Genomic DNA, 43,746 nt, shown 5'->3' with positions numbered 1-43,746 from the left:
ATCATGCCCTAAATCAGATATTTAACTCGATTCTCCGGGAGCCATTTCCCGATTAGGCCTGTATTTCAAAATAAAATTGCTTAAAATCGTTGATAACACTTGACTTAGAGTAGAAAAAAGCAGTCGACTAATTTGCAAATGAAGCGATTGATAGATTGGTTATTGGCTGAGCTTAAAGGTAAAAGTCAGGATTTTCCCGATGAAGATAAAAGAAAACTAAGATATAACGTTTGGCAAGTTGAAAGATGGAACGATGATATTTTGTGGTTTTTCTTCCATACCTTGTATTTGTATAAGTATTCCAATTTGGAAGAAATAATCAATGGGCTCATTTCAAAGTTTACTAAGAATGAGAAGATCGAGGATCGTCAGCTGCAGTTAATTGCCAGTATCGCTGTACGTTATTTGAATATTTGTTATAAGCAGAATAACAGGTATGAGGCCAAAAAGGTAATCCGATTTTTGCGAAAGATACCAAATAAGATTGAATTTGGATTAGCAAAAATGATTTCGGATTATTATGAGGCCCTGCTGGATAAGAAAAAGGCAGATGCTGAAGAGATTTTGGATTTGATTAAGGCGTGTGGTTATGAGAACTATTTGAGCTTAAATTAGGGAGATGAGATTAGTAAAAAATTAAATTTGTACTTTTTAATTTCAATTTTGCAGATAAGATTGTGCGATTGAAATTTCGAAACTAAGATAAAGATGTCAATATTTGTTATTTATTTTTTTGATAAGTGGAGACATTAAAATGAATAAGAAGATTAAAGTTACAAGTGCTGCAGCAGCAGTATTAGCAAGTTTAGTATTGGCAAATGCCAATGTGAATAATGAAGTTAAGGCTGATACTAAGCCGGTTAATCCTACTGCTAAGACTACTGAAAAAGCACAAACACCAGAAGAGGCTGCTAGGGCTAATGTTGCTAGTGCGCAAAAGAACGTTGAGACTGAACAAGGCAATGTAGATAAAGCTAAGGATGATTTAGATCAAGCTAAGAAGGATGCTGAAAAGCCAGACGCTGATTACAAAACGCAAAGCAACAAGGTCGATGGATTAAAGAAGACAGTTGACCAAAAGAATGATGCATTGACTGACGCCAAAAATAAAGAAAAGGATGCCAAAGCTTTGGTTGATGAAGCTAACAATTCAGCTAAGGTTCAAGCTGCTAAAGATGCTGTTACTAAGCAAAACGGCGTAGTAAAGAACGCAAACGATGCTAAAGATAAAGCAGATCAAGCAGTAACAGGTAAGCAAGGTGAAATTGATAAGCTTGATAAAGCTGTTAAGACTGATACTCAAGATGTGAATGATAAGACTGCTGCCAAGAACCAAGCTGATCAAGCTGTTACAGATATCAAAAATCAAATGAGCGATACTGGATTTAAGCAAGCAGTAGAAAATTTATCTAATGCTAATGCAGCTGTAGAGCAAGATAAAAAAGATATCACTCAAAATAAAAAAGATATTGAAGAATTGTCTACAGAAAAAGAGAATAAACAGACAGCGTATAATACGGTCAAGACTGAACGAGATCGAGCTCAGACAAAACGAGATCAAGCTCAAGCTACATATGAAAGCAGTGAACGAAAATCAAAAGAAGCTGCTAAGGATGTAACTAATAAAAAAGCTGAAATTACTAAGTTAAAAGATCAAAAGACAAAAATTGATTCATTACTAGCTGATCAAAATAATAAAATCATTATTAGAGATAAGGAAGCATATCGTAAAGCATATGCTGACTATATGAATGGTAACTTAAGTGATGAAGATAAAGCATATCTTGATCAAGCTATTAATGAAAATCGATATGTTTCATCAGCTAAAGCGGCTCAAGAATCTGTTGATGTTAATAATCTGACAGATGCCCAAATAAAGGAAGTATCTTTGTTTGCTGCATACTTACATAACCAAGTAAGACAAGAATTAGGTTTAAAGCCTAATGATGTCGTAACCGATGGCTCAGTTAAATTTGCTAAAGAAGTAGCTGATGGTTACCGTAAAGATAATTGGAGCATTATTGATAAGCAAGGCCATGACAATAAGTTGATTAATGAATTATCTACTCAAAATGGACTTACACCATATGAAGATAATTCTGGTCAAAAATATGAAAATGCATATGTAGAAGCAGCTTCAGATTTATCAATAATTCCAACAACAATGGATGATTTAAGAGAACTTGTTTTTAAAGGCGTTAATAGTATGATCTTTGGTTCAGGTGCCCAATATGAATTTGATCATGCAAGAGGCGTTTTAGGAGCAGAGTTTGATAATCCGGATATTGTTGCAGAAGGTGCAGACGCTGACCAGGATAAAATTGATGAGTTAAAAGAAGATCTTGTCAAGGATCCTAATAGTGAGGATTATGATTTTAGCTTATATGGTAAAATAGCCTATATACAAAATAGCTTGCATAATATGAGAGAAGGAAATAAGCAATATCCTGGCACATGGTCTGAAAAGGATTTCCAAGAAAAACAAGCTGAAATTAAAAAACTTGAAATTAAAGCTAAGAAAGAAGCAGCTCAATTAAAGAAATTAGAAGCTCAATCAAAGGAACCAAAGGGATTACCACATTACATTGGTGCAAATTTTGTTTATTTGATTAACAGTAACGAAGCAACTCCATATGAAATTCAAGTTCACTTTGAAGATGGAATGACGCCTTCAGAATTATCAAATGATAGTACTCACGAATTTAATACAAATGTTGTGCCATCAAATGATAGTCAATCTAATTCGCTTGAAGGTCAAATTAAATCTGAAAATGGTATCCTAGATCAATTAAAAAAAGATGCAGTTAAAGCAAGTCAAAAGGCTGAACAGGATAAAAGTGCTAGGGATAAGGCTAAGAATGAACTTGATGAAAAGCAAGGTATTTTTACTCGAGCAGATAGTGCTTTGGCTCAAGTGACACAAAAACTTCAAAAGGCTGAAGAGCGTAAGACTGATCTTGAACGCAAATTAGGTAATGATACTCAAACTAAACAAGCAGCTCAAACTACTTTTAATAAATTTAAGCAAACACATGAGCAATTATTTAATGCTTATAAAGAAGCCTTAGCTAATCAAACTGCTACGCAAAAGCAATTAGATAAAGCCAACGACACTTTAACTCAAACCAAAACCAAGCTTGCTAAAGCTCAAAAAGATCTCCCAACTTTGAAGCAAACTGCTACTGAAAAGGGCAACACTGCTAAGGATGAACAAACTAAGTTAGACAGCTTAAAGCAACACGTTGAAGACTTAAAGAATGCTAAAACAATTTTAGCTGATGCTAAGAAAGCCGTAACTGATGCCGAAAAAGCATATGATACTGCTAAAAAGAATTATGACGATGCAAATGAAGTCTTGAACGGCGACTTGAAGACCAACAAGGATAAGGCTGACGCTAAAGTAGCTGCAGCTCAAAAGGCTTACGATGAAGCGGACGCTAAGTTGCAAACTGCCAAGAGCAAGCTTGCTCAAGCACAACAGAAGTTACAAGACATCTTAGACGCCGAATACGCTCAATCAATCATTGCTTCAACTCCAGTCGAAACTAAGAAGGAAGACAAGCAAGAACCAGTTAAGACTCCGGAAGTAGCTAAGGAAACCGAGACTAAGACTAAAGTTTCAACTGCTCCTAAGAAGATTCGTTTAACTCACAACGCTTTCGTTTACAACAAGCACGGTAAGTTAGTCAGAAAAGGCTTGTATGTCAAGATGCTTAAGCGTGGTAAGACCATCAAGGCCTTGAAGAATGCTAAGATTGTTACAATTAAGGGTAAGAAATATTACCAAATTGGCAAGAACTACTTCATTAAGGTAGCTAACACTAAGCTTACTACTCATAAGGTTCATATTAAGGTAAGAATTAAGGGTAATAAGAAGATTAAGATGTACAACCGTGCAGGTAAGTTTAACAAGCACTACGCACGTCCAAACCATACTTATACCTTTAACGAAAAGGCTAAGATTCATGGCAAGACTTACTACAAGATTGCCGACACTAACAACTGGATTCCAGCTAAGAAGTTAGCTTTGAAGAAATAGTTGAATTTTAGCTAATAAAGCAAGAGAACATTAACCGAGATTGGTTAATGTTCTTTTTGTATATTTGGTAAGTTAATAAGGTAAAATGAAAGTGAAGTTACAGTTAAATCTTTAGGAAAAAACAAAATGACAACACAAGAAATCGAAAAACTCAAAAAAGTTGATGAAATCATGTTTAATCTTCAAGATTCTGTCGATCCTCTCAAAAAATTGTTGCAAGCAGGAAAGTTATTGAAAGAATTAAAACTGATTGATAATCCAACTGATACTGATGAAATCATTCAAGCTTATACTCAAAATGTGTATGAGCAATTAAACAAAATTATTGAACGTAAAAATGTTTCATTTAATCAAGCTACCTTAGATTATTTGCAAAAAGATCCCGACAATAATGAACCGGTAATTGTGCCAGCTAGAGAACATTTCAAAGAATATGCTTTAATTGTGTTGCGCTTCAATGATCAATTGGCCGCTTGGCGTAATGAAATGGACGGTCAAGATTACCGTGTTTTAGCAGAAAACTTGGATCAGCATCGCACCAATATTCATAATTTGTGTTTGTCCGACATCAAGATCATGAATCGTTTAGCTGAAAAAGCGCACCAAGCTCCATTTTCAGTCAGTTCAAAAGATGATCCTGATCGTACTGATTATGGTCAAGCAATCGTGAAGTTTTGTTGTGAGGATGTTTGTGGGGTTGTTAAGTCTAGTAAATAATCAAGTAACTGAGAATTTGTTTTCATGACAGATTCTCAGTTTTTTGCGCTTTCATGGAAAAATCTTCTATACAGAAGATTTCAAGCTTTTTATAGAAAAACCAAATACTATATAAAGTAAGAAAATGAGGTGCAAATATGACGATCGGACAACAACTTAAGAAAACACGACTTTTATTTGGTTTAACACAGGAAGAAATGAGTGCGGGAATTGTCAGTGAATCTTTTTATTCTAGGGTTGAAAGAGACAAGAATGCCATCACTATCAACAAACTAATCGCAATGTTGAATGCTAATAATATCTCTTTGAATGATTTCTTTAAGATTTTTGATAATGAAGGGATGCCAGAGCTTAAGCTGCAAAGACAAATTTATTCGGCATTTAATGATCGCGATCTTGATCAGCTTCATCAGATAGAAAAAACTCTGTCTTCTAAAAATGATGTATTGTATTTTAAAACTAAGTTGATAATCGCAACATTAGAACATCGTTCAATTAAAATGCCAGATTCAATTCGTAAGCAATTAAAAACTAATTTAATAGATCTTGATCTAAAAGAGCAGGACTTTTGGGATTTGGCAATTAGCGTTCCTTTGTATCAATTTAGTGAATTGACTCCGTTGATGAGTTATATTATTGCTCATTTTTCAAAGCTGGATCTAGATAATCCTCAGGTAGTTATATCACTAATGAACTTATTGATTGGTTATCTTGACCGTGCTTATAGAGAAAAACATCTTGCGGAAGCAAAAAAGACTTTGAATTTTGCTAATAAAATACCTAATGACTTTGAAATTATGTTTCATAAATTAATCATTAAATATTATTCGGCTTTGATAGACAAAAATCTTGAAATGTCTAAAGGCATAACAGATCTTTTACAAATTTGTGGTTATCAAAGATACATTGATATGTTGCCGCAAGCTAATAGAGGATCAAAATGATTGGCGCGCATCTAAAAGAAGTGCGGAAGTCATTACATTTTTCGCAAGAATAGATGACTGAGGGAATATTGGATCGCTCATTTTATTCTCGAGTAGAAAATGATTGTAGTGAAATTAACGTTAATGATTTAGTCAAATTGCTGCATTATCATCGAATTCCGGTAGCAGATTTTTTACGAGGATTTGGGACGACATCAACTGATATTGAAATTTTGCAGAATCGGATTACTACGGCGTATTTAAATGAAGATGTGGTTACTCTGCAAGATCTTTATATTAATACTAAATTCGCTGATGTGAGAATGAAGAAAGTAGTACGGATATTAATTAATCGGTTGAACGGCGTCAACAATTTAGATGAAAGAGATAGAGAATTTAGCTATAGTTTTTTGAACGAAGATAACTGAAATTCTGAGAATCTTTGGTTAGTACTTCATATGCTAGATTTGTATGAATTATCTGATTTAAAGATATTGGTCGAAACTATTTTTCATAAAGTAATTCGTAAAAAAACAAATGAACGATCTATGCAACTGGCGGCACAGATCGCTCTTAAGTATTTGGAGATTTGCTGCAAGCGTCAAACTAAAAACAGTGAAATTAAGAATGCAATTGCTTTTTTGCAAAAACTGCCTAAAACAACTAATTTTGCAATTCATAGAATAGCAGCGGAGTATTATAATAAATTAGTTAACCATGATCAAGAAGGTGCTGATAAAATAGCAAACTTATTAGTTAGAAATTAGAGGCAGAAAATGACAATTGGTGAGGCGTTAAAACAAACCCGTTTGCATGCTGGATTGACGCAAGAAGAGATGGCTGCTGGAATTATCTCAGAATCATTTTATTCTAAGGTAGAAAGAGATATTCATGAAATTGATGCGAATTTGTTGATCAGAATTTTATCAAAGCATCATTTTGATGTTGGAAGTTTTTTTAGCCAAGTTAATAATTCTGATAATACAACTGATCCTGATTTTGATTTGATGAATCAAATTAGTTTTGCTCAAAATCGCAAAGATCTGAAAAAGCTGGATGAAATTGCGGCCAAAATAGCAAATCGAGGAGGTACATGTCCGCCTAGTTTCTGGCTTAAGTTTAGACTAGAGAATGCCTATGCCTGGGTACTTCATTCAGACAAACGGATTAGTCCCGAACTGAAGAGAAAGGTAAAGGCAGTCATCATGGATGAAGATTGGAACAGGACGGCTTATCATTATTTGAGTCAAGCTGTGATCTTTTTAGATATTGATGATGCCTATCAATTAGTTGATTCCGCATTTCGTTCATATGAGAAAAATCCGGCCACCGATACGTTCACTTTACAGTTTGTTGCGATAATTGCCGTTAATTTCTTGAATTGTTGTTTTCATAAGAATGCTAGTAAAAAATATACCGATCGCGCGATTCAATTTTTACGCGAATTGCCGGTTGATGGAGCTATTGGGATTAATAGTGTGCTCGGCACATATTATGAGGCGGTCTTTGACGGGGATGCCAAAACTGCGAAGGAAGTTATTGATGTCCTAAAAAAGAGTGGTTGTGTCTCGTTAATTGAAGATACTTTTAAAAAGTAGTGCAAACTGTCTAGGTCAAATTTAGGCAGTTTTTTCAATGCACACAAAAAATAAAATCTTTAATTTGGAAGATTTTATGATTAATTGCGTTTCTTTTAGTATCATAGAAATGTTTGTGCTTTAAATTAAGAAAAAGCCCGGTATTCAAAGATAGAAGTAGTATAAGTATCCTTTGTCACTTTGGATACTGAAAATAGGAAAATGAGTTTAGAGAATGAAAAAAATAATCTATTCAGAGAGTTTCATCCAATTAGTCAAATACGTTTTAATTGGAGGGTTAGGGCTAGTTGTTGACTTTGGAGTCTACACGATTTTGACGCATTTCAGGATGAATGTAGAAATTGCTAATATTATTTCCTCAACTTGCGGAATAATTAATAATTTCTTTTGGAATTCGTATACTAATTTCAAGGTACACGACCGACTTTTATTACGGTTCATTTCGTATTTTTTTGTCGGTCAAATCACCACTGTTTTTACCACAGTTTCCTTATTTATCTTTGTTACACAACTAGGTTACCCTCACTTAATCGTGAAGGCGGTAGCGACTTTTGTTGCTACACTAATTCAGTTTATTATTAATAAAATAATTACTTTTAGAAAAGTCGGGAAGTAGAATGAAAAAATTGTCAATTGTGGTGCCGTGCTATAACGAGCAGGAGTCATTACCCCTGTTTTATCCAGCGGTGCAAAAAGTATTGCATGATATGCCAGTCAAAGCCGAGTATTGGTTTGTCGATGATGGTTCTCGTGATCATACCTTGCAGGAGATGCAAAAGCTGCACCAAGAAAATGAAGCCGTACATTATATTTCTTTTTCAAGAAATTTTGGCAAAGAAGCAGCAATTTATGCAGGTCTTAAAGCTGCTAAGGGAGATTATGTAGTCTTAATAGACGTAGATCTACAAGATCCGCCTGAGTTTTTACCGAAAATGTACCAGCTGCTTGAATCTGGTGAGTATGATGCGGTAGGGTGTCGTCGAATTGATCGCACGGGGGAGAGTAAATTTAAATCATTTTTGAGCGATCAATTTTATAAGGTGATTAATAAAATGTCTAAAACCGAGATCGTTTCAGGTGCACGGGATTATCGCATGATGACACGACAGATGGTTAATGCCGTTTTGTCAATACCCGAGTATAGTCGCTTTTCTAAGGGAATTTTTTCCTGGGTTGGTTTTAAAACTAAATATCTTGAATACCATAATGTAAAGCGTGTTGCTGGCGATACTGATTGGACGACCAAGAAGCTATTCAAGTATGCATTAAGTGGAATCGCCGACTTTTCACAAGCACCTTTAAATTTATCAGTTTGGATTGGGATAATTTCCTTTATATTGTCGATTTCTGGTATGATTTTTGTCATTGTCAGAAAAATTATCAATCCAGGATCTAGTATCTTTGGTTGGGCTAGTTTGGTTTCCGTGATTTTATTAATTGGTGGTTTGCAGCTGCTTTGTATCGGAATTATTGGACGCTATATTGGTAAAATTTATTTACAAGTGAAGAATCGACCAATTTACATTATTAAGGAAAAAAAGTAAGAAAAGGGAAAATAAAAGTAGAAGTCAATATAAAAAAGATAGATTGGAATAAAATAGGCTGGCGTGTTTGCCCTTATATCATTATTTTGCTTGTAATTTATATGATGATCAGGAGTCAAATTTTAACGCATTCAGTTCTTTTAACCAGCGATGCGTTGCTGCATTTCCAGAGACTCTACGATACGAGCATGCAGATTAAGACTGGAAATTTCTCATATTTTCAAACTAATTTTTCCTTTGGTCATTCTGGGGAATTTTTAATGCCGTATATGGACCGTTTTTAGCCTATGCGGGTGGATTGTTATTGCTTTTAGTTCGTAATTGGTTTAATTTCCAGATTCTAGTAATTTTTATCGTATTTTTAATCGCCGGAATTGGAATGTATCGATTGGCTTTGAAGGCAAAGGTCAATGAAGTTATCGCCATTTTACTTGCTGTATTGTATTTGCAATTTGGGATTGTTGCGGGAATTCTGCGTTTCAATTTTATAGCGTGGGGTGCAGCACTTGCTCCGTATGCTATGATGCAAGTACTTTATATGATTGAAGATAAAAAACGACCAATTCATTGGTTGAGTTTAGCTTTAATCATGGCATTGATTGCTCAAGTACACTTGCTATCGACTATTTTCATAGCTTGTCCCTTTTGCCATTTATGCTCTAGTTAAAACTGCTGAAAAGAAGCAGATGATTATTGATTTCTTCAAGGCAGTTGGCACAACGCTGGTATTAACAGCTAATATCTGGGGCGCGTTGTTAGTCTTATTTTGGAATAATAAGATTTCAATGCCCAATAGATATAACTTGTATTATCATGTCGTCAAGTATGAGAAATTCACTAATATTCATGGATTTCTTTTATTCTCGCTGATTTTATTTCTTGTCTTTCAACTGATCTATGTATTGACGCATTTGCGAGAATCGGTTGTTAATACGTTGACTACCTTTGTTGGATTATTCATCTTGTTGATTTCATCGTATCTGATGCCGTGGGCTAAGATCCAAGCAGTTTTTCCTAAGTTAATTTCTTCACTGCAGTTTCCTTACCGATTAACAGTGGGTGCATGGCCATTGCTTTTACTGGGAATAGGAATTTCAATGACTAATTTGATGAAGAAAAATATTAAGTTAGTTAACATGTTGGTGATTATGGGATTAGTTTTAGCATTTGCTCAAAACTTTGCTGCTAATTATACGACTAATAGAACTAGAGCATTAGAATTCTTGGATCCACATCACGTAGTAATTATTCAAACTTACAGCAAAATTACGAAACACCGCAAAAAGTTTCAACACATTTTGCGTTATACCAATAATGATCAGCTCTTTGAGGCCATTAACCATACTGAGCCAGATTATATGCCATATACTAAGCATGCTTCAAATGCGACATATCAAAAGAAGATTTTGAATCAAGCTAAGCATTATCATTACCAAGTTCAAGGCAGTAAGCTGATCCTTACTTGGCATAGTAAAAAAGCAAAGATGAAAACTTTGCCAATTGTGATGTATCATCAATCTCGCTTAACTTTGAATGGGGAGGTCCAAACTAAGATGAAGCAAAATACTATTACGCAGCCAATTATCAAAGCAAGGAAAGGCAAGAATGCCGCTGGTTTGCAGTTTATGCCGCCGATTTGGTTTAAAGTATTGCTAGTGATCAGTATTTTGGGTTGGATAGCACTGATTGTGTATGGTATTTTTGTAAAACAAAGAAAAATTAGCTTAAGATAAACGATTAACAGAATCTATGTACTATTGAAATTTTAGTACGTAGGTCTTTTTAATTCGTGGTAATAACAACTTTGTTATTTTTTGATTGTTAAATAAGTATTTGATTTATGAGCTATGAAAACGCTATTCTAGATATAAAGAGAAAAAGAAAGGCGGAAATTAAATAATGAAGAACGGTAAATATCAAGTACGCGCACAAGGTCATGGCTCAGAATCAATGCCAATGGCTGTTACTATCGAAGATGATAAGATCAAAAATATTGAAATTGATTCATCCGGCGAAACTAAAGGCGTTGCCGATGAAGTCTTCAACCGCTTGCCCAAGCAAATTGTTGATAATCAAACTTTAAATGTTGATGCTGTTAGTGGTGCAACTATTTCAAGTCACGGCGTTGTAGATGGAATCGCACAAGCAATTACTGAAGCTGGTGGGGATGCTGCAGAATGGAAGAAGCGTAATAAGCCGGTAGCTGCCAAAGCAACAGATGAAGAAATAACAGTCGACGTAGCAGTTGTCGGTGCTGGTGGTGCCGGTTTGGCTGCTGCAGTTCGCTCAATCCAACATGGTGAAAAAGTTGCTATTTTAGAAAAGTACCCACAAATTGGTGGTAATACTAGTCGTGCCGGTGGTCCAATGAACGCTGCCGAACCTGACTGGCAAAAGAATTTTAAGGCACTTCCAGGTGAAAAGGATACTTTGAAGGAATTAGCTGCAACTCCAATTGATCAAATTGATCCTGAATATCAAGATGACTTTAAGGAATTACAAAAGCAAATTAAAGAATACGTTGATTCAGGTGCAGATTACTTATTTGATTCAACTTTACTTCACGAAATCCAAACTTACTTGGGTGGTAAGAGAACTGACCTTAAAGGAAATGAAATTCACGGTAAGTATACTTTAGTTCATGAATTAGTAACAAATGCATTGAACTCAGTTAAATGGTTAGCTGATTTAGGCGTTAAGTTCGACAATAGTGATGTAACTGAACCAGTTGGTGGTTTATGGCGTCGTGGTCACAAACCAGTTGAACCGATGGGTTATGCTTACATCCATATTTTAGGTGACTGGGTAAGAGACTACGGTGTTGATCCATATCTTGAAACTCGTGCTGAAAAATTAATCATCGAAGATGGCAAGGTTCGCGGTATAGTTGCTACTCGCGCCGATGGCAGCAAGTTGACTGTTCACTCAAAGGCTGTCATCTTAACTGCCGGTGGTTTTGGTGCCAACACTAAGATGGTCCAAAAGTACAATACTTATTGGCAAAAGATTGATGATGATATTGCTACAACTAACTCACCATCAATTACTGGTGACGGGATTAACTTGGGTCTTGAAGCTGGTGCCGACTTGTTCGGTATGGGTTTTATCCAATTGATGCCAGTAGCTGATCCAAAAACTGGTGAATTATTCACTGGTGTTGTTACTCCTCCGGCAAACTACATTATGGTTAATAAGGAAGGTAAACGTTTCGTTAACGAATTTGCGGAACGGGATGTGTTAGCTAAGGCAGTCATTGCTAATGGTGGATTAATCTATCAAATTGCTGATGATAAGATTAAGGAAACAGCCTACAATACTACTCAAGAATCACTTGATGCTCAAGTTAAAGCTGGTACTTTGTTTAGAGATGATACTTTGGAAGGTTTGGCTAAGCAAATTGGGATGGATCCAGATGTCTTAGTTGAAACTATTAAGAAGTACAACTCATATGTTGATGCAGGAAAAGATCCAGAATTCCATAAGAATGTATTGGGCTTGAAATGTGAAGTTGCTCCATTCTACGCAACCCCTCGTAAGCCTGCAATTCACCATACTATGGGTGGCTTGGTTATCGATACTAAGGCTCATGTTCTTAACAAAGACGGCAAGATCATTGATGGCTTGTACTCAGCTGGTGAAAATGCTGGTGGTATTCACGCAGGTAACCGTTTGGGTGGTAACTCATTGGCTGATATCTTTACCTTCGGCCGCATCGCTGCTAATACTGCTTATGAAGATATGCCAACGGAGTCAGACGCTACTTCTGGAGCTTCACAGAATTAATTGAGAAAGAAATAATATCAAAACTAAAAGAGTGAGATTTGATTCTTGCTCTTTTTGCGTTTAAAAATCAAATTTTGTGTAAAATAAAGAATATGAAACGCAGAAGGGATAGATCAATGAAAAAGCTCATCACATTAATATTTCTAGCAATATTTCCATTCACTTGTGGGTTCATGAACATCGCTCACCGCGGCGATAACGAGCAGGGGAAATACGCTGAACACAGCTTTGCAGCATATGATCGTGCCGTTTGCGCACAAGTTGATTATTTAGAATTGGATTTGCAAGAAAGTGCCGACCATGTTTTAGTCGTTAGTCATGATAACAACTTGAGTCGCGTTTTTGGCGTGGATCAATCAATTGAAAAAAATACTTTTAAGAAGTTAACTAATTATCGTAATCAAAGCGGGGAAAGCATTCATTCACTCGAAGAGGTTTTTCAACGCTATCAAAATAACCCGCAAGTGAAGTTTATGCTAGAGCCAAAAGGCAATGGGGAAGATGCCAAAAGAATAGTTAAATTAGTTAATAAGTATCATTTGCAAAAGCGGGTTTTATTTGAATCATTTTCTGATTCAGCACTCAGTAAGCTAGCTCGCTTAGCACCCGAAATTCCGCGCACGCAATTAGCCGGCTCATATAAAGCGATCGGACGCAGTCAGGATTTTGCTGCTAGTTTTTATACTAGTGACGCTGCCAATTATTTACGTGATAAAAACAAGAAATACATGCTATGGGGCGTAAACAGTAGTAAGCAAATGTATAAATTTTTAAATCCTGATAAGGGCGTTATCGGTTTATTGACTGATTTCCCGATTCGTTTAGCCAAAATTCTGCAAGAGAATAATCATTTTCGCATTCACTATCAATCGATAATTTTTCCGACTGAAAAGCTTGCTGCTAATCTTAAGTTAAAGAATGGTAATCAAGTGCAGGCTGACCAAGTTAAGTTGGTAAATAATCAATTGTGGTATCATGTTCAACCCAACATGTGGGTGAGTGAGAAAAATCTGTTTCACCATGAGTCTTCAGCTCCTCGTGCTCAAGTAGGTTTGGTTAAAGTTGACAAAGCAACACCGGTTTGGACAGATCTTTCGTTTAAAAAGTCAGCCGGCAAAACCTTGCGTGCCCACAGCCATTGGAACTACTTTGCTATAGCTAAATATCATGGCAAACGTGTTTATAATTTAGGTGGCAATCAGTGGATTAAGTGATGAATACAATACATCTATCTCTTTTTTCTAAAATAAATTCATGTTATAATCGTAACCAAAGCAAGAATCAAGAGGGATCGACTTTATTTACAGAGAAAAGCCAAACAGCTGAGAGGCCAGAAGTTGATTAGTAGCTTGATTAGCTGATTAATTGAAATTAAGTAGGTTAATCCGGACACTTCAGCGCCGTTATCGCTTATAAGAGAAGTACATTTTTGTACTTAACCATAGGTGGTACCGCGGTTAGTAAATCGTCCTAGACAACATTGTCTAGGACTTTTTTATTGGAGGATTTTTAATGACAGATTTAGCACCTAAATACAACCCTAATGAGGTTGAAAAAGGCAGATATCAAACTTGGCTTGATGAAGATTTATTCAAGCCATCCGGTGACAAGAAAGCTCACCCATATTCAATTGTTATTCCACCACCAAACGTAACTGGTAAATTACACTTAGGTCACGCATGGGATACCGCAATTCAAGATACTTTAATTCGTTTCAAGCGTATGCAAGGCTACGACACTCTTTACCTTCCAGGTATGGACCATGCCGGTATTGCTACCCAGGCTAAGGTTGAAGCTAAGCTTCGCAAGCAAGGCAAAGATCGTCACCAAATGGGTCGTGAAGCTTTTGTTAAGCAAGTTTGGGACTGGAAAGACGAATATGCTTCAATTATCAAGGGCCAATGGGCTAAGATGGGTCTTTCACTTGACTACTCAAGAGAAAGATTTACTTTAGACAAGGGGCTTTCAAAGGCAGTTAAGAAGGTCTTCGTCCAACTTTACAAAGAAGGTCTTATTTACCGTGGTGAATACATCATTAACTGGGACCCAGCACTTCAAACTGCTTTGAGTGATATCGAAGTTATTCACAAGGATGACAAGGGTGCCTTTTACCATGTTAAGTATCCATTCGCAGATGGCTCAGGCTATGTAGAAATTGCTACTACTCGTCCTGAAACCATGTTTGGTGATACTGCTGTTGCGGTTGCACCAGGGGATGAAAGATACAAAGATATCGTTGGTAAGGAATTAGTATTACCACTTGTTGGTCGTCATATTCCAATTATCGAAGACCAACACGTAGATCCAGAATTCGGTACTGGTTTAGTTAAGATCACTCCAGCCCATGACCCTAACGACTTCCAAGTAGGTAACCGTCATAATTTGAAGAGAATCAACGTTATGAACGACGATGGTACTATGAATGAAGAATGCGGCAAGTACGCTGGCATGGATCGTTTTGACTGTCGTGAAGCTTTAGTTAAGGACCTTAAAGAAGAAGGCTACTTAATTAAGGTTGAACCAATCGTTCACTCAGTAGGTCACTCAGAACGTTCAGGCGTTCAAGTTGAACCACGTCTTTCAAAGCAATGGTTCGTTAAGATGAAGCCACTTGCTGACAAGGTTCTTGAAAACCAAAAGACTGATGGCAAGGTAAACTTTGTTCCAGATCGTTTCGAAGGTACTTTGGACCACTGGATGGAAGATGTTCATGATTGGTGTATTTCACGTCAATTATGGTGGGGTCACCGTATTCCAGCTTGGTACAACAAGAAGACTGGCGAAACTTACGTAGGTGAAGAAGCTCCTAAGGATATCGAAAACTGGGAGCAAGATCCAGACGTACTTGATACTTGGTTCTCAAGTGCATTATGGCCATTCTCAACTCTTGGCTGGCCTGATACTAATTCAGAAGACTTCAAGCGTTACTTCCCAACTAATGCGTTAGTAACTGGTTACGACATCATCTTCTTCTGGGTATCAAGAATGATGTTCCAAAGTCTTCACTTCACTGGCAAGCGTCCATTTAACGATGTTGTTTTGCACGGTTTAATGCGTGACGAACAAGGACGCAAGATGAGTAAGTCACTTGGTAATGGTGTTGACCCAATGGACGTAGTAGACAAGTATGGTGCTGACGCTCTTCGTTGGTTCCTTCTTAACGGTACTGCTCCTGGTCAAGATACTCGTTATGATCCTAAGAAGTTGTCAGCAGCTTGGAACTTCATTAATAAGATTTGGAACGCAAGCCGTTTCGTAATTATGAACTTGCCTGCTGATGCTAAGCCTGCACACATGCCAGATGTAAGCAAGTTTGACTTGTCAGATAGATGGATCTTTGATCGTTTGAACCACACTGTTAGTGAAGTAACTCGTTTATTTGATGAATATCAATTTGGTGAAGCAGGCCGTGAAGCTTACAACTTTATCTGGAATGACTTCTGTGACTGGTACATCGAAATTTCTAAGGTCGCTTTGAATGGTGACGATGAAGAATTAAAGGCAAGAAAGCAAGAAAACTTGATTTGGATTCTTGATCAAATCTTACGTTTGATGCACCCAATTATGCCATTTGTTACTGAAAAGCTTTGGCTTTCAATGCCTCATGAAGGCAAGTCAATTATGGTAGCTGAATACCCAACTACTCATAAGGAATTTGAAAACAAGCAAGCAGATAGTGACATGGCCTTCTTAATTGAAATTATTAAGGCTGTACGTAACATTCGCATGGAAGTTAATGCTCCAATGTCTAGCCAAATTGATATTATGATTCAATTAGATGATGAAGCTAACAAGCATGTTTTGGATGAAAATGCTGACTACGTTGAGAACTTCTTACATCCAAAGGAATTAACTGTAGCTGCAGAAATCGAAGCTCCAAAACTTGCTAAGACTGCCGTTATTCCAGGTGCACAAATCTTTGTTCCATTAACTGAATTAGTTAACGTTGATGACGAATTGGCTAAGATGGAAAAAGAAGAAAAGCGTCTTGAAGACGAGGTTCAACGTGCCGAAAAGAAACTTGCAAACAAGGGCTTTGTTGACCATGCTCCAGAAGCTGTTGTAAACAAGGAAAAGGAAAAGAAAGCAGATTACGAAAGCCAATTGGCTGGTGTTCGTGAACGAATTCAAGATTTGAAAGAGAGTAAATAATTGAAATTTACCAATGCTGAAGAGGTAATCCATTATTTATATTCATTGCCTCATTTGCATCCTAAGAATGATTTATATTTTATCAAGAAGTTGCTCCAGCAATTAGGTAATCCGCAGGATCAGGTAAAAACGATTCATATTACGGGGACCAACGGTAAAGGTTCAACATCATACTACTTAGCAAATCTATTAAAAAAGGCCGGTCAAAAGACTGGCCTTTTTGTCTCACCTTATGTTTATCAATTTAATGAACGAATTCAATTAAATAATCAAGATATAAGCGATGAAGATTTAGTTAATGTGGCTAATAAGGTTCAAGCTGCCTTTGAAGAAATTAAGCAAGAAGATAAAGAATTTTCGTTAGTTACATTTGAGTATGAAGTTGCGATGGCCTTTGTTTATTTTGAACAAGAGCATTGTGATTATGCCGTGATTGAAGTCGGAATTGGCGGCGAGCATGATAAAACTAATGTGATTGTCCCAGAGGCAAGCATCATTACTACGGTAGGATTAGATCATGAGAAGATTATTGGACCGACAATTCAAGATATTGCGCGAGAAAAGAGTGGCATTATCAAGAAAAATCGTCCAGTAGTATTAGGGAATGTTCCTGATGATGTTCTGCCTATTTTGGTGAAAAAGGCAGATGTAGAGCATGCACCACTTTTCCGATTAAAGCATGATTTTGCAATTACAACGCAAAATGGAGCGTTGAAGTATACAGATGATAAACGCAGTATTTCTTTTGATTTTCGTCCGCAGGTAGAGGCCTATGATATTGCCGTAGCCGTTAAGACCTTTTTACTTCTTAAATTGAAGCTAGATAATCAAGAGATAGCAGCTGCAATTGATCAAACTCAGATTCCTGGACGTTATCATATTTTGCAAAAAGAACCATTAATCATTTTGGATGGAGCTCATAATATTCAAGCAATGTCCAATTTGCTGGAAGTAATTCATGCCGAAGCAAAAAAACGGCATAGCCATGTTTATGCTTTAGTGACCATGATGAAAGATAAAGACTTAGAGCAAGTTTTTAATTTATTTAACCAAGATGATCAAGTGTTATTAACAACATTAGATTATCCTCGTGTTGCTAAAGAAAATGATTTTCCCATTGATGTCCAAAGACGATATAATTATGAAGGAGATTATCGGGAAGGCTTTGCTAAATTAAAAGAGAAGATGAATGCCAGCGATATTCTGCTGGTGACCGGATCGTTTTATTTAGTAAGTGCAATTTTAAATTGGAAAGGAAAAGGCAATGCAGGTTAAAGGGATAAACGATGATATTCAAGGCATTATCTTTGATATGGATGGTCTATTGGTTAATTCTGAAGAATTGTATTGGAAGGCTAATATCCAAGCTGCAGAAGAAGAAAAACTTGGGACGCCTAGGGATGCATATTTAAAGTTAACTGGTGCAACTGTTAAAGAAATGCAGGATTTTTATCATAAATATTTCAAAACTGATGCTGATCGTGACCGATTTATTAAAAGAACCGATGATTTGGTTTGGCAGTGGACCGATGAAGGAAAGTTAAAGTTACGTCCTGGTGTTCAAGAAGCATTAGATGAATTTAAAAATCGTGGCTTGAAAATGGCAATTGCTTCAAGCAACTACGAAGATGTGTTGCAACACTTTTTGTGGGCAACAGGGATTAGAAATTATTTTGATTTTCATTTAAGTTATTTAGATGTGCAAAAGGGACACATTAAAGCTAAACCGGCACCAGATATTTATTTAGCAGCTACTAAAAAAATGAATCTAGCAAAAGAAAATATTTTGGTTTTTGAAGATTCATCAACTGGTGTCCAAGCTGCGAAAAATGCAGGCTTAAAATGTGTAATGGTGCCAGATCTAATGGCTCCGACTGACCAAGACAAACAGAATGCTATAATGATTTGTCAAAACTTTTTTGATTTTCTTAAAAAAATTTAGCTCTTTTTTGCGTATTAAGTAATGAAGGGAGAAATTTTTATGATAGAAATAAACTCAAATCATTACTTTGGAAATACAGACCTAGAATTACTAGCTAAGTTATTTGAGCAGTTCAAGGATAAAGGAATTAGAACTTTTGAAGAGTTAGAGTCTTTTTTAAGAAAAAGAGATTTTAATTCCTTCGATGATATAGTTCAATTCATAACAGGTTCAAGTTGCCCCAGCAATTTGGCGATTACGGCTGAAGAGGTAATGGATCGCCTGCGAATGGCGTCATCTAAACGCAAACCTGTTTTAACCTCAAGTGTTGAAGTTGGGACATATTTAGCTGATAAATTAGTAGGTCACAAGCAAGAAGAGCTTTGGGCATTATATGTCGATAATGGAAATCGAATTGTAGCTGAGAAAAAGATTTTTCAAGGCACGTTAAATAAATCAGTCGCACATCCGCGAGAAATTTTTCGCTGGGCCGTAATCTATGACTGTTCGGGGATTTTTATTGCTCATAATCATCCTAGTGGTAAATTAATGCCGTCTTCCAACGACTTTGAATTAACTAAAGATCTATATCGGGCGGCAAAAATGATGAAAATTGATCTTTTAGACCATTTTATTGTGGGACAAGGACAATATTTGAGCATGCGTGAAAAAGAATTGTTTTAAACTTCTTTAAAATTTGCGTGAAAATCACCTTTAAAGTTATAGTATGCTATAATTATTCAAGATTTAGAGACCGCAACAATTAAGGAGAGATTTTTGTGTTTGGATTAGGTACAAAGAATATTGGTATCGATTTAGGTACAGCCAATACACTTGTTTACATGGAGGGTAAAGGAATTGTTTTAAGAGAACCTTCTGTAGTAGCAAAGAATACACATACAGGTGAAGTAATCGCAGTTGGTTCAGAAGCCAAGGAAATGATTGGTAGAACCCCAGGTAGTATTGTAGCTATCCGTCCAATGAAGGATGGGGTTATTGCTGATTACGACACTACTGCTGCTATGCTTAAGTACTTTATGGAAAAGACTGTTGGCAATTCTAAGCCTTCAGTAATGATTTGTGTTCCTTCAGGTGTTACTGAAGTTGAAAAGCGTGCTGTAATTGATGCAGCTAGAGTAGCTGGTGCTCGCGAAGCTTTCGTGATTGAAGAACCATTTGCTGCAGCTATTGGTGCAGGCCTTCCAGTTATGGATCCTACTGGTTCAATGGTTGTTGATATCGGTGGTGGTACTACTGATGTTGCTACTATTTCATTAGGTGGTATTGTTTCATCAACTTCAATTCGTCAAGCTGGAGATAAGTTTAACAATGCAATTATTAATTACATTCACTCCAACTTTAACTTATTGATTGGTGAAAGAACTGCTGAAGATATTAAGATTCAAGTAGGTTCTGCTTCAATTGAAAAAGCTAAGGAAATTGAAGCTATGAATATTCGTGGTCGTGATTTGGTTACTGGTTTGCCAAAGTCAATTGATATCAACGCTGAAGATATCGCTAAGGCTATTCAAGATGTTGTTCAAGACATCATCGTTGCAATTAAGGAAACTTTAGAACAAACCTCTCCTGAAATTGCTGCCGATGTTATCGACCACGGTATCGTTTTAACCGGTGGTGGTGCATTGCTTAAGAACTTGCCAGAAGTAATTTCTGAAGCAACTAAGGTTCCAGTATTTATTGCACAAGATCCACTTGATTGTGTGGCAATTGGTACTGGTGAATCACTCAAGAATATTGAAGTAATGCGTAGAAGTCGCAAATAATAAAAAAGCCGGCTATGGCCGGTTTTTCTTTAGGATCAATTCTTAATGAAAAAATTTCTACAAAATAAAAAGTTATTATCAACATTTATTGTAATTATTGTCATTTTTGCCGTTTTAGGTGGGAGTGTTAGTTTACGTAATAAACGTAATGCTCCATTGCTTGTTCAAAGCTTAGGAAATGATATTGTAGCCTTAGGATCTAGAATTATTGATGTTCCGGTAGGTTTTATTTCTGGTGGTTTGAATAATGCACATGAGATTTTAAATGCACAAGATGAGAATAACCATCTGAAGCGCCAAATTACTAATTTAGGTCAAACTAAGGTCCGTAATGCCAGCTTAGAGAAAGAAAATCGGCAGTTAAAAGCAGCATTGAATTTGAAAGATACTTTAAGTGGTTATACTTTGATCAATGCTTCAGTTATTTCTCGTGCTCCAGATACCTGGTCAGATCTACTTACAATTAATAAAGGTAGTTCTTCAGGTATTAAGAAGAATATGGCTGTAATGTGTGGTGGTGGAGTTATTGGACGAATTGTTGAAGCTAATGCCGCTTCTTCAAAAGTCGAATTGATCACTACTACAGATGAATCGGCTAATCGTTTTTCTGTTCAAGCAGATGTTGCTAATGGCAAGACCGTTCACGGGATCATTACTGTTACAGCTAATAACCAATTAGCCTTTACTCAGGTAGTTGATGGCCGCAAGTTAAAGGCCGGCACTAGAGTTTACACGAGTGGTATGGGTGGTAATTCGCCTAAAGGACTTTTAATTGGTACTGTTACTCAGACTACCCGTGATTCATTTGGTTTATCTGATCAAATTAGAATTAAACCAGCAGGTGATATTAGCGATCCGTCAGTTGTTACAGTTATTGAAAGACAGGTGGCTAACTAATGTCTATTTTTCGTAAATGGGTTTTAGCAATTGGACTTTTTGTTGCCATTGTTGTAGATGGTGTTTGTTCATTTTATTTGCATCAATTTATGGATTATGGAAGTTTTGGTGCCGCTAGTCTAATCTTACCGATTAGTGTAATGCTGATTGGACTTTTTGATGACACCAATGAAAATGAAATTTGGCTGGCCTTAGGCACGGGAATAGTTGCTGACATTTACTTTTATGGCTTTATTGGAGTTTATGCAGTTTTCTTACCCCTCAGCTGTTGGATTTGTCAAAAAATTGCTCGCTTTTTACCAGAAATATTTTGGGCAAGACTAATTGTAGTTTTATTAGGAACGACAATTTTTGTAGCATATAGTTGGCTGATCTTTAACATGATAGGAATAGCTACGACGTCGATTCATGGCTTATTAATGAGTCTATTAGTGAATCAAGGATGGACGGCAGGATTCTTCGTTTGTTTATACTGGATTTGGGGTAACCTAGCACAAGATTATCCGTTCTTAATTGATTTAAATGCTTATCGTGTATAAAAATAAAAAGAGACGAGAAAAATTTTTCTCGTCTCTTTTTTAAAACATTCCTGCTCCGGCCATTGCACCGACAGCACCAGCAACAACTGCGGCTAATGTAATAACTGCCATTAACCAAGCCATTACAATTGTCAATTTTTGAAAACCAGATTTCTTCTTCTTTTTTCGTGCCATAAAAAGCCCTCCTACTTGAACAATATTTTATGCTTATTAATAGTTTTTTTCAAATGAATTGTAGTTTAGAATAAAAAGGATGGAGGATCTTTTATGCTTTTTATTTTCTTAATACCAGTTATCGGTTTGGTAGCAGCTTTTTTAATTAATAAAATTTTCCCACATGCTCAGTTTAGAGGCTATGATGTTTTGCCTTTTTTCTTGTTTGCCGCATGCAATTTAGCCACTACACATGCTAACTTGCCTTCTTTTTTACCATATGGATTTTTATTTTATTTTATCTTAGTTGTTATTGTGTCTTTAAACGATGCAATTAAAAATAAAAATATTTCATTAGGTAAAACGATTCGCAAGTTATGGGATTATTTAGCTGCTTGCAGTTGTTTTTGGTATCTTGGTTCATTAATTTTAATGTTTGCTTATTAATTTAGTTACTAATTTTTTAATAAAGTAAAAATTATTTGTATATGCAAAAGCCGCAAAATTATAATATTTTGCAGCTTTTTTAAATTTTATAAAATAAAAAGATAAATAAGCATAAAAATATGTATTTTTTTCCAGAGTTTGTGGTAGAGAGTGGTGAATTGTGGTAAATTATTTAGTGGAAGGGGGCTAGACCATGTTCATGGGTGAATATCACCACAATCTTGATAGCAAGGGTCGCCTAATTATACCAGCGAAACTTCGCAATCAAATTGGAAATAAAATGGTATTTACTCGAGGAATGGAAGGCTGTATTTTTGGCTATTCGATGGAAGAATGGCAAAAGATAGAAGCCAAATTAGCAAAACTTCCGTTGACTAAGAGGAATACGCGTAAATTTATGCGTTTATTCTACTCTGGTGCGATGGAAAGTGAGTTCGATAAGCAGGGGCGTGTCAATTTTACATCGACATTAAAAGCTCATGCTGGACTTACTAAAGAATGTGTCATTGTAGGAGTTTCTGACCGAATTGAAATCTGGGCTAAGGAACGTTGGGATAGCTTTGAGGAAGAAGCTAACGAAGACTATGATGATATTGCTGAAAATTTGGACGACATTGAACTATAAAACTATGAAATTCAAACACACCAGTGTACTCTTACACGAAACTATAGATAATTTAAAACCAAAAAACGGTGGTCTTTATGTAGATGCAACTTTTGGCGGCGGTGGGCATGCCAAGTATTTGTTAAGTAAAATTGAAACTGGTACGTTAGTCGGTTTTGACCAAGATGAATATGCGATAAAATCGGCAGAGTTGAACTTCGCTGATTTATTGCAGCCAGATAGTGAACCTAAATTGAAATTAGTACATGACAACTTTAGTAATCTGGAGCAGGATCTAGTTAAGCTGGGTTACGCAGATGGAATAGATGGCATATATTACGATTTAGGTGTTTCATCACCTCAGTTTGATCAAGCTGATCGTGGCTTCTCATATCGTTATAATGCAAGGTTAGATATGAGAATGGATCAAAGTCAAGATACGGATGCATATCAGTTAGTTAATACCTTAAGTCAAAAAGAGCTAGCAGATATTTTATATCAATATGGAGATGAAAAATTCTCCCGGCAGATTGCTCATAGGATCGTAGAAAGACGTAAGGATAAGCCAATTGTGACAACCTTTGAATTGGTTGACATTATTAAAGAGGCGATTCCCGCGTATGCACGAAGGACTGGAGGACATCCAGCTAAGAAAAGCTTTCAAGCTTTACGAGTTGCTGTTAATCACGAACTTGATGTTTTACAGGCTTCACTTGAAGAAGCTATTAAGATTTTAAGACCTGGTGGCAGACTTAGCGTGATTACCTTTCAGTCCCATGAAGATAAAATCGTTAAAAAGATTTTTAAGAAGTATTCAGAGGTTGAGGTTCCAAGAGGAATGCCCTTTGTGCCAGACGATATGAAACCAACACTTCGTTTGGTAAATCGCAAACCGATTACTGCTTCAACTTCCGAGTTAGAAAACAACAACCGCTCACACAGTGCAAAACTACGGGTTGCAGAGAAGTTATAAAGAGGAAAATGCTATGGCTGATAGCTCAGCAAGAAAAATTGAATATGAACCTAGAAAACAGAATGGTTCGCAGAAACGTCAACGAATTACCCTTGATCCGCATAAAGTTCCTTACAATATTTTAGAAAAGACTTTACTAGCAATAGGAAGTATCGTCACCTTGGGAATGATGATCTTCTTGGTTTCTTCTAGTATTTCTGCAACTTCGGCTCAACATGAGCTAAGTCAAACTCAGCAGACAGTTGCTAAGGAACAGAATAGGATCACCGATTTACGTCAAGAAATTGGTGAGTTAACTTCTACTTCACGCTTAAACAAGATTGCGCGTGAAAAAGGATTAACTCTGATTAATAAAAATATTAGGACAATTCGCTAATGAAAAAAAATAGTAATTTAAAATTACAAAAATCCAAAGCTCACAGCTACCGCTTCACAGTGGGGAGAGTTCTCCAAGTAGCTGTGGCTTTGGTTTTTCTTGTATTTACAGCTAGATTTTTATATATAGGTATATCCAAAACAGTTAATGGGCAGAACTTATCCGCACGTACCAAGCAGCTTTATAAGCGTAATCAAGTTATTAAAGCAACACGTGGTACGATATATGATCGGAATGGATTAGCAATTGCGGAAGACTCACATTTATATACTATTTACGCGATTTTGGATAAGTCATCGATCAACTACAAGAATAAGCCAGAATATGTTGTGAATAAGTCTGAAACAGCTGAAAAGTTGGCTACAGTTTTGCCGATGTCGGCAGATAAAATTTATCGCTATTTGAATCCCAAGCAGAAGGCTTTCCAGGTTCAATTTGGTACAGCAGGTAGTGGATTAACGAGTAAGCAGAAGAAAAAGATTGAAGCTATGAAGTTGCCAGGAATCAAATTCTTAGCTACGCCATCAAGACTTTATCCTAATGGTAATTTTGCTTCTCACATTGTTGGTTTAGCTCAGCCTGTATATGATAAAAAGACCAATGCACAAAATTTGGTTGGTACTATGGGAATTGAGGCTTACTTCAACAAGACTTTAACCGGTACTGATGGTTACAGAATTTCCTCAGTTGATGCTTCAGAATATCAAATGCCTAATGGCAATCAAGTATATAAGCCAGTTAAAAATGGTAATAACTTATATTTGACGCTTGATTCACAACTGCAAAGTTATCTTGAATCACATATGACTGATGTACAAAAAGCATATGATCCTACTTCGATAACTGCAGTTGTTGAAGATATGAAGACTGGTAAAATTTTAGCAGCTTCACAGCGTCCAACATTTAATCCTCAGACTAAGAAAGGTTTAACCAAAGCATATCGTAATATCTTGGTTCAAGATACTTATGAACCAGGTTCTGCGTTTAAAGTTCTTTCCTTTGCGGCAGTAGTTAATAGTGGCAATTACAATCCGAATGAATATTTCCGTTCAGGATCAGTAAATGTCGGTGGTTCAACTATCCATGACTGGTTGACTTCTGGTTGGGGTACGATTCCATTTTCACAAGCATTTGAGCATTCAAGTAACACTGGTTTTGTTAAGCTGGAACAAAAGATGGGTGCAAAGACTTGGAATAAGTACTTAAAGAAGTTCCACATTGGTCAAAAGACTGGAATTACACTTCCGGGAGAACAACCTGGCTTCATTTCATTCAAGACGCCAGTTGATCAAGCCGTTACTGCATTTGGTCAGGGTGTAACTGTTAATGTAATGCAAATGATGCAGGCATACAGTTCATTGGCTAATAATGGTCAAATGGTAAAGCCACAATTAGTTGATAAGATTACTGATTCTAACGGTAAAACCCTTAAGGGCTATGAGATCAAAAAAGTTGGTTCAAAGATTTATAGCAACAAGACTAAAAAAGTTGTTTTGGCCAATATGAAGAGAGTGCTTAATAAGCAATCTGGTACTGGTAATGCCTACAAGATGGGCAATGCAGATATTGCTGTTAAGACCGGTACTGCTCAAATAGCTAATCCAAAAGGTGGTGGCTATTTGAAAGGTGATAGCAACTACATCTTCTCAGTAGTCGGTGTTTACCCTACCAAGGATCCTAGATATTGTATTTACCTAACTATCAAGCAACCTCATTTGGCTGGGACGACAGCTGAAAAGATTTTAGCTTCTATCTTTAAGCCAATGATGAGTCGAATTATTACAATGGCTAAAAGTGATAATTCAACCACGACTGTTAGTGTTCCTAATTTCAAGAATATGACAGTTGCTCAAGCTTCAGCTAAAGCTAAGCAAGTTGGTCTTAACTTAGTTAAAGTAGGTGAAAAAGATAGAATTACTGCTCAAGGAATTAAGAGCAGTGAGAAATTGGAGTCTGGGGACAAGATCTTTGTATATACCTCAGGTAAAATAAATTGTCCTGATATGAAGGGGTGGAGTTTTAATGATTTACATCAATTCTCTAATGTATCAGGTATTAAATTAAGCATAAAGGGAACCGGAACTGTTACCAGCCAAAGTGTGGCCAAGGGAGCAGAGTTAAAATCTGGAGAAAAAATAAAAGTTAATTTAAAGGAGTAGCATAGGATGAGTATTATGCAAGCAAGTTTTGTTGCTTTAATTAGTTCATTAATTTTGACGGTAATTTTTTTACCGTTGTTAATTAAGTTTATGCATTCGCATCATGAAGGACAGGAAATTCGTGATGAAGGGCCAAAATGGCACCAAAAGAAATCAGGAACTCCTACAATGGGAGGAACAATTTTTGTTATTGCAGCAGTAATTTCTGTTATCTGGGTTGCTGCATGGCAACATAGCTTGAACAAAGTTGTTTGGATTTTAGTAATCAGTCTTTTAGGTTACGGTATCATTGGTTTCCTTGATGATGGAATCAAGCTGTATTACAAAAGAAATTTGGGTTTAAGAGCATGGCAAAAACTTGCTTTACAAATTATTATTGCCATTGTGATTGTATTAATTGCTTCAAGCGATCACTTTAATTTTGGTTTATACATTCCATTTGCTGGAGTTGTTCATAGCGTAGCATTATTTGTAATCTTCATTATTTTCTGGTTGGTTGGCTTTTCTAATGCTGTTAACCTTTCAGACGGATTGGATGGCTTAGCTACCGGGTTATCTGTAGTAGCCTATGGTACATATGCTTATATCGCATTTAAACAAAAGAATTTGGCTATTTTAGCCTTTTGTATGAGTGTAATTGGCGGTTTGATTGCTTTCTTTATTTTCAACCATAAGCCTGCCAAAATCTTCATGGGGGATGCAGGCTCACTTGCATTAGGTGGTGGTCTTGCTACAGTAAGTATTATGCTTAATAGACCATGGTCACTTTTGTTAGTGGGTATTGTATTTGTATGTGAAACTGCTAGTGTAATTATGCAGGTTATTTCTTTCCAAACTACTGGTAAGAGAATTTTTAAGATGACTCCTATTCACCATCATTTTGAAATGTTAGGCTGGTCAGAATGGAAAGTAGACATTGTTTTTTGGATTGTTGGTTTAGTAGGTAGCATTTTATATTTAGCAATTTGGGGATAAAAATAAAAAAATGAAGGATATTAAAACTTATAGTAATAAGAATATTTTAGTTTTAGGTTTAGGTAAAAGTGGATTTGCAGTTAGCGAATTACTTTTAAAATTAGGTGCTAAATTAACCTTGAATGACAAGGCTGATCTTGATAAAAATGAAAAAGCACAAGAGCTAAAGGCTAAAGGCGTTCATGTAATTGGCGGACATCACCCAGTTGATTTACTTGAAAAAGAACATTTTGATTATTTAGTTAAAAATCCAGGTATTCCATATGAGAATCCAATGGTTAAAAAAGCTGAAGAACTAAATATTCCAATTATTACAGAGCCTGAAATTGCTTTAAGTTGTAGTGATGCTCCTTATGTTTGTGTCACAGGTTCAAATGGTAAAACTACCACTGTGATGCTCACTCAAAGAATTTTGGATCATCATTTACAAAAATCAGGTCATCATGCCTATGCAGTAGGTAATATTGGTGTGCCAATTTCTGAAGTAGTACCTAAGGCAACTAAGGATGATATCTTGGTAGTAGAAATTTCTAGTTTCCAATTACTTGGCGTAACAGATATTGATCCTAAGGTGGCTGCTATTGTCGACATTTATAATAATGTTCACTTGGACTATCACAAGACCTTTGAAAATTATGTAAATGCTAAGTTGAACGTTACTAGAACTCAAAATAGTGATGACTACTTTATTGCTAACTTTGATCAAAAAGATATTTTAGCTAAAGAAAAAGAAGTAACACCTGCTAAGATGCAAACTTTCTCAGAAACAAATTCTAATGCAGATTACTTTATTGGTGATGAATATCTTGAGAGTCACAATGAAAAGATCATGAAGATTGCAGATATCAAATTACCAGGTATTCATAATTTACAAAATAGCTTGGTTGCAATTGCAATTTCAAAGATTATGGGTGCAGATAATGATGATATTGCAGCGGTTTTGAGTACTTTCACTGGTGCTAAGCACCGTTTGCAATATGTAACAACTCTTGATGGACGCAAGGTTTATAATGATTCTAAGTCAACTAATATTGAAGCAGCTACAGTTGCTATTCCTGCATTCAAAGAACCAGAAGTTTTAATTGCAGGTGGTCTTGATAGAGGATTCTTGTTTGATGATTTAGTACCATTGTTCAAGAAGCATGTTAAATCTATTGTTCTTTATGGAGAAACAAAATATCTATTAGCTGATGCTGCTAGAAAAGCTGGCATTAAAGATATTGTAATTGTTAATACTCTTCAAGAAGCTGTTCCAAGAGCATATGAGTTAAGTGAACCTGGAGATGTAATCTTGTTCTCACCAGTTTGTGCTTCATGGGATCAATTCAGAACCTTTGAAGATCGTGGCGATTACTTTGTAAAATTTATTAAGGAATTGAAGACTAAATAAAATGAGAGTTATATTTACCGGCGGTGGCACAGGTGGTCACATTTACCCAATTATGGCAATTATTGAACGTTTGAAAGAACGTGGAATTAGCAAAAATGATGAAATTCTATTTGTCGGAACTAAAAAAGGATTGGAATCTAAAATTGTTCCTGCAGCTGGTGTTAATTTCAAAACAATTAACATTCAAGGATTTAATCGTAAGCATCCGTTGAAAAATTTTGAAACCATTAAATTGTTTTTACAAGCTACCAAGAGTGCACGGAAGATTTTAAAAGAATTTAAGCCTGATGTCGTTTTGGGTACAGGTGGTTATGTTAGTGGAGCTATGGTTTATGAAGCAGCTAAAATGCATATTCCAACTATGATCCATGAATCCAATTCAGTTGTTGGTTTAGCTAACAAGTTTTTAGGCCACTATGTTGATCGCATTTGTTACACTTTTGACGATGCTGCAAAAGAATTCCCTGAAAAAAAGAAGCTAGTTAAAACAGGTAATCCAAGATCACAACAGGTTTTGAGCTTACATGAAGAAAAGATTGATATAAAGAAGAAGTGGGGACTTAGTCCAGAAATGCCAACTGTTTTAGTTTTTGGTGGTTCCCGTGGTGCTTTAGCTATCAATCGAATTATGCTTAAGTCATTAATGAATTTAAAGACTAAGCCATACCAAATTATTTGGGCTACAGGTACTTACTATTTTGATTCAGTTCAAAAGAAGTTAGAGAACGTAGATATTGGTAATAATATTAAGGTTTTGCCATACATCAAGAACATGCCCGGTTTATTACCAGAAATGACTTGTGTTGTTTCAAGATCTGGAGCAACAAGTATTGCAGAGTTCACTGCATTAGGTGTACCTGTAATTTTGATTCCAAGTCCTAATGTAACGCACAATCACCAAATGAAGAATGCATTAGATTTAGAGAAGGCTGGCGCAGCCTTGGTCATCCCAGAAGATGATCTTAACCCTAATAATTTTGTTTCTTCAATTGATCATATTTTGCTTGATGAAAAATACGCTAAAGAAATGAGTCAGGCTTCAAAGGCATTAGGTGTACCTGATGCATCTGATCAAGTGATTAAAGTGATGGAAGAGATTTCACGCTAGGAGGCCGGTGAGGCAGATGGCAAAGAAACCAGTAACGAGGATTGATCCAAGAAAGGAATTATCTCCTTATTTGAATCATGAATTCAATCAACAAAAAAATAGTCGTAAATCGCAAGCCAAGATTTCTGCCTCACTTTCTAGTTTACAGGCGGAAAGACGACGGTCACTAAGACGGCGGCTTGGTTTAATAATGTCAGTTTCAGTTTTGGCGATTGCTGGGCTAGGCTATTATATTTCTCCCTTGGCCAATATAAGTACGGTTAAGGTGATTGGTGCTTCGGATTTGCCGATTAAAGGAATCGTGAAGGCATCTAAGATCAAAGCCAGTGATAAGGTTTTTGATTATTTGTTTCAACAAAAAGATTTGAGCCAAAAATTATCTAAGAAGTATCCTGAAATAGAAAGTGCCCAAGCACATTTAGGTCATGTTAACCAGCTCATATTGCAAATTAATGAACGTAAAACCGTAGGCTATTTAAAAGATGGCGATGATTATCGTAAGATTTTAAGTAATGGCAAGTTAGGCAGTACTGCAATTACTTGGGCAAAAGTCGATCAAGATAAACCTATTTTTGTTGGCTATAATAAAGCAACTTCTTTAAAAGAAGATTTAAACTTATTTAATAGTTTGCCCAAATCATTCCAAAACCAGGTAAAATTATTAAGTGGGAACACTAGACGAAAGTCACAAGTAATTTTAGTTATGAAAGATGGCAATGTAATTATTGGCAGTACCGTAACGTTAAAGAGCAAACTAAAATATTATGACGAAATTAAAGTTAAAGCTGGAAAAAATAGCTTAATTGATTTAGAAATAGGTGCGTTTAGCAGGCCATTAACTTCAAGTGAAAAGAAAGCCTACGGGGTATCGTAGCTGTTTTACTTGTTTATTTATGTTAGAATTTTTTCAAGGCAAATATTAATGGGGGCTTAATTTTGGAGAATTCAAATCTTTTAGTGGGTCTTGATATAGGAACCACAAGCGTGAAAGCAGTTGTGGCAGATTCGGGTAAAGTCATTGGTGCAGTTACTACGCCCAATTCAGGCATGAGACATGGTCAAATTGTTGATATTGATCAGACTGCAGCAGCTATCAGCCGTGCTTTAAAAGGCGTGGCAGAAAAGACTAATGCAAAAATTTATAGTGTCGTAGCCGGAATTCCAGTAGGAATGTTGCAATTAGAGACAGCAACTGGATTTGCTAATGTCGGTGAAGAAGGACAAGAAGTAAATAATGAAGATGTCAAAAGAACGATTCGCTCTGCGATTCATGCTGCTGCAAAAGATGATCGTGAAGCAATTGCTTTTTTGCCTAGTCGATTCTTAATTGATGGAAAAACTGAGGTTGATGATCCTCGTAAGATGATTGCTCGTTCACTTGGAGTAACTGGTATTTTGTTAACAGCTCCAACAGGTTCTTTGCATAACATTAAAAAAGCAATTGAACGTGCAGGCTATCACAACAATTTCTTTGTTCCAACGCCATTGGCAATTTCTAGTGTTGCATTAAATGAAAGTGAAAAGACTTTCGGTTCTGTAATTATTGACCTCGGTGGTGGAGTAAGTACAGCAACAGTAATTAAGGAAGGCCAAATCAAATACGCTAATATTGATTTGGAAGGTGGTAGCGATATCACTAATGATATTTCTGCTGTTTTAAGTATTTCTAAACGTGATGCTGAACAAATTAAATTAGATTATGGCTTTGCTGATCCGCAATTTGCTTCTAAGAATGATAAATTTGCAATTAATAGTGTAGGCTCAAATGGACAGCAAATGATTGATGAAGTTTACCTGAGTGAAATCATTAATGCACGTCTTGAGCAAATTCTAACTCGTCTTGGCAAGGGTTTAGCCAAGCATAATGCTTTGAAGCAACCGGGTGGTATTGTTATCACTGGTGGAACTAGTTTACTTCAAGGAATTGATAGTTTGACAGCCAATGGTTTAAACGTTAAAGCACGTATTTATCAGCCAGATCAAATTGGTATGCGCAACCCAATTTATACAGCTGCATATGGAATAGTAAATTATTCTTACAAGATGTCAGAAGTAGACTATCTTGTTAACAGTGTAATTTACGGTTTTGGTGAAAATGTAGTTGAAGAACCAGTTTCACAACCAAAAACTTCCAAGAATTCTAAAAGAACTGTTTCTACTAGTGAAAGTGAAGCCAAAGAAGCTTATAATAGAAACAAAATGTCCGCAAGAGATGATTCTTCAGTGGACGAAGAAAATAATAATCAAGAAAAATCTAATGGCTTGAAGAGTTTCTTTAAGAAATTCTTTGATTAAAGGTGGTTAATTTAATGGATTTTACATTCGATTCAGACGACAATAAGAATGCTGTCATCAAAGTTATTGGTGTTGGCGGTGCCGGAGGCAATGCTGTTAACCGAATGATTGATGACGGTGTACAAGGTGTTTCATTTATTGCAGCAAACACTGATGTTCAAGCTTTAAACAGTAATAAAGCTGAAAACAAGATTCAATTAGGGCCTAAGTTAACAAGAGGTTTAGGTGCTGGTTCACATCCTGAAGTAGGCCAAAAGGCTGCTGAAGAAAGTGAACAAACAATTGAAGATGCACTTAAGGGTGCTGATATGATCTTTATCACTGCTGGTATGGGTGGTGGTACCGGTACTGGTGCAGCTCCTGTAGTAGCTAAAATTGCTCGTGAGACCGGTGCCTTAACTGTTGGTGTAGTTACACGCCCATTCAGTTTTGAAGGCCCTAAGCGCTCTAAGAACGCAGCAGAAGGAATTACCCAATTAAAGCAATACGTTGATACTTTAGTTATTATTGCTAATAATCGTTTGCTTGAAATGGTTGATAAGAAGACCCCAATGATGGATGCCTTCAAAGAAGCTGACAATGTCTTGAAGCAAGGTGTACAAGGTATTTCAGACTTGATTACTTCAACTGACTACGTAAACTTAGACTTTGCTGATGTTAAGACTGTTATGGAAAACCAAGGTGCAGCCTTGATGGGTATTGGTCGTGCTAGTGGTGAAAATAGAACTGTAGAAGCTACTAAGCTTGCTATTTCTTCACCACTTCTTGAAGTATCAATTGATGGTGCTAAGCAAGTATTGCTTAACATTACTGGTGGTCCTGACCTTACTTTGTTTGAAGCTCAAGATGCTTCAGAAATTGTTTCTAAGGCTGCTGGTGATGATGTCAACATTATCTTCGGTACATCAATTAACCCTAACTTAGGTGATGAAGTGGTAGTTACTGTAATTGCTACTGGTATTGATTCTAAAGCCGAAGAAGCCGCATCAAAGCAATTACCAGGACGTAGCCACCAAATTAAGGCTCAACCTAAGAAGGAAGCAGAACCTGTTGCTAATAATACTGTTCAACCAGAAAAGCAAACTGTTGACCGTCCACAAACTGTTCAACCATCTAATAATGCAGATGCGGATCATGAAGCGGAAAAGCCAAAGCAAACAATGGTTGATCCAACCAGTGTTTGGGGATTGAACGATAATCAAGATAATCAAAGAAGAAATACTAAGCCTGCTGAGCCAAAGGGTGATCATGAAAGCTTCGATACTTTTAGCAATGATGATCAAGATAGTATTTCTCAAATTGAAACTAGTGCTCAAGACGATAGTGATGATAGTGATGATATTCCATTCTTCAAACATCGTGGTGAAAACTAGTTTGGAGGTAGATACAGATGGCTTTTGATAAATTGGGTAGATTTTTCGGCATTTCCAATGATGATGAAGATGAATTGGAAAAAGAAGAATATGCTACTTCAAACAAAGATGATAATGAAAACTTACCTCTGAATTCTGTTAGTCGAGACAATGTTGTTTCGATTAAATCAGGATTAAATTCAGCCAAAAGTAAAATTGTGTTGTATGAGCCGCGTGTTTATTCTGATGCTAAAGATGTTGCACAAAACTTGTTGAATAATAAGGCAGTAGTAATTAACTTTAGCAGAATGGAAGATAGTTCCGCTCGACGAATCGTTGATTTTATCACAGGAACAGTTTATGCATTAAACGGTGAAATTCAACGCATCGGTGACAAGATCTTTTTAGCCACTCCACCTAAATTTGTGACAGATGGCAAAATTAGTGACTTAATTGATAAGAAAGATAATTTAAGTTAATGTTAAACGTAATACATTTTATTTACGTAGCTCTTACTTGGATCTTATGGCTTTACAGTCTATTTATTGTTATTGATGCAATTTTAAGTTGGGTACCAATGTTAAGTAATTCTGTAATTGGTCGCTTTTTAGATAAGATTGTAAATCCATACTTGAACTTGTTCAGAAAAGGTCCGTTTGCTAAGTTGGCCTATTCTACTGGAATTGATATTTCTCCAATTATTGGATTATTCATTTTGTACTTTGTACAGAATTATGTTCTATTTTGGATTTTTAATATTTTATTGAGGGTGTTAGGTTAATGCAAAAGCGACAAGCAAGTAAGTTTTACCCACATTTTAATCAAGAAGAAAGACCAGTAATTGATTATTTTACTGGTCTTTTTAATCAAATAATTTTTAAACATGAACCAATTTTAACCGATTTTTTAGATCCGGGTAAAAGAGCAATTCTAAAAACCATCGTGGGTAATGATGTTTTTATGCAAGAGTATGGCGGATATTCGAATGCGGAGAAAAAACGTGTTTATTTAAGCGAGGAATGGGTTAATTTGCAACCCAGCGATTATTTAATTCAGCCATATGAAATTGAATATCCACAAAAATTTATCAAAATTAATCATAGTGCGATTTTAGGTACCCTGGCTAATTCTGGAATTGAGACTGATACTTTTGGCGATATAATTACTGATGAAAATGGTAAATGGCAATTTTTTGCTAAAAAAGAATTAGTGGATTTTTTTGAAGAGCAGGTTACTCGGATTGGAAGAGCACAAGTAAAATTAAGAGAGATTTCTTTTAAAGATGTTCTAGTGCCGAAGGATGATTCAACGGAAAAGATAGAAATTGTTGCTTCAATGAGAATTGATGCAGTACTATCTGGAATTAGCAAACAAAGTCGTGGTCAGATTCAAAAAATGATTGAAAACCATTTAGTCAAATTAAATTGGCATGACATAGCAGATTCTAATATAATGGTTAAAGAGAATGATATTTTGAGTTTGAGGCATTTTGGGCGTGTTTTGATTGAAAATGTTTCGGCTACAAGAAAAGGAAAATATAAGGTGGTGCTAAAACTTTGGCAGACAAAGAAACGAAATTGACGCCGATGGATATTCATAATAAGGAATTTAAGCATCGAGGTCGTAATGGATATGATCGCTATGAAGTGGATAGTTTTTTAGATGATGTTGTTGATAATTATGGGGATGCACTTGATCAAGTAGTAGATTTAAAGAACGAAGTAGTATCTTTAAATAAAAAAGTAGAAGATATGCAGGCTCAAGTAGATGAGTATAGTAATATGAAGAAGTCGCTTATTTCTGCTCAAAAAACTGTAGATCAATTAAAAGAAAATGCAGAAGCAGAAGCCAAACGTATTCTGGATGATGCTAAAAAGGAAGCTCAAACAGAAGTTGGCTATCAAAAACAACAGCAAGAAGTTATCTCTAATGATTACAAGCGTTTAAAGAAACAAATAGGCGAATTTCGTAGTCATATGCAAGCAATGCTCCAAAATGAGATAAATAATTTAAATGATGAAACTTGGCAGCATGCTTTAGATGAATATTTCCATACGGAACGATTTTATCCGGGTAATGGTGCAGAACCAATCGGTGAAGAAGAAGAAATCGCAAATGAAACTGCAATCGATGATGAAGATATTGACAACGATGATGTAAATGACGTAAACTCTTCTCAAGAACCTGATGATTTGGATGAGGAGTTGTCAGATGATTCTGATGATGAAGAAGAAACTACTCCTAAGCCAATGATAGGCGATAGTCCGCATCATGAGACAATTAATTTAAAACCTGAAGTACCTAAGAGTTCATCAGGTCCAACAATTGTTTTCCCGGATGATTACAAAAAATAAAAATTAGATTGGCAGTAAAACTTGAGGGCAATTCAGCGAGCTAATGTTGGTGGAAGATTAGCATAAGAGCCTAAAGGTTGATCAGCTGTCTGAATGATCTAAACGTTTTTTGCACGTTACGCAAATTAAGTGGAACTTTTTTAAGTTCAATTTAGGTGGTACCACGGTTAACCTCGTCCTAATTAGGGCGAGGTTTTCTTTTTTAGAAAGGAATTTGTTAATGAGAATTAAAGACACTCTTAATTTAGGTAAAACTAAATTTAAAATGCGCGGTAATTTGCCAGTTCGTGAAGCAGAATGGCAAAAGCAATGGCGTGAAAATAAATTATATGAACAAAGATTAAAGCTTAATGAAGGTAAGCCTCGTTTTGACTTACACGATGGCCCTCCATTTGCCAATGGTAATATCCACATGGGACATGCTTTGAACAAGATCTCAAAGGATATCATTGTTCGCTACAAGAACATGAATGGTTACTATGCACCATACGTACCAGGTTGGGATACTCACGGTCTTCCAGTAGAACAACAACTTGCTAAAAAAGGCGTAGACCGTAAGAGTATGGATCGTGCTAAGTACCGTGAACTTTGTCGTCAATATGCTGAAGAACAAATTCAAAAGCAAATGAATGACTTTAAGCGTCTTGGTGTGATGGCAGATTGGGATCATCCTTATGTTACCTTGCAACATGACTTCGAAGCACAAGAAATTCGTGTCTTTGGTGAAATGTACAAGAAGGGTTACATTTACAAGGGTAAGAAGCCTGTTTACTGGTCATGGTCAAGTGAATCTACTTTAGCTGAAGCTGAAGTTGAATATAAAGATGTTGAAGCAAATTCAATTTTCGTTGCTTTCCCAGTAACTGACGGTAAAGGCATCATCGATCCTAAGGATACTTATTTCGTAATCTGGACTACTACTCCTTGGACTATTCCAGCAAACGAAGCAATCTGTGTAAATCCTAAGTTTGATTACTCAGTAGTTCAAGTTGGCGATAAACGTTACGTTGTTGCTACTGGCTTGCTTGATAAAGTAGCTGAAGAAATCGGTTGGGATGACTATAAGGTTGTTCAAACAGTTAAGGGTGCCGACATGGAATACATGAAGGCTAAGCACCCAATTTACGACAAGGAAAGTCTTGTAATTGAAGGCTTCCACGTAACTTTGGATGATGGTACTGGTTTAGTTCATACTGCACCTGGCTTTGGTGAAGACGACTTTAACGTTGGTCAAAAATATAACTTGCCAATCTTCAGTCCAGTAGATGCTCACGGTTGCTACACTGATGAAGTACCTGAACTTAAGGGCATGTTTTACCAAGACGTAGATAAGTTAATGATCGAAAAGTTAAAGGATGCTAGTGCACTTCTTAAGCTTAAGGTCTTTACTCACTCATACCCACACGATTGGCGTACTAAGAAGCCAGTTATCTTTAGAGCAACTACTCAATGGTTTGCTTCAATCGCTAAGTTTAGAGATCAAATTCTTGATCAAATTGAAAAAGCGAGCTTCATCCCTTCATGGGGTAAGACTCGTCTTTACAACATGATTAAAGATCGTGGTGACTGGGTAATCTCACGTCAACGTGCATGGGGTGTTCCACTTCCAATTTTCTACGCTGAAGATGACACACCAATCGTTACTCCAGAAACAATTGAACATGTTGCTAAGATCTTCGAAAAAGAAGGTTCAAACGCTTGGTACACTCATACTGCTAAGGAATTATTGCCAGAAGGCTTTACTTCAGAACACTCACCAAATGGTGAATTCACTAAGGAAAAGGATATTCTTGATGTTTGGTTTGACTCTGGGTCATCATGGTCAGGTGTCATGGAAAAACGTGATGGCTTACATTACCCAGCTGATCTTTACCTTGAAGGTAGTGACCAATATCGTGGTTGGTTTAACTCAAGTTTGATTACTTCAGTTGCTGTCACTGGTCAAGCTCCATACAAGCAAGTTCTTTCTCAAGGATTCGTTTTGGATGATAAGGGCCACAAGATGTCTAAGTCACTTGGTAACGTTATTTCACCTAATGACGTAATCAAGCAAATGGGTGCAGAAATTATTCGTCTTTGGGTAGCTCAAGCTGATACTACGTCAGACGTTGCTGTTTCAATGGGAATCTTGCAACAATCTGCAGAAAGCTACAGAAAGATCAGAAATACTTTCCGTTACATGCTTGCTAATACTAGCGACTTTGATCCTAAGAAAAATCGTGTTGCTTACGATGATCTTCGTTCAGTAGACCAATACATGGAAGTTAAGTTAAATGACTTAATCAAAGAATGCTTAGCAGCTTACGATAAGTTTGACTTTACTACTGTCTTCAAGAAGGTCTTTAACTTCATTTCTAATGATCTTTCAGCATTCTATCTTGATTTTGCCAAGGACGTTCTTTACATTGAAGCTGAAAACAGTCATGCACGTCGTTCAATGCAAACAGTTATCTATGATGCTGCAGTTAAGTTGGCTAAGATTTTGACTCCAATTTTGCCACACACTATGGAAGAAATTTGGGGCTTCTTGAAGGAAGACGAAGATTACGTTCAACTTGCAAATATGCCAAAAGTAGAAAACTATGCAAATCGCGATGAATTGCTTGAAAACTGGGCTAAATTCATGAAGTTGCGTGATGATGTTTTGAAGGCACTTGAAGATGCAAGAAACAAGAAGTTGATTGGTAAGTCATTTGAAGCAGCCGTAACAATTTACCCAGATAAAGAAACTAAGGCCATGCTTGATGAATTAGACGCTGACTTCAGAGAAATTTTAATTGTTTCTAAGTTAACTATTTCAGATGATCCAGCTCCAGCTGACGCTGAACAACTTGCTAATGCTGCTGTTGTAGTTAAGCATGCTGAAGGTGAAGTTTGTCCACGTTGTAGAATGATTAGAACTGATATTGGTGCAGATTCTAAGTTACCAGTGCTTTGTGGTCGTTGTGCAGAAATTGTTGAAGCAAACTACCCTGAAGCAGTACAAGAAGGATTAGAAAAATAATGCGTTTAGGTACTGTTAAACAATTTGATGAAGGAAGCAGTTATGGCTTTATTGAAGACGATCGCAACCACAAATCGTACTTCGTTTTCTATAAAGCTATTAAGGAAGAAGGCTATAAATCATTACGAGTAGGCGATCGAGTACAATATCAATTAGCTCAAGGAAAAAATGGCCTACAATGTGTTAATGTATATTTAGCTTAAAAAAGGAGGATGAGACTTAGTGGATTTAGAAGAAACAGAAATCTCATCGCAACAGATTTTTCAAGGTAGAATCTTGGATTTATCTGTTCGAACAATCAAATTACCTAATGGCGATACTGCGACTAGAGAAATAGTTAAGCATCGCCCTGCATCTTGTGTTATTGCAATTAATGATCAACAAGAAATGCTTTTGGTAAAACAATGGCGTGAAGCTATCAAGCAAGTCACTTTAGAAATTCCAGCTGGAATTGTTGACCCAACTGACACTAGTCCTCTTGATGCTATGAAGCGTGAATTGAATGAAGAAGGCGGCTACAAGGCAGAATATTGGGAAAAAGTTAGTGAATTTTATTCTACACCAGGCTTTTGTGATGAAAAAATGCATCTTTTCTATTGTGATACGTTAACTAAGTTGACTGAAAAGAGATCATTAGATGCAGATGAATTTTTAACTTCTGATTGGTATAGTTTAGATGAATTAAAGAATTTATTAGCAGAAGGAAAAATTGTCGATGCTAAGACAATTTATGCCATTTCTGTTTGGGAAAATATGCTATTGCGCAATGCTCAAGCTGAAAGTAATAAGTAATCATGACAGAAAAGCGTTCTGATTATCGTAAAAGACAGAAAAAAGGTTTAGTAGACAAAGTTAAATCTGCTTTTACTGATAATGATGCAACAGAAGAAGTTAATGTTAATCCTGATTTTCAAAGGGATGATTCTGAAAGAAGACGTCCTTTGGAAGGCGATGGAGAGGAGTTTTATCAAGCACAGCAGCCTATCGATAAAGAAAAGATGCGCGAAGAAAAGTCTTTAAAACTGAAAAAAAGACTGAACAGTGCTATTCTGATAGTGTTTGTTTTAATTATTTTAGTGCTTTTAGCATTATTTCATTTATAATTTGAAACGAGGAAATTTATGAAGATTGCGATTATTGTTCCAATGGCTGAAGAAGCCGAATTTTATCGTAATCATTTCCACGCAGAAAAAAAAGAAATGTTCGGATCAACTGAATTCGAACATTTTTCTGTTAACGGAAATGATGTTTATTTAGGTTTGAGTGGTATTGGTAAAGTTCAAGCTGCGATGAACCTAGCTAGTTTGTTAAGCAATGTAGATATTGATGTTATCTTTATGACTGGTTCTGCCGGTACTTTACATAAGGATATTCATCAAGAAGATTTAGTTTTGCCTAATGCCTTCATGTATTATGATGCTCATAATACTGCTGCAGGTGATTATGTAGAAGGCCAAATCCCACAACAACCAGCTCAATTTGTACTTGATTCACCAGAAAGAGCTGCATTCGCTGAGTATCTTAAAAAGCAAAATGTTGCTTTTAGTGAAGGATTAGTAGTTACTGGAGATTCATTTGTAGCTTCAACTAAGCAAAAGGATGAAATAAAAGAGAACTTCCCTGATGCATTAGCTTGTGAAATGGAAGGTGCTGCTTTTGCTCAAGTTGCTCATGCTTTTAATAAGCCATTAGTTGCAATGCGGGCAATCTCTGACAATGGTGATGGCAGTGCAAGTGAAGACTTTGATGTATTTGTTAAAAAGGTTGGAGCTAAGGCTGCTAAATTAATTAGTGATTACGTAGAAAAGATGAATTAACGTGCGTGAAATTTATTTGGATAACGCTGCGACTACTCCTATGTCTCCTAAGGTAATTGATGTAATTACTGATGAAATGAAAAATGATTTTGGTAATGCATCAAGTACTTATGAGTTGGGACGTCAAGCAAGAAATGTGATTGATCGAGCTCGTCATCAAATTGCCGCAAGTATTAATGCTAAAGATAATGAAATTATCTTTACATCAGGTGGCTCAGAAAGTAATAATACTGCCATTTTTGGTACAGCATACAGTCGAAAAAATATTGGTAAGAAGATTATTACCACGCAAATTGAACATCCTTCAGTTTTAAATCCTATGAAGCGATTAGAAGATGAAGGCTACAACGTTGTATATTTAAATGTTGATGAGACGGGACATATTTCTTTAGATGAACTGAAAAAAGAATTAACGCCAGATACAATTTTAGTATCGATTATGGCCGTAAATAATGAAGTAGGTTCCATTATGCCGCTTAAAGAAATTGGCAAATTGGTCAAAGAGAGCAATGCATATTTCCATGTTGATAATGTTCAAGGCATGGGAACGATTGATATTGATGTCAAAGCAATGAATATTGATTTATTATCAGTATCTGCTCATAAAATTAATGGACCAAAATTCTTAGGATTTTTGTATGAGAATTCTGATATTGATTTGCCAAATTTGGTTTTAGGCGGTGAACAGGAGACTAAACGTCGTGCTGGAACTGAAAATGTACCCGGTATTGCTGGCTTTGGCGAAGCAGTTAAAGAACTGACCAATATTGGTCATGATGATCTTCAGGCAAAATATGCGCATTTCCAAGATCTTATTTTGAACCAACTTGATCAAAATAAGATTGATTATAAAATCAATGGTGGTCATGGTCCTGGATATTCTCACCATGTCTTAAATCTATGGTTTAAGGGTATTTCTACTACTTCATTACAAACTAATTTAGATTTAAACGGTTATGCTGTCTCAGGTGGTTCCGCATGTACCGCAGGGTCACTTGAACCTTCACATGTATTAATTGCATGTTTTGGTGCAGATTCTCCTCGAATTAATGAATCAATTCGTATTTCGTTTGGGCGGTATAATACAGATGAAGAAGTAGAATCATTTGCTGAAAATCTGGTAAAAATTGTTCAAAGAATTCAATCTAAAAGAAAATAGTTGCTTTTAAAAAGAAAGTAACTTATTATAAATAAGTGAGGAAAAATATGGCAAATATAGTTGTGATTAATGGTGATAAACGTAAGTTTACTTTAAATCCAGAGTTAAAACTTTATGCTTTAATTGATGCTGGTTTTGTGAAGACTGCTAAGGGTAATTTTAATTATGAACATCCTTTGTATAATGATTCACCTTATAATGCACCAACTAAGTTAAAGATGACTGTTAATAAGGATTTATCTCATTTAACGATGGTTGTTACTGATCGCAATGGTTTGCAAAAGGTTAATATTTTTAAAAACAAGCAATTAGCGCCAACTGTAGATCTTTTAGATTACATTTTGAAGGATCTTGAAGAGCGTAAGATATTGCTTGAGGTAAAGGATTGATTGAATAATGGTTGACAATAGCAAGACTAGAGTAGTTGTAGGTATGAGTGGTGGTGTAGATTCATCAGTATCAGCATTATTACTCAAACAACAAGGCTATGATGTTGTCGGTGTTTTCATGAAAAATTGGGATGATACTGATGATTCTGGTGTTTGTACCGCTACTGAAGATTACGAAGATGTAAAGAAAGTTGCCGATAAAATTGGTATTCCATACTATTCAATTAATTTTGAAAAAGAATACTGGCATCGTGTTTTCGAATACTTTTTAAATGAGTACAAAAAGGGAAGAACGCCTAATCCTGACGTAATGTGCAATAGTCAAATTAAGTTCAAGTCATTTTTAGATTTTGCGATGGATCTAGATGCTGATTATATTGCAATGGGACATTATGCTAAAACTGTTAAAGATGCAAATGGTCTTACTCATATGATGCGTCCGAAGGATGGGAATAAGGATCAAACTTACTTCTTAAGTCAATTAAATCAAGATCAGATTAAGAAGGTTATTTTCCCACTTGCTAACTTAACTAAACCTCAAGTGCGTGAAATTGCCTTAGCTAATGGTTTGGCTACTGCTAAGAAGAAAGATTCTACTGGTATTTGTTTTATCGGTGAAAGAAACTTTAGAAAGTTCTTGAGCGAATTTTTACCAGCTAAGTCAGGTAAGATGGTTACCCCTGATGGCAAAGTGGTTGGTGAACATGCCGGCTTAATGTACTACACTATTGGTCAAAGACAAGGTTTAGGTTTAGGTTCAACTAAGGAATCAACGGATCCATGGTTTGTTGTTGGTAAGGACTTAAAGAAGAACGAATTAATCGTAGAACAGGGCTATGATAGTAAGCTTCTTTACGCAAGTCGCTTGAAGGCTAGTGATATGTCATTCTTTACTGGCAAGCCAGATCATGATGTGGAATTTCACTGCAGCGCTAAGTTCCGCTATCGTCAATGTGATGTTGGTGTAACTGTTAAGTATCATGCAGATGATAATACTGCTGACGTTTACTTTGATGAACCAGCTCGTGCAGTTACTCCTGGTCAAGCTCTTGTTTTGTACCAAGGTGAAGAATGTCTTGGTGGTGGAAATATTGATGCTGCTTACCAAGAAGACAAGCAATTGCAATTAGTATAAAATGAATTTTAAAAAAGGACGTTCGAATTTTCGAACGCCCTTTTCTTGTGTGTCGGGCATGACATTTCATCTAGTCTAGTGAAAGTCTAGACCACGGGTAGTTGTCGCCAAGTGTAGTGAACCACAAGCTGATAGCGGTGACGCTATGGGTGAAGGAAG

General features: G+C 36.2%; 44 protein-coding genes. 43 read left to right on the top strand and 1 reads right to left on the bottom strand.

The features are described from left to right. Nucleotides 1-138 precede the first annotated feature (138 nt). From B5E95_RS05805 to mreD, 20 genes are all read left to right on the top strand, one after another. Nucleotides 139-615, top strand: a complete 477-nt coding sequence (locus tag B5E95_RS05805) for a hypothetical protein (RefSeq protein WP_241146322.1) — start codon at nucleotides 139-141, stop codon at nucleotides 613-615. A 139-nt stretch (nucleotides 616-754) separates the two neighbouring features. After that, complete coding sequence (locus B5E95_RS10910) at nucleotides 755-4,039, top strand: SEC10/PgrA surface exclusion domain-containing protein (protein ID WP_241146321.1); 3,285 nt, start codon at nucleotides 755-757, stop codon at nucleotides 4,037-4,039. Nucleotides 4,040-4,165: 126 nt separating this feature from the next. Continuing rightward, a complete protein-coding gene (locus B5E95_RS05785) occupies nucleotides 4,166-4,756 on the top strand; it encodes a DUF3232 domain-containing protein (protein ID WP_087175771.1) in 591 nt (196 codons plus the stop codon). A 137-nt stretch (nucleotides 4,757-4,893) separates the two neighbouring features. After that, on the top strand, nucleotides 4,894-5,700 hold the full coding sequence (locus B5E95_RS05780) for a helix-turn-helix domain-containing protein (RefSeq protein WP_087175772.1): 807 nt from the start codon (nucleotides 4,894-4,896) through the stop codon (nucleotides 5,698-5,700). Between the two features lie 53 nt (nucleotides 5,701-5,753). Beyond that, nucleotides 5,754-6,107: a hypothetical protein gene (locus B5E95_RS10905; RefSeq protein ID WP_233187202.1), complete on the top strand. Its 354-nt coding sequence runs from the start codon at nucleotides 5,754-5,756 to the stop codon at nucleotides 6,105-6,107. 30 nt (nucleotides 6,108-6,137) lie between these two features. Continuing rightward, entirely contained in the window at nucleotides 6,138-6,446 is a 309-nt protein-coding gene (locus B5E95_RS10900; RefSeq protein ID WP_239442195.1) for a hypothetical protein, read from the top strand. A gap of 9 nt (nucleotides 6,447-6,455) precedes the next feature. After that, complete coding sequence (locus B5E95_RS05770; protein WP_087235790.1) at nucleotides 6,456-7,277, top strand: helix-turn-helix domain-containing protein; 822 nt, start codon at nucleotides 6,456-6,458, stop codon at nucleotides 7,275-7,277. 214 nt (nucleotides 7,278-7,491) lie between these two features. Beyond that, nucleotides 7,492-7,893, top strand: a complete 402-nt coding sequence (locus tag B5E95_RS05765) for a GtrA family protein (protein WP_087235789.1) — start codon at nucleotides 7,492-7,494, stop codon at nucleotides 7,891-7,893. A 1-nt stretch (nucleotide 7,894) separates the two neighbouring features. Then, a complete protein-coding gene (locus tag B5E95_RS05760) occupies nucleotides 7,895-8,821 on the top strand; it encodes a glycosyltransferase family 2 protein (protein WP_087235788.1) in 927 nt (308 codons plus the stop codon). Nucleotides 8,822-9,125: 304 nt separating this feature from the next. Continuing rightward, nucleotides 9,126-9,488 carry a hypothetical protein gene (locus B5E95_RS05755; RefSeq protein ID WP_087235787.1) on the top strand — a complete coding sequence of 121 codons (363 nt, stop codon included), beginning with the start codon at nucleotides 9,126-9,128 and terminating at the stop codon, nucleotides 9,486-9,488. Between the two features lie 19 nt (nucleotides 9,489-9,507). Next, nucleotides 9,508-10,554 (top strand): hypothetical protein, encoded by a 1,047-nt coding sequence (locus tag B5E95_RS05750; protein ID WP_087235786.1) that lies wholly within the window; start codon nucleotides 9,508-9,510, stop codon nucleotides 10,552-10,554. A 166-nt stretch (nucleotides 10,555-10,720) separates the two neighbouring features. After that, nucleotides 10,721-12,604 (top strand): flavocytochrome c, encoded by a 1,884-nt coding sequence (locus B5E95_RS05745; protein ID WP_087235785.1) that lies wholly within the window; start codon nucleotides 10,721-10,723, stop codon nucleotides 12,602-12,604. A gap of 116 nt (nucleotides 12,605-12,720) precedes the next feature. After that, on the top strand, nucleotides 12,721-13,818 hold the full coding sequence (locus B5E95_RS05740; protein ID WP_087235784.1) for a glycerophosphodiester phosphodiesterase: 1,098 nt from the start codon (nucleotides 12,721-12,723) through the stop codon (nucleotides 13,816-13,818). A gap of 298 nt (nucleotides 13,819-14,116) precedes the next feature. Further along, nucleotides 14,117-16,756, top strand: coding sequence for a valine--tRNA ligase (locus B5E95_RS05735; RefSeq protein ID WP_087175778.1), 2,640 nt, complete (start codon nucleotides 14,117-14,119; stop codon nucleotides 16,754-16,756). Next, entirely contained in the window at nucleotides 16,757-18,031 is a 1,275-nt protein-coding gene (locus tag B5E95_RS05730; protein WP_087235783.1) for a bifunctional folylpolyglutamate synthase/dihydrofolate synthase, read from the top strand. After that, entirely contained in the window at nucleotides 18,021-18,698 is a 678-nt protein-coding gene (locus B5E95_RS05725; RefSeq protein WP_087175780.1) for an HAD family hydrolase, read from the top strand. The genes B5E95_RS05730 and B5E95_RS05725 overlap by 11 nt, the downstream gene beginning before the upstream one ends. A 39-nt stretch (nucleotides 18,699-18,737) precedes the next feature. After that, nucleotides 18,738-19,361, top strand: coding sequence for a JAB domain-containing protein (locus B5E95_RS05720; RefSeq protein ID WP_087175781.1), 624 nt, complete (start codon nucleotides 18,738-18,740; stop codon nucleotides 19,359-19,361). Between the two features lie 95 nt (nucleotides 19,362-19,456). Further along, nucleotides 19,457-20,461: a rod shape-determining protein gene (locus B5E95_RS05715; RefSeq protein WP_025005061.1), complete on the top strand. Its 1,005-nt coding sequence runs from the start codon at nucleotides 19,457-19,459 to the stop codon at nucleotides 20,459-20,461. A 45-nt stretch (nucleotides 20,462-20,506) separates the two neighbouring features. Further along, entirely contained in the window at nucleotides 20,507-21,358 is an 852-nt protein-coding gene (mreC, locus tag B5E95_RS05710; protein ID WP_087175782.1) for a rod shape-determining protein MreC, read from the top strand. After that, nucleotides 21,358-21,897 (top strand): rod shape-determining protein MreD, encoded by a 540-nt coding sequence (gene mreD / locus B5E95_RS05705; RefSeq protein WP_025005059.1) that lies wholly within the window; start codon nucleotides 21,358-21,360, stop codon nucleotides 21,895-21,897. The genes mreC and mreD overlap by 1 nt, the downstream gene beginning before the upstream one ends. A gap of 39 nt (nucleotides 21,898-21,936) precedes the next feature. On the opposite strand, the gene B5E95_RS05700 is transcribed toward mreD, so the two are convergent. After that, nucleotides 21,937-22,071, bottom strand: coding sequence for a DUF4044 domain-containing protein (locus B5E95_RS05700; RefSeq protein ID WP_081776546.1), 135 nt, complete (start codon nucleotides 22,069-22,071; stop codon nucleotides 21,937-21,939). Nucleotides 22,072-22,164: 93 nt separating this feature from the next. Between B5E95_RS05700 and B5E95_RS05695 the strand changes: the two genes are divergently transcribed. The 23 genes from B5E95_RS05695 to mnmA all read left to right on the top strand — a co-directional run bounded on the left by B5E95_RS05695 (nucleotide 22,165) and on the right by mnmA (nucleotide 43,587). After that, the gene (locus tag B5E95_RS05695) at nucleotides 22,165-22,497 is read left to right on the top strand and encodes a DUF3397 domain-containing protein (RefSeq protein WP_087175783.1); all 333 of its coding nucleotides are present in this window, start codon (nucleotides 22,165-22,167) and stop codon (nucleotides 22,495-22,497) included. A gap of 193 nt (nucleotides 22,498-22,690) precedes the next feature. Further along, a complete protein-coding gene (mraZ, locus tag B5E95_RS05690) occupies nucleotides 22,691-23,122 on the top strand; it encodes a division/cell wall cluster transcriptional repressor MraZ (protein WP_087175784.1) in 432 nt (143 codons plus the stop codon). Nucleotides 23,123-23,126: 4 nt separating this feature from the next. Next, nucleotides 23,127-24,074 (top strand): 16S rRNA (cytosine(1402)-N(4))-methyltransferase RsmH, encoded by a 948-nt coding sequence (rsmH, locus tag B5E95_RS05685; protein ID WP_087175853.1) that lies wholly within the window; start codon nucleotides 23,127-23,129, stop codon nucleotides 24,072-24,074. 13 nt (nucleotides 24,075-24,087) lie between these two features. After that, nucleotides 24,088-24,450, top strand: coding sequence for a cell division protein FtsL (gene ftsL / locus B5E95_RS05680; protein WP_087175785.1), 363 nt, complete (start codon nucleotides 24,088-24,090; stop codon nucleotides 24,448-24,450). Continuing rightward, complete coding sequence (locus B5E95_RS05675; RefSeq protein WP_087175786.1) at nucleotides 24,450-26,609, top strand: penicillin-binding protein; 2,160 nt, start codon at nucleotides 24,450-24,452, stop codon at nucleotides 26,607-26,609. The genes ftsL and B5E95_RS05675 overlap by 1 nt, the downstream gene beginning before the upstream one ends. Nucleotides 26,610-26,615: 6 nt before the next feature. Continuing rightward, nucleotides 26,616-27,584 (top strand): phospho-N-acetylmuramoyl-pentapeptide-transferase, encoded by a 969-nt coding sequence (mraY, locus tag B5E95_RS05670; RefSeq protein ID WP_025005053.1) that lies wholly within the window; start codon nucleotides 26,616-26,618, stop codon nucleotides 27,582-27,584. Between the two features lie 10 nt (nucleotides 27,585-27,594). Further along, nucleotides 27,595-28,974: a UDP-N-acetylmuramoyl-L-alanine--D-glutamate ligase gene (gene murD, locus B5E95_RS05665; protein ID WP_087175787.1), complete on the top strand. Its 1,380-nt coding sequence runs from the start codon at nucleotides 27,595-27,597 to the stop codon at nucleotides 28,972-28,974. A gap of 1 nt (nucleotide 28,975) precedes the next feature. Continuing rightward, on the top strand, nucleotides 28,976-30,082 hold the full coding sequence (gene murG / locus B5E95_RS05660; protein WP_087235782.1) for an undecaprenyldiphospho-muramoylpentapeptide beta-N-acetylglucosaminyltransferase: 1,107 nt from the start codon (nucleotides 28,976-28,978) through the stop codon (nucleotides 30,080-30,082). Between the two features lie 16 nt (nucleotides 30,083-30,098). Next, on the top strand, nucleotides 30,099-30,956 hold the full coding sequence (locus B5E95_RS05655) for a cell division protein FtsQ/DivIB (protein ID WP_025005050.1): 858 nt from the start codon (nucleotides 30,099-30,101) through the stop codon (nucleotides 30,954-30,956). Between the two features lie 62 nt (nucleotides 30,957-31,018). Then, nucleotides 31,019-32,377, top strand: a complete 1,359-nt coding sequence (ftsA, locus tag B5E95_RS05650; protein WP_025005049.1) for a cell division protein FtsA — start codon at nucleotides 31,019-31,021, stop codon at nucleotides 32,375-32,377. Between the two features lie 14 nt (nucleotides 32,378-32,391). Then, nucleotides 32,392-33,750: a cell division protein FtsZ gene (gene ftsZ / locus B5E95_RS05645; protein WP_087235781.1), complete on the top strand. Its 1,359-nt coding sequence runs from the start codon at nucleotides 32,392-32,394 to the stop codon at nucleotides 33,748-33,750. Between the two features lie 17 nt (nucleotides 33,751-33,767). Next, the gene (locus B5E95_RS05640; protein WP_025005048.1) at nucleotides 33,768-34,208 is read left to right on the top strand and encodes a cell division protein SepF; all 441 of its coding nucleotides are present in this window, start codon (nucleotides 33,768-33,770) and stop codon (nucleotides 34,206-34,208) included. Continuing rightward, nucleotides 34,208-34,510 carry a YggT family protein gene (locus B5E95_RS05635; RefSeq protein ID WP_087175791.1) on the top strand — a complete coding sequence of 101 codons (303 nt, stop codon included), beginning with the start codon at nucleotides 34,208-34,210 and terminating at the stop codon, nucleotides 34,508-34,510. The genes B5E95_RS05640 and B5E95_RS05635 overlap by 1 nt, the downstream gene beginning before the upstream one ends. After that, the gene (locus B5E95_RS05630) at nucleotides 34,510-35,310 is read left to right on the top strand and encodes a YlmH family RNA-binding protein (protein ID WP_087175792.1); all 801 of its coding nucleotides are present in this window, start codon (nucleotides 34,510-34,512) and stop codon (nucleotides 35,308-35,310) included. Before B5E95_RS05635 ends, B5E95_RS05630 begins: the two co-directional genes overlap by 1 nt. Further along, nucleotides 35,286-36,083, top strand: a complete 798-nt coding sequence (locus B5E95_RS05625; protein WP_087235780.1) for a DivIVA domain-containing protein — start codon at nucleotides 35,286-35,288, stop codon at nucleotides 36,081-36,083. The genes B5E95_RS05630 and B5E95_RS05625 overlap by 25 nt, the downstream gene beginning before the upstream one ends. A gap of 220 nt (nucleotides 36,084-36,303) precedes the next feature. Next, the gene (gene ileS, locus B5E95_RS05620; protein WP_087235779.1) at nucleotides 36,304-39,087 is read left to right on the top strand and encodes an isoleucine--tRNA ligase; all 2,784 of its coding nucleotides are present in this window, start codon (nucleotides 36,304-36,306) and stop codon (nucleotides 39,085-39,087) included. Beyond that, entirely contained in the window at nucleotides 39,087-39,290 is a 204-nt protein-coding gene (locus B5E95_RS05615; protein WP_003627651.1) for a cold-shock protein, read from the top strand. Before ileS ends, B5E95_RS05615 begins: the two co-directional genes overlap by 1 nt. Nucleotides 39,291-39,309: 19 nt before the next feature. Further along, nucleotides 39,310-39,879 carry an NUDIX hydrolase gene (locus B5E95_RS05610; RefSeq protein WP_087175795.1) on the top strand — a complete coding sequence of 190 codons (570 nt, stop codon included), beginning with the start codon at nucleotides 39,310-39,312 and terminating at the stop codon, nucleotides 39,877-39,879. A 2-nt stretch (nucleotides 39,880-39,881) separates the two neighbouring features. Continuing rightward, nucleotides 39,882-40,190, top strand: coding sequence for a hypothetical protein (locus tag B5E95_RS05605; protein WP_087235778.1), 309 nt, complete (start codon nucleotides 39,882-39,884; stop codon nucleotides 40,188-40,190). 18 nt (nucleotides 40,191-40,208) lie between these two features. Then, on the top strand, nucleotides 40,209-40,904 hold the full coding sequence (locus B5E95_RS05600; RefSeq protein WP_087235777.1) for a 5'-methylthioadenosine/adenosylhomocysteine nucleosidase: 696 nt from the start codon (nucleotides 40,209-40,211) through the stop codon (nucleotides 40,902-40,904). A gap of 1 nt (nucleotide 40,905) precedes the next feature. Next, nucleotides 40,906-42,063 carry a cysteine desulfurase family protein gene (locus B5E95_RS05595; protein WP_087235776.1) on the top strand — a complete coding sequence of 386 codons (1,158 nt, stop codon included), beginning with the start codon at nucleotides 40,906-40,908 and terminating at the stop codon, nucleotides 42,061-42,063. Between the two features lie 47 nt (nucleotides 42,064-42,110). Beyond that, entirely contained in the window at nucleotides 42,111-42,452 is a 342-nt protein-coding gene (locus tag B5E95_RS05590) for a DUF1831 domain-containing protein (RefSeq protein WP_025005039.1), read from the top strand. Between the two features lie 7 nt (nucleotides 42,453-42,459). Beyond that, nucleotides 42,460-43,587: a tRNA 2-thiouridine(34) synthase MnmA gene (gene mnmA / locus B5E95_RS05585; RefSeq protein ID WP_025005038.1), complete on the top strand. Its 1,128-nt coding sequence runs from the start codon at nucleotides 42,460-42,462 to the stop codon at nucleotides 43,585-43,587. Nucleotides 43,588-43,746 lie beyond the last annotated feature (159 nt).

The organism is Lactobacillus gallinarum (genome assembly GCF_002160635.1).
GTDB lineage: Bacteria > Bacillota > Bacilli > Lactobacillales > Lactobacillaceae > Lactobacillus > Lactobacillus gallinarum.
This window is presented reverse-complemented; position numbering and strand designations above follow the sequence as displayed.

Bases quoted from the DNA above. Each gene is read 5' to 3' on its own strand.
- B5E95_RS05805 (WP_241146322.1), top strand. From the start codon at position 139: ATGAAGCGATTGATAGATTGGTTATTGGCTGAGCTTAAAGGTAAAAGT.
- B5E95_RS10910 (WP_241146321.1), top strand. From the start codon at position 755: ATGAATAAGAAGATTAAAGTTACAAGTGCTGCAGCAGCAGTATTAGCA.
- B5E95_RS05785 (WP_087175771.1), top strand. From the start codon at position 4,166: ATGACAACACAAGAAATCGAAAAACTCAAAAAAGTTGATGAAATCATG.
- B5E95_RS05780 (WP_087175772.1), top strand. From the start codon at position 4,894: ATGACGATCGGACAACAACTTAAGAAAACACGACTTTTATTTGGTTTA.
- B5E95_RS10905 (WP_233187202.1), top strand. From the start codon at position 5,754: ATGACTGAGGGAATATTGGATCGCTCATTTTATTCTCGAGTAGAAAAT.
- B5E95_RS10900 (WP_239442195.1), top strand. From the start codon at position 6,138: ATGCTAGATTTGTATGAATTATCTGATTTAAAGATATTGGTCGAAACT.
- B5E95_RS05770 (WP_087235790.1), top strand. From the start codon at position 6,456: ATGACAATTGGTGAGGCGTTAAAACAAACCCGTTTGCATGCTGGATTG.
- B5E95_RS05765 (WP_087235789.1), top strand. From the start codon at position 7,492: ATGAAAAAAATAATCTATTCAGAGAGTTTCATCCAATTAGTCAAATAC.
- B5E95_RS05760 (WP_087235788.1), top strand. From the start codon at position 7,895: ATGAAAAAATTGTCAATTGTGGTGCCGTGCTATAACGAGCAGGAGTCA.
- B5E95_RS05750 (WP_087235786.1), top strand. From the start codon at position 9,508: ATGATTATTGATTTCTTCAAGGCAGTTGGCACAACGCTGGTATTAACA.
- B5E95_RS05745 (WP_087235785.1), top strand. From the start codon at position 10,721: ATGAAGAACGGTAAATATCAAGTACGCGCACAAGGTCATGGCTCAGAA.
- B5E95_RS05740 (WP_087235784.1), top strand. From the start codon at position 12,721: ATGAAAAAGCTCATCACATTAATATTTCTAGCAATATTTCCATTCACT.
- B5E95_RS05735 (WP_087175778.1), top strand. From the start codon at position 14,117: ATGACAGATTTAGCACCTAAATACAACCCTAATGAGGTTGAAAAAGGC.
- B5E95_RS05725 (WP_087175780.1), top strand. From the start codon at position 18,021: ATGCAGGTTAAAGGGATAAACGATGATATTCAAGGCATTATCTTTGAT.
- B5E95_RS05720 (WP_087175781.1), top strand. From the start codon at position 18,738: ATGATAGAAATAAACTCAAATCATTACTTTGGAAATACAGACCTAGAA.
- mreC (WP_087175782.1), top strand. From the start codon at position 20,507: ATGAAAAAATTTCTACAAAATAAAAAGTTATTATCAACATTTATTGTA.
- mreD (WP_025005059.1), top strand. From the start codon at position 21,358: ATGTCTATTTTTCGTAAATGGGTTTTAGCAATTGGACTTTTTGTTGCC.
- B5E95_RS05700 (WP_081776546.1), bottom strand. From the start codon at position 22,071: ATGGCACGAAAAAAGAAGAAGAAATCTGGTTTTCAAAAATTGACAATT.
- B5E95_RS05695 (WP_087175783.1), top strand. From the start codon at position 22,165: ATGCTTTTTATTTTCTTAATACCAGTTATCGGTTTGGTAGCAGCTTTT.
- mraZ (WP_087175784.1), top strand. From the start codon at position 22,691: ATGTTCATGGGTGAATATCACCACAATCTTGATAGCAAGGGTCGCCTA.
- rsmH (WP_087175853.1), top strand. From the start codon at position 23,127: ATGAAATTCAAACACACCAGTGTACTCTTACACGAAACTATAGATAAT.
- ftsL (WP_087175785.1), top strand. From the start codon at position 24,088: ATGGCTGATAGCTCAGCAAGAAAAATTGAATATGAACCTAGAAAACAG.
- B5E95_RS05675 (WP_087175786.1), top strand. From the start codon at position 24,450: ATGAAAAAAAATAGTAATTTAAAATTACAAAAATCCAAAGCTCACAGC.
- mraY (WP_025005053.1), top strand. From the start codon at position 26,616: ATGAGTATTATGCAAGCAAGTTTTGTTGCTTTAATTAGTTCATTAATT.
- murD (WP_087175787.1), top strand. From the start codon at position 27,595: ATGAAGGATATTAAAACTTATAGTAATAAGAATATTTTAGTTTTAGGT.
- murG (WP_087235782.1), top strand. From the start codon at position 28,976: ATGAGAGTTATATTTACCGGCGGTGGCACAGGTGGTCACATTTACCCA.
- B5E95_RS05655 (WP_025005050.1), top strand. From the start codon at position 30,099: ATGGCAAAGAAACCAGTAACGAGGATTGATCCAAGAAAGGAATTATCT.
- ftsZ (WP_087235781.1), top strand. From the start codon at position 32,392: ATGGATTTTACATTCGATTCAGACGACAATAAGAATGCTGTCATCAAA.
- B5E95_RS05640 (WP_025005048.1), top strand. From the start codon at position 33,768: ATGGCTTTTGATAAATTGGGTAGATTTTTCGGCATTTCCAATGATGAT.
- B5E95_RS05635 (WP_087175791.1), top strand. From the start codon at position 34,208: ATGTTAAACGTAATACATTTTATTTACGTAGCTCTTACTTGGATCTTA.
- B5E95_RS05630 (WP_087175792.1), top strand. From the start codon at position 34,510: ATGCAAAAGCGACAAGCAAGTAAGTTTTACCCACATTTTAATCAAGAA.
- ileS (WP_087235779.1), top strand. From the start codon at position 36,304: ATGAGAATTAAAGACACTCTTAATTTAGGTAAAACTAAATTTAAAATG.
- B5E95_RS05615 (WP_003627651.1), top strand. From the start codon at position 39,087: ATGCGTTTAGGTACTGTTAAACAATTTGATGAAGGAAGCAGTTATGGC.
- B5E95_RS05605 (WP_087235778.1), top strand. From the start codon at position 39,882: ATGACAGAAAAGCGTTCTGATTATCGTAAAAGACAGAAAAAAGGTTTA.
- B5E95_RS05600 (WP_087235777.1), top strand. From the start codon at position 40,209: ATGAAGATTGCGATTATTGTTCCAATGGCTGAAGAAGCCGAATTTTAT.
- B5E95_RS05590 (WP_025005039.1), top strand. From the start codon at position 42,111: ATGGCAAATATAGTTGTGATTAATGGTGATAAACGTAAGTTTACTTTA.
- mnmA (WP_025005038.1), top strand. From the start codon at position 42,460: ATGGTTGACAATAGCAAGACTAGAGTAGTTGTAGGTATGAGTGGTGGT.